The organism is Streptomyces sp. NPDC004065, from assembly GCF_044903565.1.
In the GTDB taxonomy this organism is placed as follows: domain Bacteria; phylum Actinomycetota; class Actinomycetes; order Streptomycetales; family Streptomycetaceae; genus Streptomyces.
The window spans coordinates 134,096-191,766 of record NZ_JBJDQT010000004.1 but is presented as its reverse complement, the minus strand read 5'-3'; the positions used below and the strand labels follow the sequence as shown (position 1 = coordinate 191,766).

Below are 57,671 nucleotides of genomic sequence, written 5' to 3'. Positions count from 1 at the left end.
CGCGCCCGCGGTGCCGCTGCCGCAGAACAGGGTGACCTTGTCGGCCGCGTCGATCAGCCGGACCAGTTCGTCGATCTCCGCGTCGCCGGGGCGGACGGTCGGCCGTGAGGTGACGATGGCCGATTCGGCGGCCTTCTCCGGCGCGGGCTCGCCGGCGATGTCGCCGGGCAGCGACACCACGCTCACCCCGCTGCGGCCCACCGCGTGCTGGATGGCGGTCTGCAGCAGCCGGGGCATCTGCTTCGGGCTGGAGATGAGCTCGCTGTAGTGGCTGCACTCGGCGAACAGCCGGTCCGGGTGGGTCTCCTGGAAGTAGCCGAGGCCGATCTCGCTGGACGGGATGTGCGAGGCCAGGGCGAGGACCGGGGCCATGGAGCGGTGGGCGTCGTACAGGCCGTTGACGAGGTGCAGGTTGCCGGGGCCGCAGGAGCCGGCGCAGGCCGCGAGCCGGCCGGTGATCTGCGCCTCGGCGCCGGCCGCGAAGGCGGCCGACTCCTCGTGGCGGACATGGATCCAGTCGATGGCGGCGTTGCGGCGGACCGCGTCGACCACCGGGTTGAGGCTGTCCCCGACCACGCCGTACAGGTGTTTGACTCCGGCGCGGACCAGGATGTCGACGAACTGCTCTGCGACGTTCTGCTTGGCCATGGCGTGCGGGTGCCCCTTCGGTCGCCCGTGGATCCCCTCCGGGACCCCTCTGGGACCATGAAGTCACAGCCTCGGCGCTCACGCCTCCCAAACGGCGGCGGCCGTACGGTCGTCGGCGTAACCCTTCACCCGTGCCTGGACGTCCGCCAGGAACGCGGCGAGGCCGGGCGGTTCCCCGTCCGACCACCGCCGCCCGAGGTGGGCGCACAGGCCGGGTTCGGCGCGCAGCGGGTCGGCCAGGCCACCCGTGCACATCAGCAGCGTGTCACCCGGCTGGGCGACGGAGGCGCGGAAGCGGAACGGCTCGGGCGGCGGCCCGGGAGCCGGCTCGAGGGGCCCCTGCGGGGTGGGGATGCCGAGGTCCATGGTGAGCCGGTCGCCCTCGGGTGTCCCGCCCGGCGCGTCCGGCCACGACCCGAACCCGACGACGGGGCCGCCGGGGGTGTCCGCGACCCGCGGCTCGATGTCCTGCCACTCCCCGTCGCGCAGCCGGAACAGGCCGCCCGCGCCGACGCCGAAGAAGACGCGCACCCGGCACTCGGGGTCGGCCGGCACGAGCAGGCAGCGCAGGGTCGCCGTGTACTCCTCCGGCTCGACGCCCTGTTCGGCCGCTCCGGCGCGGAGCCTGCCGAAACCGCGGTCGGTGAGGCGGTGCAGGCCGGACTTCAGCTCGCCGCGCCGGGCGGACCGGATGTCCGCCACCAGCCGGGCGTGGCTGCGGCCCACGGCCCGGCCGATCCACCGGCACACCTCGGCCGCCGCGCGGTGCGCCTGCGGGGTGGTACGGGCGCCGGTCGCCATCGCCACCAGGATCAGCGCCTGTTCGCCCGCGCCGAACCGCGCGGTCAGCAGCGCGTCGCGGCGCGGCTCGCCCCGGTAGCGGGCCGAGTCCCCCCGGACGGAGACCGCGCGCAGGGTGCAGGCCCCGTAGCGGGCCCCCTCCAGCACGGTGTCCGGCACGAGGTCCCCGAGCCCGTCCGGGTCGCACTGCGGGAGGGCGGTGGGCTCGGGGTCGTAGGTGGGAGGCCCGGAGCCGATGTGGTGGAGGGATATGGGCGGGGCGGGCTCCACGGGGGGCGGGCCGGGAGCGGGCGCCGGGGGCGGCGGGGCCGGCGGATCGGCGGGACCGGGGATGGCGGCGAAGCCGGAGGTGTAGGGCGGAGCGGCCGGCTCGTGCGGAGGGGCCGAGTCGGGGGGAGCGGCCGGCCCGGGGCGAACGGCCGGCTCGGGAGGGCCGGGAGCCTCGGGAGGAGCGGAAGCGCCGGGGCCGGCGGAAGGCGCTGAAGGCCCGGAGGCCCCGTGCGCTGCCGGGCCGGCGGCGGGCGGCGGGGCGGGTGCCGGCGGGGGGTCCGCGGGGTGGGGTGGTGCGGAGGGCCGCGGCGGACCGGCGGGCGGGCGCGGTGGGACGACGGGGTCCGAAGGGGCCGGCGGTGCGGCGGCCGGCCGGGGCGGGACGCCGGGCGCGCGGGCGTCCGGAGGCGGGACCTCCGGGTCCGGGAAGTCCGCGGGGGCGTCCGGAGGCCGGGTCCGCCCGGCCGGGAAGTCCACGAGGGTGTCGGCGGGCGGGGCCTCCGGGTCCGGGGAGTCCACGGGGGCGTCGGCGGGCGCGGCCTCCGGGTCCGGGGAGTCCGTGGCCGGGGAGTCCGTGGCCGGGGAGTCCGTGGCCGGGGAGTCCGTGCGTGCGGGCGGAGTCGCCGGCCGCCTCTCGGGCGGCGGGGCGGCTTCCCAGGCGGAGCGCTGCCACCAGTCCGGGCCGGTGTCCGCATGGGCGGCGGTCTCCGGCGGGGTGGTGTTCCCAGGTGTTTCGCCCGCGTCGGCCGTGCGGGGAGGGGGCACCCTGCGGGCGTCGGACCCGGGCGGGACGTCCGGCTGCCCGGACGGCACTCCTCGCTGCCCGGCCGGCATGTCCGGCTGCACGGGCGGGACTTCCGGCTGCGCGGGCGGACGGTCCTCGAGGGGCGTCCTCGGGTCGGGGGCCGGTCCCCCGGTCCGGGCGGGCCCCGGTCCCCTCCCCAAGGTTCCGGCGGCCGAGGCGAAGCGGTCGTCCAGGGAATCCGCGGCGGCGGCCGGTCCGGTGTCCCCGGTCGAGTCGTCGTACAACTGCCGCCACCAGTCGTCCTCGTGACCGGTGGGCCTTCCCCCCTGCTGGCTCATGCCCCCAATTGTCCACCGCGCGGGCCGGATGAAAACGGGGCATCCGGAAAATCCGGCGCCCGCCCGCCCCTCGAACGGTCCGTCGAGTGAACCCTCGAACGCCAGTACGACAGCTACGCCACAAAGCCATGGACCCGTCCCGCCCCGCACAGGGGAACCGTCCGACGGCACCGGGCGGCCGGACGGCCGGCACGCCCTACGCGTACGGCCGGGTGGCCGGGGAGGGGCACGGCCGTCCCGTCCGGCCCGTCGGGCACACCAGGGCGGCCAGGCCGACCGCGTCGGCGACCGCGCGCAGGCCCGCGTCGCCGAGGTGGAGGTGGTCGCCGCTGTCGTAGGCGGGGCGGAGCCGCTCCGGCCGCGCCGGGTCCCGTACCACGGCGTCGAAGTCGGCGACCGCGTCGAACAGCCCGCCGCCGCGGATCAGCGCGTTGATCCTCCGCCGCACGGCGTCGCGGGCCGCCGTGTGTGCGGGGTGCCCGCCGTACGGCGTCAGGGTGGCGCCCACGACCCGGATGCCGCGGGCGTGCGCACGGGCCACGATCAGGCGGTACGCCGCCGCGAAGGAGGCCGGGTCGGTGGCGGGCGGGGAGCCCTTGACGTCGTTGATGCCCTCCCACACGAACAGCACCCGCACCCCGGCCCGGGACAGGGCGTCGGCGTCCAGCCGGGCCAGGGCGCTCGGCCCCACGCCCTCGCGCAGCAGCCGGTTGCCGGCGACACCGGCGTCGAGGACGCCGAGGCGGCGGGACGGAGGCAGGGCGCGAAGGCGCGCGGCGAGCCGGTCGGGCCAGCGGCGGTCGGCGTCGTGGGTCGAACCGGTGCCGTCGGTGAGGGAGTCGCCGAGCGCGACGAGGCTGCCGGCCGCGGGGGCGGCGAGCACGTCGACGCCGGTGACGTAGTACCAGTGCGTGGTGGTGGCGGTGTACGGGGCGCCGGTCTCGTCGGCGGTCCGGTCGCCGCCGGGGGCGAGATAGCTGGTGCGCAGGGCGGTGCGGTGGTACGTCGCGGGGCCGGAGTCGTACGGCGTGTAGACCGTCACCAGCAGGTCGGCGGCGGCCGGGACGGGCAGCCGCACCGGGTCGCTGAGCACGTCCCGGCCGGCCGGGACGGTCACCGCGCGGGAGCCCGCGAAGAGGGCGGGCCGCAGCGAGCCCCGTACGGCGCCGGCTCCGCCCGGCCGGCGCAGCGCCACCGTGACGGCGCCCAGCCGCAGGGGCGCGCGGCCCAGCCGGTTGCCGAGCCGTACGCGCAGGGCGCTGCCGCCGACGCTGGTGCGCAGGACGTTGCGGATGGAGGTGCCGGGCAGCGGGGGCGCGGTGCCGGAGGGCGCGGCCTCCCAGGCGCCGGTCCAGACGGGCGCCGCCGCCGTCCGCTCGCTCGCCGTCGTAGCCGGTCCGGCCGTGGCGGGCGCCGCCGCCGTGCCGGAGAGCAGGAGCAGCAGCGCCGCGAGCGACCGCCCGGCGCCGACGCCGGCCACTCTCCTGCCCACCACCTGCGCACACCCTCCCCACGGCCACGGCCACGGCCTCGAGAAGGCGACCGTGCCACAGGCGCGGACGGCGGCGGACCCGGGCACCACGGCCCGGGCCCGCGAATCACCCGTCCGGCCCAGCACGGGCCGGACGCCGGCCCGGTACGGAGCGGGCCCGGTACGGAGCGGGCCCGGCGCGGGCCGGACGCCGGAGCGGGCCCGGCGAAGGCTGGACGCCGGAGCGGGCCCGGGGCGCGCCGCCCCGCCGGGGGCCGGAGCCCGCCGTTACAGCGCGCCTTCCAGGGTGAGCAGCCGTACCTTGCGCTCCAGGCCGCCCGCGTAACCGGTCAGCGTGCCGTCCGCGCCGGTCACCCGGTGGCAGGGGCGCAGGATGAGGAGCGGGTTGGCGCCGATCGCGCCGCCCACGGCCCGTACCGCGGCCCGGGGCGCGCCGATACGGGCGGCGATCTCGCCGTACGTCGTCGTCGCGCCGTACGGAACGGTGTCGAGCGCGGCCCACACCCGTTCCCGGAAGGCGGTGCCCTCGGTGCGCAGCGGCAGGTGGAACTCCTTGAGTTCGCCGGCGAAGTAGGCGCGCAACTGCTCCTCGGCCGCCCGGAAGGGCGCCGGGTCGCGGCGCCCGCCGTCCGGGGCCGGGCGGCCGCCCTTCTGGCCGGGGACGGACAGGGAGGTCAGGGCGCCGGTGGGGTCGGCGGTCAGGAGCAGCGGGCCGAGGGGGCTGTCGAGTGTGGTCCAGTAGGTCGTGGGCATGGTCATCGGTTCTCCTGTCCGTTCCCCAGGCCGTTCTGCCGGCCGTTCTGCCCGCCGTTCTGCGGGGCGTTCTGCGGGCCGTTCTGCGGGCCGTTCCGCTGTCCGTCCCGTTCGCGTGCGACGCGCAGGTGGTGCAGGGCGTACGAGCGCCAGGGGCGCCAGCTGTCGGGGGCGTGCGTCCCGGGCGGGGCCACGTCGGGGTCGCCGAGGGCGCGGGTGCGGATGGCGGCGGCCGTCGCGGCGTCCAGGCCGGGCACGGTGAGCAGGGCGCGGTGCGCCTCCTCCCGGTCGGCGCCCGGGTCCAGGCGCACGGCGCCGTCGGCGAGGGCGGCGGCCAGGGCGCCCAGGGTGCCCCCGGGTTCGGCCCCGGCGAGTACCGCCGGGTCGGGGAAGAGGTGGGTGAGCGTGCCGTGCGGGGTGTCCAGCGCCGTGCCGTGGCGGCGGACCAGCCGGGCCGCCTCCGCACGGCCCACCAGCGCCCGTACGGCCGCCTCCTCCGGGTCCGCGGCGCCCGGCGACCGCAGTCCGGGGCGGGCCGCGACCAGCGGGGCCAGGCGCGGGTCGGCGCCGAGCCGCTCGTCGACGGCGTAGGGGTCGGCGTCCAGGTCGAACAGCCGGCGCAGCCGCTGCACGGCGGTCGTCAGGTCACGCGGGTCGGCGAGGTGGAAGCGCGCCTCCAGCCAGCCGCCGGGGTGCGCGCCGCGGCCGCCCCTCGGTGCGCGGGTGCGCTCGCCGACGGCGGCCACACCGGTGCCGTGCGGCAGGCGCAGGGTGCGCCGGTAGGTCCGCGTGCCGGGCGGGCCGCTCACCTCCTCGACACCGGGTACGGCCTCGCGCTGGAGCAGGTCGAAGACGGGGCCGGCCTGGTAGGGGCCCCGGTGGGCGAGCCGTACGGGGATTTCGGCGGACCCGGCGGTCCAGGCCGACCCGGCGGCCCCGGTTGACCCGGCGGCCGTGCGGGTGCCCGCGCCGGATGCCGCCGGCCCGGCAGGTCCGCGGTCCCGTGTCCGGGGTCGGGACCCGGCCCTGGGCCGGGGCCGGAGCGCGGTGGCGCGCAGCTCGCTCGGGGTCGTGCCGTAGACGGCCCGGACGGTGTCGTTGAACTGGCGGACGCTGGCGAACCCGGCCGCGAACGCGACGCCGGTGATCGGCAGCCCGGTGGTCTGCAGCAGCACGCGCGCCGTGTGCGCCCGCTGTGCCCGGGCCAGCGCGACGGGGCCGGCGCCGAGTTCGGCGGTGAGCTGGCGCTGCACCTGCCGGGTGCTGTAGCCGAGCCGCGCGGCGAGCCCGGCCACGCCGTCGCGGTCGATCACGCCGTCGCCGATGAGCCGCATGGCCCGGCCGACGACGTCCGCCCGGACGTTCCAGGCGGCGGAGCCGGGCACCGCGTCCGGCCGGCACCGCCGGCAGGCGCGGAAGCCCGCGCCCTGCGCCGCGGCGGCCGTGGCGTAGAACCGCACGTTGTGCCGTTTGGGGGTGACGGCCGGGCAGCTGGGACGGCAGTAGATACCGGTGGTCTCGACGGCGAAGAAGAACTCGCCGTCGAACCTGCCGTCCCTGCTGCGCACGGCCTCGTACCTGGTGTCCTCGTCCATCACGCCGTCCAGTGTCCGCCGCGGGCACGGCACCGCGCTGGCGGATATCGGACACGGCGTTCGAGCACGGACGCGCGCGGCCGGCCGCCCGGCGCCGGGTGCCGGCGCCCCCTGGGCGGCCGGCCCCCAGGATGCGAGCGTCAGCCCGGCACCCCGGCCCGCGGGCGCGACCGGCCCCCTGGTCAGGGCGACCGGGCGACGGACGCCCGGCCGGCAGCCGCCCGCACCGCCGCGAGGCAGCCCCCGGCCGGACCCAATGCGCCGCCCCGGGCCAGCGCCCCACCGGCCCCGATGGGCCCCGCCACGGGCCGCCGCACCCTCAGCGCAGCCGCCCCCGCTTGGCCTCCATGGCCGCCCGGCCCTGCGCGCCCTTGCGTTTCCAGTCCCGCCGGATCTCCGCGCGCAGCCGGGCGTCGGTCTTGGCGACGATCCACTGGTTCTCGCGCACGAGCTTGCGGTAGCTCTCCAGCCGCCGCTCGGGCAGTGCGCCCGCCTCGATGGCGGCCAGCACCGCGCAGCCCGGCTCGCTGCCGTGGGCGCAGTCGTGGAAGCGGCACCGCTCGGCGAGCTCCTCGATCTCGGAGAACACCTGGCCCACGCCCGTTCCGGCGTCCCACAGGCCCACCCCGCGCAGCCCCGGGGTGTCGATCAGGACGCCCCCGCCGGGGAGCACGAGCAGGTTGCGGGTGGTGGTGGTGTGCCGGCCCTTGCCGTCGGCGTCGCGGGTGGCGCGGACGTCCATCACGTCCTCGCCGAGCAGGGCGTTGGCCAGGGTGGACTTGCCGGCCCCGGACTGTCCGAGCAGCACGGAGGTCCCGTGCGCGACGACGGCGGCGACCGTGTCCAGCCCGGCTCCGGTCAGCGCGCTGACCGGCAGCACCGGCACGCCGGGCGCCGTCGTCTCCACGTCCTGGACGAGGTACGACAGCCCCGTCGCGTCGGGCACCACGTCGGCCTTGGTCAGCACGACCAGCGGCTGGGCGCCCGACTCCCAGGCCAGGGCGAGGAACCGCTCGACACGGGCGAGGTCGAGCTCGGCGGCGAGCGACACGGCCACGATCGCGTGGTCGACGTTGGCGGCGAGGACCTGTCCCTCGGACCGCTTGGAGGAGGTGGACCGCACGAAGGCGGTACGGCGCGGCAGCAGCGTGCGCACGTACCGCGGATCGCCGCCCTCGGGGTCGACGGCGGCCCAGTCCCCCGTGCACACCACCTTCATCGGGTCGCGGGGAACGACGAACTCGGTGTCGGCGCGGACGGTGCCGGCGGCGGTGACGACGTCGCACTGGCCGCGGTCGACACGGACGACGCGGCCGGGCAGGAGACCCCGCGCGGCACAGGGAGCGAACGCGGCCGCCCAGCCGTCGTCCCAGCCGTAGGCGGAGAGAGGGTGCGACGAAACCGGAGAAGAAGAGGAAGACAAGGGGTGACCCTTCACACGGGTGGCCCCGGCACCGCGCCCACTGGCGCGGGAGAAGAGTGAGGTCAGCCGGAAACCACGAAGGTGGACTGAATGAACTTCCGGATGCGGGCAACGCCCATCGCAACGACAGCCATCGGTCACACCTCCCAGGTCACACGCAACGAACGGCGGCGGCACGAAGCAGCCACAGGAACGAACACGACCCTAGCCACCTGGCCGGACGATGCGCCAGCGGTTTTTCAGCGCAACGCCTCGTGGTGGCGAGGTCGCGCCGCCCACAGTCGACGCGCATCACACGGCGGGGCAAGGGACCACGCTCGCCATAGGGAGTGAACGCGGCGGCCAAGTGAAGATCCCTGCCGCAAGCGCTGAGGGCAGCGGAACTGAATCTGTGAGACGAAGGGTGATGACCGTTCGCACGGGTGGCCCCGGACACCGCGCGCCCGGACGCAACGACGCCACTCCTCATCCGTACGACAGAGGTCTCCCGCCTCTTGTGCACTTTGACCACACTCCGGCCGGACGCCCGCCCACATGTCGTGCCCGTCGGGGTCACCGTGGACGCCGATGCCGGTATCGCTCGGGTTATCACTCGCAAATCAAGCAGGAAAGTCGCCAACATCCAGGCAGCGCTCCCCGGTAAGGCGCGGGTCGCCGTATGCCAAGTGGACGGAGGACGCTGGGCGACGCTGGAGGGCACGGCCGAAGTGCGTACGGACGCGGTCACGGTGGACGACGCTGTGAGGCGCTACGGAAAGCGGTGCGGGCGAACGCCGGCTCCGGACCCGGAACGTGTGGTCATCGAGATCACGATCGACCGAGCCATGGGCCATGTCGATGTGCCCAAGCCCAAGATCACGAACGCCGCAGCGTAGGGGTCAAGCTGCTTTCTGATCCGTAGTAGCCGTAGGCGGCGCGGATGTGGCCGGGGGCAGCTCGCTACATCAGGTCTGGCTGCCGCGAGTTGCTCCTGGCCCCGAAGCCGTGGCCAGCACGACCCAGGCGGCTTTGGTCCCGCAGTCCGTCACGTGGAACCCCCACTGCCCCTGAGTCAACTCGTTCACGATGCGCAGGCCCCGTCCGCTCTCAGTGAGCAGTCCACTTCCGTTCTCCGGCGTGGCGGCTTCCCGCGAGGGCGCGGCAGCCAGGTAGAGGTCCGCGGGGACGACAGGATCCCCGTCGTGGATCTCACAGATGTACCTCCCAGCAGCCCGGCGCAGGTACACCTCGTACGGGCCGCGCGCGTGCTCGTGCGCGTTCGCCACGAGCTCCGAGACGGTCAGGACTCCGTCGCTGATGACGTCTCCTGGCAGGCCCAGGTCCTTGAGGACACGTCGCAGAACCGTGCGGGCTTCGCCAGTCGGGTTGATGGTGTGGTCGGTCCAGCGGTACACGAGGCCGAGAGCGGCGGACGGCGCGCTGATCATCGGGCGGCGGACCTCCTGTGGGTGATGTCGGTGGCCGTCTCCCGGGGCTGCGACGTGGTCGCGGAAGCGCGGCAGGTACACCGCTGAGAGGCGTACGGCCGCAAGAAGCACCCGGCTCCGGGCGTGCGGCCCCGGGAGGATCGTGGCTCAAGCACCGGCCACGAGGCCGGTCGCGAGTCACGCGCTCAACGATGGCCGCCGGTGCCCCTGATGCTCATGGGCGTTTATGAGCGCAGGGGGCGAGCGGCAGGGCGCTCCAGCGAGACCGGCGACCCGCCGCCGGCCTTCGTTTCCGCCCGCCCGGTCACTGGGAGTATGGGCGGGTGAGTGCTGACGTGTTGGGACGCTGGGTACCAGAACGTCCCGAGGATGTGGCCGAGGTCTTCGCCAAGGCGGACTTCCCGTGGTGGATCGCCGGTGGCTACGCGATCGAACTCGCGGTCGGCCGCGAGCTGCGCGCACACGGCGATCTCGACGTCCTCGTCCTCCGGCGCGACCAGGCCCTCGTACGTGAACTGCTGGCCGACTGGGACCTGTACGTGGCGGACCCCCCTGGCCAGGGACAGCTTCGACCGTGGCGGCCTGGAGAGGTCCTTCATCCGCCGCTCCACGACATCTGGTGCCGCCGCACGCCCAAGGCGCCCTGGTCGGTGCAGCTCATGCTGGACGAGGCCGAGGGCACCCAGTGGGTCTCGCGGCGTGACCCGGCGATCCGCCTCCCGATTGGCCAGCTCGGACGCACGACCGAGACGGGCATCCCATATCTCGCGCCCGAGGTCCAGCTCTTCTACAAGGCCAAGGCGACCCGGGACAAGGACGAGACCGACTTCGAAGCTGTGCTGCCGCTGCTCGACGCTCCGGCACGCGCCTGGCTGGCGAACTCGATCACCGTGATCGCGCCCGACCACCCCTGGCTTCGCCGGCTCCTTCCGGTCAGCCGAACGTGAGCAGCGGAACGTCGTAGAGGTCGGGGTTCCTGGGCCGGGTCATCGTGGGCGACGTGACCTCCACGACCATCAGCTCGCTGAGGAACTGGACCTTGGCACTGATGAGGTGGCTCGTCCTGCCGTCGGCCGACTGGGCCTTAAGGCCGGCGGAGACGTGGATGTGCGGGAGTATCCCGCCGGTGGCCGGGTCGTGGGCGAGGGTGCCGGCGCCGAACGCCTCGACATTGGTGACGTACGTCTTCGCCCAGACCGGTGCATCCGGGTCCGCGAGCTTCTCGCAGGCACCCACGATCTCGGCCTCCGCGAAGGCTCCGATGAACGAGGGGATGTAGCCCTGCCGTACGCCGTTGTCCCGGCAGAAGGTGGACAACGCCTCGAAGAAGTCCTCCCCGTGGTCGAAGGTGACGCCAAAGGTACGGCCGACGGTCAGCTCGTGAGCACGCATGTGCGGGTGTCTCCTGATGAGGTGGGATCAGCGGGCGGAGGCGGTGGTGAAGATCTCGCGGACCGTCGCTCCGTCGGCGCCCTGGGCGAGCAGGGCGTGCAGGAGGAGCCGCGCCTGGTACGGGCCGAGGTCTCCGGCGCCGATGAGCCCTCGTCCGAGGAGGTCCTTCTCGGAACCGGGGAAGCCGTACGTGTCGGACAGGACGGGTCCGTTGCCGATGCGGGAGGCGAGGACCACGGGGATGCGGGACGCGAGCTTGGTGAGCCCTTCGACGAGGCGCTCCGGGACGTGGCCGACGCCGAAGGCCGCGACCACGAGTCCGTCGCAGTTGCCGTCCCACAGGTCGAGCAGTGTGCCGTCGTCGCCGAGGGTGACGGTGTAGAGCCCGACGCGCGCCTCGCGGTCGGGGGCGCCGACCAGTGGTCCGCGGCGCGGCAGCCCGCCCACCATCCGCACCCGGTTCTCCGCGATTCGCGCGATAGGGCCGCACGCCGGTGAGGTGAAGGCGGCGGGGCTGGTGGTGTGGGACTTGCGGACGGTCCGTGCCGAGTGGATCTCGTCGCCGAGTACGACGAGGCAGCCAGCGCCGCTGAGTCCGGGGTCGGCGGCGGCCAAGACGGCGGCGTGGAGGTTGGCCGGACCGTCGGCGCCAGGCAGCGTGGGGTTGCGCATCGCGCCGGTGACGACGACTGGCTGCTCGTGGCCGTGATAGAGGTCGAGCAGGAAGGCGGTCTCCTCGATGGTGTCGGTGCCCTGCGTGATGACGACACCATCGACGTCACCGGCATCCAACTCCGCCGCGATCGCGGCCGACAGTGCGGTGAGGTCCTCGAAGGTCAGGGAGGCGCCGGGCAGACGTCGGAAGTCCCGCACCTTGAGGCCGACGCCGCTCGTGGCCAGGGCGGGCACTGCGGCGAGGAGTTCGTGGGCCGAGAGCGCGGGTACGACGCCTCCGGTGGCGGGATCCGTGGTCATGGCGATCGTGCCGCCGAGGGAGAAGACCGCCACGTTCCTGACCGACTCCGTCATATCCCCTGCTCCCCTGTCCGGACGCCGCCGAGCGCGGCCTCACGAGTGGTTCACGCAGGCTATCGGGTCGGCGCCGTCCGGGTACGCGGAATGATCACCAGCTGCTCGGCCACGAACCGGCAGGCGGCCTCCAGCCCTTCGAGGCCGAGCAACCGGCTGCTTGGCCGGGCCAGCCGCTCCGTACCGGCCGCCGACAACTGTGCGCACCGTCGCCCGAGCCAGGAGGCGTCGAGGCCGAGGTACTCCGCGGTCGCCGCCAGGCGCTGTCCGGCCTGTTCGGCCGCCGTGGCCGAGTGGTGGCTGACATGGCCCGTCACATCGGCGAACGTCCGCAGGGCTCCCGGCCGCGCGGTGACCGCGAGGTGGGAGGCCCCCTCGGTCCGTACCCATGTGGCGATGACGGCCCGGCGCCCCGGGGAGAGGGCGAAGCCGTCGGTGTGAGCGAAGCCTCCGTCGTCGGTCACCCAGGTGCGGATGCCGAAGGACTCCATGAGCGCGATGGCGAGGAAGAGCAGAACGCGCTCGTACGCGGGCGAGGAGGCGACAGCAGCCTCGGGGACGCAGAACCCCCGGCCGCTGGTACCACCCGGACGCCTGGGCGCCATTCGTTCCAAGTACTGGTACTTGTGCCGGAAGAACAGCCAGGTGGCGGCCTCCTCACCACGCTGTTCCCTGGTCCAGAAGACGGGTGCGTCGCCCAGGTGGTCACGGTGGCCCAGGATGTACCGGGCCGCGGTCTCCGAGCCGATCAGCATCCGGGAGACCTCGGTCAGGCCGTGGTCGGAGGCGAGAGGTGAGCCTGGGGAAGCGGTGAGCGACGCCAACGAGTTGTACAGGACTTGGTCATCGCCGAGGAGTGCCGCCGCGAAACCAGACACGACCCACAGGATGCCGTAGGTCAGATCGTCCAGTTCGTACGCGGCGGGGATGTCGACCGGGTCGGAGGCGGTGGCGCGTACGCCGCTCGGTCGGGCGTCCGTGACGAACTGCCGGACCGCCCCGTCCACCGTGCGGTTCGCGACGACGAGCGCGCGCATCGGCATGCTGCGCCAGGCATCCAGCTCCGGGCGGGAGTCGAGTCTCAGGCTGTCCCCGAGAAAGGAGGCCGCGGGAAGGGTCAGCACGGGAAGCGCCGTCGTCGAGACGGACCGGCCGGCGGGTAACAGAAGCTGGCCCGGCCCCTCGGGCAGCGCCGCGTACCCACGGGCTCCGGTGTCCCCCGTTCCCGGTCGTCCCGTGGAGTCCAGGGTGTGCGGATCGGCCGTGGGCAGAAGCCCGAGCAATTCCTCCGGGACTCCCAGCGCATCGGTCCACTGGACGAACTGCCGTCGGTCGCGGATCTGTTTGAGCCCGCGCTCAAGTCTGCTGACCTCGGCCTGGTCGATGCTGACCATCCGCGCCACGCCGGCCTGGGAGAGGCCCGTGTACTTCCTGAACAGCTTGACGACGGTGCCGAGTTCCCATGCGGCCACGGCTCGCCGGACCGTCGGATCACGCCAGAAGGCCGGGTCGGCCCGTCGGGCGGCCGGCCCGTCCTGGCACGAGGCGCATCGTGTGCCGGCGTTGAAGCGACTGAGAAGGGCACCGCAGCGCGTACACCGCCGCTGTCTGCTGTCGACCATGGTCGGCATTCTCCCTCGCTCTGCGATCACCCGGACACGTTCCGCTGATGGGGCTCATAAACACTCATAGGCGTGGGCCTTCGTGGCGGCCATCGTGGTGGAGCACCGCCGACCGGAGCCGCGTGCCGCGACTCCCCGGACGTGAGGATCCGACCTGTGACCTCCTTGACCCTGCCACCCCGGCCCCCCGGTTCGCCGCCTCTCGCCCATGCCTGGCAGACGCTGGCGGATGGGCTGCTGACCCAGCGGCTCCATCTCCATCTCGACGAATGGCGGGCGGCCGTCGCCGAGGAGATGGCACTGCCGGACGTGCCGGGCGCCGATGTCTCCGTGCTCGCCCAACGCCCGTCTCCGCTGCCGGCAGGCGACGAGTCCGCGATGGCGCTGCTGGAGGACGCCGGGCTCGGCTTCTGGTGGGAGCTGCCCCAGCGGCACGGAGCGGAGTCGCGGAACCGGCGCGGGGCACTTCACCGCGCCGCCGACACCGCTGCCCAGAGCCTCCTCGCGGAGCAGTCCGGGGCGGCCTGGGCCGACGCCGTGACCGCCGTCAGCGCCGCCGCCGCGTGGTGGGTGGGCTTCTTCGCGGTCATCCGCCACCGCGGGGTGCACCACATCACGCTGGAGCCGCACCAGGGCCCGCTCCATGAGCAGGCCCTGGGCACCGCGGTCGGCGTCGTGGCCCACGGCATGGCCACGCGGGTGCTTGAGGCAGCGCTGCGTAACCCCGTCGACGACCCGGCCCTCCGCGCCACGTACTGCCGGGCCATCGAGGCCGGCATCTGCGACGAGCCCGACCTACCCCGCCTCATCGACGAGTTGGCGGAGCTGCGGCTGGTGGACCTGGTGTCCACCACGGCCCGCTGGCGGGGTCGCTTCACCAAGTACGCCGGCGGCACGGGGGCGGGGCAGGTCGAATGAACGACCGTTATCCGTTCATCGTCATCGAGGGGCTCGACGGCACCGGCAAGACGACGCTGCGCAAGGGCCTGTTCCGGCTCTGGGAGGGGCTGTACGGCGTCACCCCGCTGTGCGTGCTCACCACCAACTTCCTCGCCGCCGGCCAGGCCGCCGCCATCGTCACCGGCAAGTACCAGCCGAACGCCGGGAACCGCGACGCCTACCTGTCCGCGATCGCGGCGGACAAGCGGGCCACGCTGGATCGCCTCGTGCTCCCCCAGCGACCGGCCCGGCCCGTGATCGCGGATCGCTGGCTGCTCAGCGAGCTGGCCTTCTTCGCCGTGAAGCACGGCATGAGGGCGTCGGAGACGTACGAGACGCTGGCCGCGCACCTCACCGTGGCCCCCGATCTCACGCTCGTCCTGGACCTGGAGACCGACGCCTCGATGAGCCGGGCGCAGGCCCGCCAGGGTGACGCCGTCCGGGCCGACTGGGACGTGCACGACGTCCAGAGCCGGCTTCGCGAGACCTACGAGGCCGTGGTCACGAAGCCCGACGCGTTCCCGCTCCTCGGCGACGTGGTCCGCCTGGACGCCCGCCGGCCCCGGTCCGAGGTGCTGCTCGCCGCCTGGGACGTACTGCGCGAACGGCAGCTGGTGCCGTCGCTCGCCGCCCACGCGGAAGGAGGAGAGACCCATGGCTGACGACACGAAGGCGACGCGTCTGCGTGAGACCCTCGACGACAGCGAGCGGAAGCACCCGCTCCTGGCGATCGGTGCGGTGAACGCACTCGCCGCGCACGTCGCGGCGGAGGCGGGCTTCGACGCCCTGTGGGTGAGCGGTCTGGAGGTGTCCGCGGCTTCCGGGCTGCCGGACGCCAACGTCCTGGGCCCCCGGGACCTGTCCGACGTGGTCGCCTCGCTCGGCCGTGTCACCGAGTTGCCCGTCATCGTGGACATCGACAACGCGGGCGGCTCGGGGCGCACGGCGGAGCGGTTCGCGTACGACCTGATGCGCGCCGGGGCTGCGGCGGTGTGTGTCGAGGACAGCGCGTACCCCAAGTGCAACAGCTTCGCGGCCCACCGTGCCCAGAGCCTCGCCGACCGGGACCTGCTGTGCGAGCAGGTGGGGCGCATACGGAAGCTCGCCGGTGACGGCCTCGTGGTCGTGGCCCGCACCGAGGCCCTGATCGCCGGCGAGGACATGGATACGGCGATCGCCCGCGCCGAGGCGTACGCCGAGGCCGGAGCGGATGCGATCCTCATCCACTCCAAGGACGCGACCGGTGATCAGGCGCGGGCCATCGGACGTGCGTGGAACCACGGCGTGCCGCTGGTCAGCGTGCCCACGGCGTTCCCCGACCTGAGCGCCACCGAACTCGGCGAGGCCGGCTTCCGCCTCTGCATCTACGCGAACCAGCTCAGCCGTGCCGCCCTCGCGGGTATGCGCACCGCCGCCCGTCAGTTCCGGCGCGGAGGGAGTTTCCCCTCCACCGTCGCGGGGTCCCTCGCGGAGGTCGGCGACCTGATGCGCGTCGGCGAGCCGGAGGCGCTGTCGTGCCTCTGACGCCCGAACTGCCTCGGATCAGTGTCTCCGTGAAGGCGGCGATCGTGCGTGACGGCGCCGTCCTGCTGCTGTCGTACGACGACGAGGCCGGGTTCCACTACAACCTCCCGGGCGGCAAGGCCCAGGTCGGCGAGGACCTGCGCCAGGCCGTGAACCGCAAGGTCGCGCAGGAGACCGGCCTGCAGGTCGTGGCCCGGCGTCTGCTGTGCGTCGTCGAGTACGTCCCCGATTCGTGGAAGGGCGAGTTCGGGGACGTGCAGAAGGTCCAGTTCAACTTCCTCGCCGAGCAGGTGGACGACGCCGAGCCGCGCATGCCGGAACCGCCGGACCCCATCCAGGTGGGCTTCGAGTGGGTTCCGCTGGAACGTCTGGGCGACGTGTACCTGCTGCCCCGGATCAACAGCCCATTGTCGGCGGCGTTGAGCGGGGAGCTCGCCGACCCCTTCGTGGACAGGTGGTGACCTTCATGGATCCGATGCTGAAGGATCTGCGGGAGTGGCTGCTGCGGGAGCACTCCGGGACGGTCTGTGCCGACCGGCTCCGCGTGATTGCCGACGAGCTCGCCGACCTGACCGCCCGCGGCGTGCCGGGCGCCGTGGTGGAACTCGGCTGCTACAGGGGCGCGATGGCCCTCTGGATCCGTAGCGTGCTCGACTCGCTGGGCGACCGCGACCGCGAGATCCACGTCTACGACTCCTTCCAGGGCATGCCCGCGCCCGGCGCCGAGGACTCGGACCATCTGGCAGCGGGCGAGCTCCGGTCATCCCCGGACGACGTGCGAGCCACGCACGCGGCCTGGGGCAGGCCGGCGCCGGTCATCCACCCGGGATTGTTCGACGGGACCCTTCCCAAGGAGCTGCCCGACGAGATCGCGTTCGCCTATCTGGACGGCGACTTCTACGACTCGACCCTCACGGGACTCACGCACTGCGTCACCCGCCTGATGCCGACGGGCGTGCTGCTCGTCGACGACTACGCGGACACGGCGGTCAATCCACGGGCCTGGGACGGGCTCCCGGGGGTGAAGCGCGCCTGCGACGCGTACTTCGGCGCGCCTTCACCCGTGACCGTCGTCGTCGGCGAGGGTGATCTGGCCTTCGGCCGGTACGAGAAGCCGGGGTCCCTCGGATGAGCGCGGTCCTCGTGGTGCGCGGAGCGGCGGACGCGGGTGCGATCCGCCGCGCGCTGCCCGACGTTCTTGTGCACGACCTACTGGACCTGGATTCGCCCCTGCCCTCCGACACGGCCGTGGTCGTCCTGCGTTCCGGCGTCCGACTCGGCGAGCGGGAGCTCGAAGCGCTCCCCCGCCTGCGGCACGTCGTACGGACCGGCTCCGGCATCGACCACATCGACGTGAACGTCCTCCGGCACCGTGGCATCACTCTGCACCGCAACGCCGAGGCTGGCGCGGGCGCCGTGGGCGAATGGGTCCTCGCCGCTGCCCTCGCCCTGGCCCGGCGGATCCCCCTGGGTCAGCACGCGCTCATGCTCGGCCGCCACGAGAAGGCGGCGTGCATGGGTGTCTCACTCGGCACCCTCGCCGCGGGCGTCTGGGGCGCGGGTCCGGTGGGGCTGGCCGCCGGCCGGGCCCTCGCCCCACATGTGGCGCGCGCGGCCTACGCCGCATGGCCATCGAATCCTCCCGGTCTGCGGGAGGTGTCGCAGGCGGCGCTCATGGAGCAATCGCAGGTGCACGTGGTCGCTCTGCCACTGCGTGCCACGACCCGGCAGTTCATCGGCGAGGAATTCCTGGCACGCGTCGCTCCGCAGCGGCCCCTGCTGATCTGCGCCGGGCGGCTGGAGACCCTCGATGTCGCCGCCTGTCTGCGGGCGTTGGCGGACGGTGAACTCTCAGGTCTCGCCCTAGACCCGGTCGAGCGGGAGCACCTGCCGCTCCTCACCGGCTCCAAGACGCCGCTCAACCTCCTGGCCTCGCCCCACATCGGCGCCCAGCGCTCCGACGTGCGCGGCGCGCTCGACCGATGGGCCATCGCTCTCCTCAAGGAGATCACCGCTGACGACAAGATCCTGATCGAAGGAGGCCACCGGTGAACCCATCGGCACGACTGCGCCGGGAGATCGCCGACAGAGTCGCCCACGAGCTGATCGCGTCCGGCGAGGCCCGCGAGGTCTGGCTGGAGGGAGCGCTCGCCTGCGGCTTCGCCCACGCGGCCAGCGACATCGACCTTCGCGGCATCGTGGACGGCGCCCCTCCGGCGTGGGAGTCGCGCATCGTGGACGGCGTCCGTGTCGACCTCCAGGCGGCGGCGCCGCAGCGGGCGGAGGAACTCCGTCACCTGCTCCGCTCCTTCGACGTCCGCCGCGACGACCTCGGATCGTTCCGCCGGGTACGGGCCTCGATGCACGACCTCATGTGTCTGCGCACCGCTCTCTCGTACGGCTCCGGACGTTGGGATCCGGTGCTCGATCCCGGGGAGCGCCAGGGCTACCGACGCTGGGCGGTCGCCGACCAGGCCGAGGTCGCGGCGAGTCTCGCCGAGGACCTGACCGGCCTCGTCGAGGACGGCCTGGTCGAATCGGCCGGCGTCGTGTGCCGGAAGCTGGAGATCTGCCTCACCGCGCTCGAGTGCGCGGCGGCTGGTCATCCGGTCCTGGGCGACAAGTGGCTGCCGCTGCTTGCTGGCGCTCCGTTCGGTCCGTCGATCGACCCGGCCCGCACGGAAACGTGGGAGTGGTTCCGTCCGGTTCAGCGACGCGTGGCCAGAGCGCTCCTGGGCTGCTGGCCCGTCGACGACCCGCTGCAGAAGCCTCCCCACCTGGTTGCCCCTGACGCCGGCTGGCTGCCCCAGCGGTACGCCGACGGCTGGTTCCTTCGCTGCGGCGACGTCCACATCCCCATCACCGACGGACAGCTTCTCGGGTGGCTGTCCACGGTCTCCACCGATGGCGCGTAGACCGCGCCTCTCCTCCTCAGGAGCCCCCTGATGCCCATCACCCGCACCGCCCCCGTCGACCTGGAGAGTCTCTACGCCCCGCTGTCGAGCACCGGGCCGGACACGGCCGTCTCCGTCATCCTCAAGCTCCGCGGGGAGACCTGCGACATCGACTGCCTGTACTGCTTCGAGAAGCGCAAGGAGTCACCGGGCGGCGCCCGGATCAGCGCCGCACAGGTCCACCGCCTCGGTTCGATCTTCTCCGGGCGTCCGCTCAGCGTCGAACTCCACGGCGGGGAGCCCCTGACCGCCGGCCGGGAACGGATCGCGGAGATCCTGGAGGCGCTCGCCGCACAGCCGAGCGTCATCCGCGTGAGCCTCCAGACCAACGGCCTCCAGCTCGACGACGCCTGGTTGGACCTGTTCGAGCGGCACTGTCCGGAGCTGGAGATCGGCATCTCCCTCGACGGGGACGCGTTCGGGAACTCGTGGCGCGTGGGTTACGACGGCCGCCCCACGTACCCCCGAGTGGTCGAAGCCCTGGAACTCCTCGGCCGTCGGGAACGCCGCGTCGGCGTCATCTGCGCCGTCACCCCCTACGTCCTCGGCCGGGCCTCCAAGGTCATGGAGCACCTCGCCTCCTTCCCCGCCGTGACGACGGTCAGTCTGGTGCCGTGCTTCGACGCCGCGGTCACCCGGTCGACCACGGTGGCCGGATCCCGTACGCCGACCAGCCGGGCACTCCAGCGACGGGCCATCGGCCCCACCGGCCCGGACTGGGCCGTCACACCTCGTCAGTACGCCGACTTCGTGCTGGAGGCCGCCCACCACTGGGTCGCCGACGGCCTCTTCCGCCGCGTCAAGCTGGAGCCCGTCGTCTCCGTCATCCGCCGCCTGAGGGGTCTACAAACCCGTTCCTGTCACTTCTCCAACCTGAAGTGCGACCACGTCCTCACCCTCTATCCCGACGACCGCCTGGGAAGCTGTGACGAGCTGCCCTGGCCGCAGGCCGGCCTCGCCTCCCTCGGCGGCGTCCACACCGAGGCGGACGTGGCCAGTGCCCAGGGCGGCTCTCGCTTGCTTCAGCAGGCACGCTCCCTGGTCACGAAGTGCACGACCTGCGACTACCGCGACACCTGCGGCGCGGGCTGCCCGGCGGTCCGCCTCCGCTTCGCCGCCGCGGGCGACGAGGACGCGTACTGCGATCACCGCATACGCCTGGTCGACGGCGTCGCCGCCCTCCTCACCCAGCCGGACCTCCCGCCCGGTGCCTCATGTTCCCGGTTGCGCTGGCGTCCCGTCCGCCCCAACAACATGCACCACGTCTCCGCCTTCCTGGCCCGCTGGGACGACCCGACTGTTCCCCGCTCGCCCGCGCGTCTCCAGGTCAGCGCCAACGGGAACATCAACACGGTCGGCCTCCCCGGCGTGCACGAGGCAGACGATCTCGACCCCCACCATCCCCAGTGGCACGAGGGCATCGAGCCCGGCATCCGCCCGGTCGTCGACGTGCTCACCTCAGGCTGGAACACCGTCACCTACGACAGCGGCCAGGGCCACGCCTACGCCGACCTCCCCGGAGACGAGCCCCGGTTCCTCTCGGTCGGCATCCTGCCGCGCGACCGCACCGAGTACGCGCGTACAGCGGTGCGCCTGTGCCGTGCCGCCAGCCGAGCCGAGTCCTCCCTGCCCGGGGCGTGTTCGCTGGTCCTCGGTCGCAGCGAACTCACGTGCCGCACCACCGGCCGGATCTATCCGACGCTCGACCTCCATCTCGTGCCCGCTGCCGGCACCACGTCAGCCGAGTACTTCGAGGACCTCGCCCAAGCGGTGCACGTACTCACGGTGGCCCTGGCCGAAGCCGCTTCTGTCCCGCCCTCCACCCCCTGCGCGTGCGGAGGCGAGCAATGATCCACATCGCCGAGACTCTGTCCATCCGTACTGTGGAGGGCTTCCTCAAGCCGGACGAGATCGAGCGACTCAACCTCGTCATGGACGACACGCTCGGCCCCCTCGGGCGCGACCGGTACGGCACGGCCCGCCGAACCACCATCCACGAGATCCCCGGTCACTCCCCCGCCCAAGCGCAGGACGTCTACGAGCCGGCCGGCCGGATCGAGATGACCGACATCCCATACGAGGCGACCACCCTCCTCGACCAGGCCCTGAAGCTCCACATGGCCGCGATCACGCGCACGCTGCCGTCGGTCACCGGCCACCGGCCGTGGATCTACCTCGAATACGGCGCTGGCCAGTACATCACCGCACATGCCGACGGTATCGCCCCCGATCCCCTCACCCGTCCCCGCCAGATCGCCGCCGCGACGGTCACGCTCACGGACATCCAGGACACCGGCGGGGCGTTCTACGTGGAGACCACCGGCAGCGACGCTGTCTGGTCCGCCGACGAGGCACCGGCCGGATCGGGTTACGCCCCGGGGATGCCCTTCGCACACGACGGGACGGACATGTCCTCTCCCTGGTTCCGCACCATGCCCCGCACTCGATGGAGCGTGGCACCCGCTCCCGGCACGCTCGTGGTCTTCGGCAGCCAACTCGTCCACGGCACCGAACCTGTCCGGGCCGGCCGTGTTCGCAAGTTCCTCACGCTCTTGGTCTCCGAGTAGGAGGCTTCGCCGCCATGACCGGCCCCCGCGGCCCGCCCCGCAGCCAACCTCCCCCAACCCACGGCCCCGACCAGAGGAGAGAGCGAGCAGTGGCAGAAGACAAGACGTTCGACGAGTTCCTGGAGGCAGTCGCGACCCTGCGCGACAGCGACCCCGTGCGCACCACCGCGCACACCTCCAACGCGGCCACCGAGACCTGGCTGGCCACCACGGTGCAGCACGACGCCGCTGAGCCCACCACCGAGTCCTGACCCGCCACGGGGCCGGGCCCGTCCCGGTCCGGCCCCGTTCCACCCCCGGAGCCCCAGATGAGCGCTCTCTCCCCGGAAGCCCTAGTCGCCCTCGGTGGCATCGCCGAACACCAGCGCCTACGGACCAGCCGTATCGCCTCCGTACTCGGCAACCGCCTCGGCTCGTCCGCCCTCGACTACGCCGTGGCCCACCACCTGCTCGAAGGCGCCGAACACGCGGCGCGCGCCCGGGACGCGGACCGCCTCGCCTGGTACCGCCGCACGACGGTGCGAGACCTGACCCACCTGTCGGCCGGCCCGCACATCGTTCTCAACCCGCGCACCGCGGACCTGCTCCTCTCGGAGATCTCCGAAACCGCGTACTACCTCGTCGGCCCCGACACCAGCCCCGCCCCGCCCGAGGCCCACGGCCTCGTTCGTGCCGCGATCGCCTCCGCGACCGAGCACGGCTTCGGGACCCTGCTCACCCAGCACGCCCCCGTCATCTGCCTGCTCAACCGTCGCCGACTCGACGAGACCCTCCACAGCTGGGCCCTCACCCGCCTCCCGGGCACCGCCTTCACCGACTACACCGCCCACCCCGAGGTCCTGGCCCGTGACCTGATCCACGAGGCCGCCCACAACTGGCTCAACGACGCCCTGACCGCGTACGACGTAAGCCTCCCCGCCGACATCACCTTCTTCTCCCCCTGGCGGGGAACTCCTCGTCCCGTGTACGGCTTCCTGCACGCCTGCTGGGCCTTCTCCCTCACCGTGCTGTACGCACGGCAGGCCCGCCGCGACGCCACGGGTGCTGTGGTCCCCTTCCTCGACGCGCATTTGCGCCAGCAGGAGAGCCAGTTCGCCTCCGCACTCGATTCGCTGGCTGAGGCACTCTCATACGTCTCCGCTGACGCGCTCCGTGATCGCGTCAGCAATGCCGCGATCAAGGCCGTCCTGTCGGCGCAACCCGGGGGCTTCCGAGCACTCCCACCCCTGACCGCGCGGTAACACGGGTGCGAACGGAGTTCCTGATCAATAGAATCACCCCTTCAAATCCCATATGTATTAAGCCAGTTGTCCGACGCAGGGGCGTATAGGCGCCATGAGCCGTTTGAGTGAGTCCGTCACCCGTGTCATGCACATCCTCGATGGAGCGGACCTGGGCGCGGACTATACGGTCGCGCAGCTGCTCAGCGAGACAACAGCACGGCGCACTCTGGACCTCTCCGACCTCTCCCCCCCAGGAGCAGGCCGCCCTGGTCGAGGGGCGCGCGAATCACCTGATCCAGGTCTTCGGGTCCCTTGCCGACCAGCTCATCGGGGTACGCATCCCGAAACTCCTCTGCCACACGCCTTGCCGTATGTCCCTCCTACAACACAGATCCGGCCGCTCCAAACGGCATCTGTGCAGGTGAGGGCTGTGCTGTATTAGGCGCCCGACTCCCAGGCCAGGGCGAGGAACCGCTCGACACGGGCGAGGTCGAGCTCGGCGGCGAGCGACACGGCCACGATCGCGTGGTCGACGTTGGCGGCGAGGACCTGTCCCTCGGACCGCTTGGAGGAGGTGGACCGCACGAAGGCGGTACGGCGCGGCAGCAGCGTGCGCACGTACCGCGGATCGCCGCCCTCGGGGTCGACGGCGGCCCAGTCCCCCGTGCACACCACCTTCATCGGGTCGCGGGGAACGACGAACTCGGTGTCGGCGCGGACGGTGCCGGCGGCGGTGACGACGTCGCACTGGCCGCGGTCGACACGGACGACGCGGCCGGGCAGGAGACCCCGCGCGGCACAGGGAGCGAACGCGGCCGCCCAGCCGTCGTCCCAGCCGTAGGCGGAGAGAGGGTGCGACGAAACCGGAGAAGAAGAGGAAGACAAGGGGTGACCCTTCACACGGGTGGCCCCGGCACCGCGCCCACTGGCGCGGGAGAAGAGTGAGGTCAGCCGGAAACCACGAAGGTGGACTGAATGAACTTCCGGATGCGGGCAACGCCCATCGCAACGACAGCCATCGGTCACACCTCCTGTTTCCCGTCGTGACGACGCGGCGGCCGGCCGGCCTCCGCGTGGTTGCGGGCCTCACCGTAGGGGAGACCCGCGCGGGGCCGCCACCGGTTATTCCGGTGGCGGCCCCGCGGGTGCCGTGCCGTTGGCCGCCGGTGCCGTCCCGTCGGCCGTCGGAGACGGGGCGGCCGGTGTTGTTGCTCCTCTCACCTGGTGTCGCTGGTCTCGGTGGTGTCCAGGGCCGCGCGGCCGGCCTCCAGGCGGGCGGCCGGGATGCGGAACGGGGAGCAGGAGACGTAGTCGAGGCCGGCCCGGTGGAAGAAGTGGATCGAGTCGGGGTCGCCGCCGTGCTCGCCGCAGACGCCGGTCTGCAGGCCGGACTTGGCGGCGCGGCCCGCCTCGACGGCCAGTTCGACCAGCCTGCCGACGCCCTCCTGGTCGATCGTCTCGAAGGGGGACACCCCGAGGATGCCCTTCTCCAGGTACAGCGGGAGGAAGGAGGCCTCGGCGTCGTCGCGGGACAGTCCCCAGGTGGTCTGGGTCAGGTCGTTGGTGCCGAACGAGAAGAAGTCGGCGGCCTCGGCGATCCGGCCCGCGGTCAGGGCGGCCCGGGGCAGCTCGATCATGGTGCCGACGGGGCAGTCGAGTGCCGTTCCGGTCTCCGCTGCGACCTCCGCGAGGACCCGTTCCGTCTCAGTGCGGGCCAGCCGCAGCTCCTCGACCGTGCCGACCAGCGGGATCATGATCTCGGCGCGGGGCCGGCCGCCGTCGCGCAGCCGCCGGACGACCGCCTCGGCGATGGCGCGGACCTGCATGGCCATCAGGCCGGGCACGGCCAGGCCGAGGCGCACGCCGCGCAGGCCCAGCATCGGGTTCTGCTCGTGCATGCGCTCGACCGCGCCGAGCAGTTCGCGGTCGTGCGGGTCGGGGTGCCCGCTGCCCGCGATCCGGACGGCCAGTTCGGTGCGGTCGGGCAGGAACTCGTGCAGCGGGGGGTCGATGAGCCGGATGGTCACCGGCAGCCCGTCCATCGCCTCGAGGATGCCGGTGAAATCGGCCCGTTGCAGCGGCAGCAGGGCGCCCAGCGCCTCCTCGCGCGCGGTGTCGTCGCGGGCCAGGATCATCGCCTCGACCAGGGCGCGGCGTTCGCCGAGGAACATGTGCTCGGTGCGGCACAGTCCGATGCCCTGGGCGCCCAGCGCGCGGGCGCGCACGGCGTCCTCGGGGGTGTCGGCGTTGGCGCGCACCTGAAGGCGGCGTACGGCGTCGGCGTGCGCGAGGGTGTCGAGGACGGCGGTGGTCAGCTCGCCGCCCGCCTCGCCGGTCTCCAGGGCGCGGCCCACCTCGGAGGCGGTGAGCGGCAGGGCGCCCAGGTGGACGGTGCCGGCGGTGCCGTCGACGGAGAGGGTGTCGCCCTCGCGGACCACCACGCCCGCGTCGGTGGTGAACAGCCGGGCCGCGGGGTCCACGGTGAGCGACTCGGCGCCGCAGACGCAGACCTTGCCCATGCCGCGGGCGACGACGGCCGCGTGGCTGGTCTTGCCGCCGCGGCTGGTCAGCACGGCCTGGGCGGCGATCATGCCGGGCAGGTCGTCCGGGGTGGTCTCCCGGCGGACCAGGACCACGTCCTCGCCGTCGGCGGCCCGGCGCTGTGCCGTGGCCGGGTCGAAGACGGCGACGCCGACCGCCGCGCCCGGTGACGCGGGCACGCCGTGGGCCAGGGGCGCGTCGGTGGGGCGCAGCTCGAAGCGGGGGAACATCAGGCGGGTCAGTTCGGCGCCGCCCACCCGGACCAGGGCCTCGTCGGCGGTGATCGTGCCCTCCTCGCGCAGGTCGTGGGCGATGCGGAAGGCGGCCTGGGCGGTGCGCTTGCCCACCCGGGTCTGCAGGATCCACAGCCGGCCGCGCTCGACGGTGAACTCGACGTCGCACAGGTCGCGGTAGTGGCCCTCCAGGGTCCGCAGGTGGCCGACGAGTTCGGCGTAGGAGCGGGGGTCGAGCCGTTCGAGCTCGGTCAGCGGCACGGCGTCCCGGACGCCGGCGACGACGTCCTCGCCCTGGGCGTCGGGCAGGTAGTCGCCGTACACGCCGGGGGCGCCGGTGGCGGGGTCGCGGGTGAAGGCGACGCCGGTGCCGGAGTCGGGGCCGAGGTTGCCGAACACCATGGCCTGGACGTTGACGGCGGTGCCCAGGTCCTCGGGGATGTGCTCGCGGTGGCGGTAGACGCGGGCACGTTCGCCGTTCCAGGAGTCGAAGACGGCGCGGATGGCGCGCTGGAGCTGCTCGGCGGGGTCCTGCGGGAAGTCCTCGCCGGTCTCCCGGCGGATGATCTCCTTGAACTCCTCGGTGAGCTGCGCCAGTTCGGCGGCGTCGAGTTCCTGGTCGGCGTGCACGTGCCGCTGGGCGCGGTGGGCGGCGATGGCGTCCTGGAAGAGGTCGCCGTCGACCCCCATCACCGTGTGCCCGAACATCTGCACGAGGCGCCGGTAGGAGTCCCAGGCGAACCGCTCCTGGCCGGAGGCCTTGGCCAGTCCGTGGACCGAGGCGTCGTTGAGGCCGATGTCGAGGATGGTCTCCATCATTCCGGGCATGGAGAAGCGGGCGCCGGAGCGGACGGAGACCAGCAGCGGGTCGTCGGGCGCGCCGAGTTCGCGGCCCATGGCCCGCTCCAGCCCGGCCAGGGCGCGGGCGGTCTCGACGGCCAGTTCGGGCGGCTCCTCGCCGGTGGCGAGGTAGACCTTGCAGGCCTCGGTGGTGACCGTGAACCCGGGCGGCACGGGCAGTCCCAGACGGGTCATCTCGGCCAGCCCGGCGCCCTTGCCGCCGAGGAGCGCGGCCATCTCGCGGCTGCCTTCGGCGAAGGAGTACACGTACGTCGTCGGCGCGTTCATCTCCTACCCTGTCCTCTCACTCGTGGGGGACGACCGCCACGGGGCAGCCGGCATGGTGGACCGCCGCGTGGGTGACGGGACCGGTGCGCGGTCCCGCGGGGCTCGCGGCCGGGCGGCGGCCGACGACGAGCAGGCTCGCCCCGGACGCGGCCCGCACCAGCGCGGTGGCGGGCTTCTCCCGGACGACCGTCTCGACGACCTCGACCTCGGGGTACTTGTCCCGCCACACCCGCAGCACGGCGGACACGAAGCCCTGCCACTCCTCGGCCCGGTCCGGATCGTCCACCAGCGCGATCTCGCCGGGGCCGAGGCCGAGCGCGGACGGCCGCTGCCAGGCGTGCACGGCGCGCAGCCGGGCGTGGCGCAGCCGGGCCTCCTCGAAGGCGAACTCGATCACCTCGTCGCACGGGGCGGCGACGTCCAGGCCGAGCACCACGTCGCGGTAGCCGGTGTCGGTGGAGGCGTTGCCGTCGGCGTCCGGCAGGTGCTCGTCGGCGGCCTCCTCGCCGGCCCGTACGAGGACGACGGGGCAGGCGGTGCGGGCCACGGTGCCGAGGGCGACGGAGCCCACCAGGAACCCGGTGAAGCCGCTCAGTCCGCGCGAGCCCAGCACCAGCAGGTCGGTCCGTTCGGACGCCCGCAGCAGGGCCGCGGTCGCCGGTCCGAGGACCTGTTCCTCCTCCAGCCGCACCTCGGGGCGGACGGCGCGGACGCGTTCCTCGGCCGCGGTGAGCACCCGCCGGGCCAGGTGCCGCTGGGCCGCGTCGGCCCGGGCGGCGTCGCCGTGCCGGGGATGCCAGTTCCAGGCGTGGAACAGCCGCAGGTTGCGGCCCCGGCGTCCGGCCTCGCGGGCGGCCCATTCGGCCGCGGCCAGGGACTCGGCGGATCCATCGACTCCGACGACGACGGGCGACAGCATGACGCACCTCCTGCGTTCGGTCCGCTCTCGAACACCAGCGTCCCGCCCCGCCCCTGCCCCCGGCAGGGGCCGCCCGGGCTCCGCGGAGGGCCGATGGGCCCGCGTGCGGAGCCGCGAGGGGGCGCACGGCACGGGCGGGGAGTGCGCCGGGGTGTGATCGGGGTGCGGCGGGGACACGCCGTGCGTGCGCGCCGGACGGCGTCCGGGCGGCGTCCGGGCGGCGTCCGGCGCGCACGGCACGGGGGGCCCGGTACGGGGGGCCCGGTACCAGCATGCGCGCCGTCAGGCCGCGTGGTCAGCCCACGCGTTCCCAGCCCCGCGGCGGGCGCCGGGTGCCCAGCTGGGTGTCGCGGCTGCGGTAGACGATGTAGGGACGGGTGAGGTAGCCGAGGGGGGCGGTGAGCATGTGGACCAGCCGGGTGAACGGCCAGGCGGCGAAGAGCACCAGCGCGCTGAGGGCGTGCAGCCGGTACAGCAGCGGCGCGCCGCTCATCAGGCCGGGGTCGGGCCGGCCGTAGAAGATGGAGCGGAACCAGGGGGAGATGGTCTCGCGGTAGTTGTAGCCGCCGCCCACGATGTTGGCGTCGACGGTGGCGGCCAGGCCCAGCGCGATGGTCAGGGTGAGCAGTACGTACATCGTCTTGTCGTTGCGGGTGGTGGCGGAGAACACCGGGCCGACGGTGCGGCGGCGGTAGATCAGGATGGCGAGGCCACCCAGGGTGCACACCCCGGCGACCGTGCCGAGGCTGACCGCCACCACGTGGTACTGCGTCTCGGTGATCCCGGCGGCCTCGGTCCAGCCGGCGGGGATGAGCAGGCCGATGACGTGGCCGACCAGCACGACGAGGATGCCGAAGTGGAACAGCGGGCTGCCGATGCGCAGCAGCCGGCTCTCGTAGAGCTGGGAGGAGCGGGTGGTCCAGCCGAACTTGTCGTAGCGGTAGCGCCAGACGTGCCCGAGCACGAAGACCGCCAGCGAGAGGTAGGGCAGCACCACCCACAGCAGGATGCTCCCGGTGCCGGCCTCGGCCGCCGTGGTGAGGGTCTGCGCGGGCGCGGATGCGGTCATCGCGGGCCTCCTGCCGGGCCGGGCATGAACTGCGGGGGCGTGTAGGGGGCGAGCCCGACCTCTTCCCCGGGCGGTCCCTCGGCGGCGAGCCGGGCGACGGCGTCCTGCTCGTCGCCCCTGAGCGGCGGCAGGGTGGCGGAGACGGACTCCAGCACCCGCGCCCAGGGCGCCCGCTCCTCGCGCAGGGCCAGGCGCAGCAGTTCGAGCCCGGCGCGGTGCTCGGTGAGCAGCCGCATCCCGGCGGCCGGGTCGGCGCCCGCGAACTCCAGGACGACGGCGAGGTGGTCGGGCAGTTCGTCGTCGGCGAGCCGCAGCCCGGCCGCCGTGTACGCCTGCTTGAGGCGGAGCAGGGCGATGCCGCGCCTGCGGGTGTCGCCGTGGGCGTAGTAGGTGAGGTACGGGCAGCAGCGCTTGCGGTGGTCGAAGGTGGCGACGTAGGCCGCGGCCAGGTCGCCGGCCGGGGTCCGTTCGGCGTGCGCGGCGAAGTCGAGCAGCGGTTCGCGGACCCGGGCGGGCAGGGCGGGGGCGGCCCGGCGGGCCAGCGCCAGGCGCTCGGTGAGCTGTTCGTCCGGGTAGGCCAGCAGCAGGGACTGCACCTGCCAGGCGCAGGGGTGCCAGGGCTCGGTGCGGGCGGCCGGACGCGGTTTCCTCCTCATGGCCTCGGCTCGACCTCCCCGCCGCCGGCGGTGTCGTCGCCGGACGCCCCGGGCCGCCGCGGGAACAGGCCCGGCGGGGAGCCCTTGCCGTCCCAGTTGAGCAGGTTGACCCGGCTGTCCTTGTCGACGGGCGCGGCCGGGGTGTCGGAGGTCTGCCGGTGCAGCAGCGCCCGGTAGTTCTCCACGGCGATCGGCGCGGCCCCGCCGGAGGACTCGCCGAAGGGGCCGGACCCTCCCATTCCGGGGCCGCCCTCGTAGTCCAGGCTGCACTCGGTGGCCAGTTCCTCCAGCTGGTGGGCCTGTTCGGCGTGGGCGGGCGGGATGACGTACCGCTCGTCGTACTTGGCCAGCGCCAGCAGCCGGTACATGTCGTACATCTGCTCCTCGCCCATGCCGACCTGCGCGGGGATGGCGGCGTCGGGTTCCCGGCCGAGGTTGATGTCGCGCATGTAGGAGCGCATGGCGGCCAGCCGGCGCAGTACGGCGTCCACGGGTGCCGGGTCGCCCGCGGTGAACAGCTGGGCGAGGTAGTCGACCGGGATGCGCAGGGCGTCGACGGCGGCGAAGAGGTTGCGGTGGTCCTCGGCGTCGTGGCCGCTCTCGCGGACCGCGTCGACCACCGGGGACAGCGGCGGCACGTACCAGACCATGGGCAGGGTGCGGTACTCCGGGTGCAGCGGCAGCGCCACCTTGTACCGGTTGATCAGGGCGTACACCGGGGAGCGCTGGGCGGCCTCGATCCAGTCGCGGGGGATGCCGGCCCGCTCGGCCGCGGCGATCACGTCCGGGTCCCCGGGGTCGAGGAAGACGGACCGCTGCGCCTCGTACAGGTCCGTGTCCTCGGGGGCGGACGCGGCCTCGAGGACCCGGTCGGCGTCGTACAGCACCAGGCCGATGTAGCGCAGCCGGCCCACGCAGGTCTCGGAGCAGACGGTGGGCAGGCCCACCTCGACGCGCGGGAAGCAGAAGGTGCACTTCTCGGCCTTGCCGGTGCGGTGGTTGAAGTAGACCTTCTTGTACGGGCAGCCGGTCACGCACATCCGCCAGCCCCGGCAGCGGTCCTGGTCGACGAGGACGATGCCGTCCTCCTCCCGCTTGTAGATCGCGCCGGAGGGGCAGGAGGCCGCGCAGGAGGGGTTGAGGCAGTGCTCGCAGATGCGCGGCAGGTAGAACATGAAGGTCTGCTCGAACTCCAGCTTGATCTTCTCGGAGACCTGGCCGAGCAGCACGTCCTGCTCGCCGTGCTGGGCCGAGCCGCCCAGGTCGTCGTCCCAGTTCGCCGACCAGGAGATCTTCATGTCCTTGCCGGTGATCAGGGATTTGGGGCGGGCGACGGGGGTGTGCTCCTGCAGCGGGGCGTTGGTCAGCGTCTCGTAGTCGTAGGTCCACGGCTGGTAGTAGTCGTCCAGGGTCGGCAGCACCGGGTTGGAGAAGATGGTGACCAGCTTCTTGAACCGGCCGCCCGCCTTGAGCGTCAGCCGGCCGCGCTTGTTCAGCTCCCAGCCGCCCCGCCAGCGGTCCTGGTCCTCGTAGCGGCGGGGGTAGCCCTGGCCGGGCCGGGTCTCGACGTTGTTGAACCACACGTACTCGACGCCGGTGCGGTTGGTCCACGCCTGTTTGCAGGTGACCGAGCAGGTGTGGCAGCCGATGCACTTGTCCAGGTTCATGACCATCGCCATCTGGGCCATGACCCGTCCGATGGTGGCTTCGCCGCGGGGCATGTCAGTACTCCACCTCCTGGTTGGCGCGGCGGCGGACGACGGTGACCTCGTCGCGCTGGTTGCCGGTCGGGCCGAGGTAGTTGAAGGCGTAGGACAGCTGGGCGTAGCCGCCGATGAGGTGGCTGGGCTTGACCAGCAGGCGGGTGAGGGAGTTGTGGATGCCGCCGCGCCGGCCGGTGGTCTCGGTGCGGGGCACGTCGATCAGCCGGTCCTGGGCGTGGTACATGAAGACGGTGCCCTCCGGCATCCGGTGGGAGACCACCGCGCGGGCGGCGACGACGCCGTTGCGGTTGACCGCCTCGATCCAGTCGTTGTCGGCGACGCCGATCTTCGCGGCGTCCTCGGTGCTCATCCAGATGGTGGGCCCGCCCCGGGACAGCGACAGCATGAACAGGTTGTCCTGGTACTCGGAGTGGATGGACCACTTGTTGTGCGGGGTGAGGTAGCGCACGGTCACCCCGAGTTCGCCCATCTCGCCGAGCCGCGGCTCGCCGAAGAGGGCGTGCATGTTCAGCGGCGGCCGGTACACGGGCAGTTGCTCGCCGAGCGCGGCCATCCAGTCGTGGTCGAGGTAGAAGTGCTGGCGGCCGGTGAGGGTGTGCCAGGGCTTGCCGCGCTCGACGTTGACGGTGAACGCCGAGTAGCGGCGCCCGCCGGACTCCGAACCGGACCACTCGGGGCTGGTGATGACGGGGACGGGGGCCGCCTGGGTGTCGGCGAAGGTGACCTGCTTGCCCTCGTGCTCGGCGGCGAGGTCGGCGAGCCGCGTCCCGGTGCGGGCCTCCAGGGTGTGGAAACCCTGCGTGGCCAGGCGGCCGTTGGTGGTGCCGGACAGGGCGAGGATCGCCTCGCAGGCGTGCACGTCCCGTTGCAGGGCGGGCCTTCCGTCGCCCGCTCCCCCGCGCACGGTGCCGTTCTTGTGCCGCAGGTAGTCGAGCTCGTGGTCCACCTGGAAGGTGACGCCCTTGGTGGTCGCGCCGAGGGAGTCGAGCAGCGGGCCGAGGGAGGTCATCCGGTCCGCGACCGCGCCGTAGTCGCGCTCCACGGTGACGAGTTTGGGCATGGTGCGCCCGGGGACGGGTTCGCACTCGCCGGCCCTCCAGTCCCGTACCCGGCCGTGCGGGGTGGCCAGTTCGTCCGGGGTGTCGTGCAGCAGCGGCGCGGCGACCACGTCCTCGCGCACGCCGAGGTGCACGGCGGCGAGCCGGCTGAACGCGCGGGCCAGCGTGGTGAAGCTGTCCCAGTCGGTGCGGGTCTGCCAGGGCGGGGCGATCGCCGGGTTGAAGGCGTGCACGTAGGGGTGCATGTCGGTGCTGGACAGGTCGTGCTTCTCGTACCAGGTGGCGGCGGGCAGCACCACGTCCGAGAAGACGGTCGTGCTGGTCATCCGGAAGTCCAGGGTGAGCAGCAGGTCCAGCTTGCCGGTGGGGGCCTCCTCCCGCCACACCACGTCCCGGGGCCGGGCCGCGGGCGGCGCCTCGGCGGCGTTGACCGAGGAGTCGGTGCCCAGCAGGTGCTTGAGGAAGTACTCGTTGCCCTTGGCCGAGGAGCCCAGCAGATTGGCCCGCCAGATCGTCAGCACGCGCGGGAAGTTCTCCGGCGCGTCCGGGTCCTCGCCCGCGAAGCCGAGCCGCCCGGCCCTCAGCTCCTCGACGACGTGCTCGGCGACCGGGCGCCCGGCGGCCGCGGCCTCGTCGGCGAGGTCGAGCGGGTTGCGGTCGAAGGTCGGGTACGAGGGCATCCAGCCCATGCGGGCGGAGGCGGCGATCACGTCGGCGGTGGCCATCCCGGCGAACGGCCCGCCCGCGCCGGCCGCCGCGAGGGTGTCCGCGGAGAACGGGTCGTAGCGGAACTGGTCGCTGTGCAGGTACCAGTACGCGGTCTGGATCATCTGCCGGGCGGGGCGGTTCCAGTCGGCGGCGGTCGCCAGCGCCGAGTAGCCGGTGAGCGGGCGGACCTTCTCCTGGCCGACGTAGTGGGCCCAGCCGCCGCCGTTGACGCCCTGGCAGCCGGTGAGGGTCGTCAGGGTGAGGAAGGCGCGGTAGATGGTGTCGGAGTGGAACCAGTGGTTGGCGCCCGCCCCCATGATGATCATCGAGCGGCCGCGGGACTCCTCGGCGTTGGCCGCGAACTCACGGGCGATCCGGGCGGCCCGGCCGGCGTCCACACCGGTGATCGCGGCCTGCCAGGCGGGGGTGTACGGCTCCTCGGCGTCGTCGTAGGACGCGGGCCAGCGGCCGGGCAGGCCGGGGCGGGCCACGCCGTACTGGGCCAGCAGCAGGTCGTAGACCGTGGTGACCAGGCGTCCGGCGATCCGCCGCACCGGGACGCCGCGCCGCAGCACGCCGGCGCTGCCGTCGGGGGCGTCGAAGCGGGGCAGTTCGACGGTCACCGGGGTCTCGCCGCCGCCGTCGGCCGACAGCAGGGGGTCGACGCCGCCCAGGTCCAGGTTCCACTTGCCGGCCCCGGCCTCGCCGAACCGGTCGCCTAGGGTGCCGTTGGGCACCAGGGGGCGGCCGTCCGCGTCGAGCAGCACGGTGCGGAACTCGGCGTGCTCGGCGCCCGCGTGCTCGCCGCCGAGGTCGGCCGCGGTCAGGAACTTCCCCGGCCGGTACGTCCGGCCGCCCGGTGCGGTCCCGTCGCCGGCCGGCCCGGTCGTGTCGCCGCCCGGCCCGGAGTCGTGGCCCGGCCCGGAGTCGCCGCCCGGTGCGGTCTCGTCGAGGGCGACCAGGAACGGCAGGTCGGTGAACCGCTTGACGTACTGGTCGAAGTACGGGGTGCGGCGGTCGACGAAGAACTCCTTCAGCACCACATGGCCCATGGCCATCGCCAGCGCCCCGTCGGTGCCGGGCTGCGCGGGCAGCCACTCGTCGGCGAACTTCACGTTGTCCGCGTAGTCCGGGGAGACCGCGACGACCTTCTGGCCGCGGTAGCGGGCCTCGGCCATCCAGTGCGCGTCCGGGGTGCGGGTCACCGGAAGGTTGGAGCCCCACATGATCAGATAGCCGGCGTCCCACCAGTCCCCCGACTCGGGGACGTCCGTCTGGTCGCCGAAGACCTGCGGGGAGGCGACCGGCAGGTCCGCGTACCAGTCGTAGAAGGACAGCATCACGCCGCCGAGCAGCGAGTAGAAGCGGGCCCCGGCGGCGTGCGAGACCATCGACATCGCCGGGATCGGCGAGAAGCCCGCCAGCCGGTCGGGCCCGTACTCCTTGATCGTGTGGACGTGCGCGGCGGCGACCATCTCCACGGCCTCGTCCCAGGTCGCCCGTACCAGGCCGCCCTTGCCGCGCACGGACTTGTAGCGGCGGGAGCGCTCGGGGTCGGAGACGATCTCCGCCCAGGCCGCGACCGGGTCGCCCAGCCGGTCCCTGGCCTCCCGGTACATCTGGAGCAGCACACCGCGGACGTACGGGTAGCGGACCCGGGTGGGCGAGTAGGTGTACCAGGAGAAGGCGGCGCCGCGGGGGCAGCCGCGCGGCTCGTACTCGGGGCGGTCGGGGCCGACGGAGGGGTAGTCCGTCTGCTGGGCCTCCCAGGTGATGATGCCGTCCTTGACGTACACCTTCCACGAGCAGGAGCCGGTGCAGTTCACCCCGTGCGTGGAGCGGACCACCTTGTCGTGCGACCAGCGGTCGCGGTAGAAGTCGTCGGCCTGCCGGCCGCCCTTCCTGTGCAGGGTGCGCAGGTCCGGGGAGACCTCCGCCCGGGTGAAGTAGCGGCGGGAGCGCACGAGCGCCTCCGTCAGCTCCCCGTCCATCGCCGCCCGCCGTGTCCCGCGTATCCGCTCGGACTCCGGGCCGGTCTCGGTCTCCGTGGCCACCGCGCTGCTCCCTCCGGTCGCACCACCGGTCGCTTCGCTTCACTCAAGGAAAAGCCATCCCGCGCCTTTCCTCAATCAGTGCGGACGACACATGCCGCGTGGATCGGACGCCCGGGGGGTGGGGAGGCGGGGTGGTGCGGGCGGGGCAGCCGGGGTGGTGCCGGGAGCCGTTGGCGGGCCGGGGCGGGGCCGGGGCCGGCGGCGCGCTGAACCGGTGCCGGTGCCGGGGCCGGGGGCGGGGGCGGGGGCGCGCCGGACCGGGACCGGGGCCGGGGGCGGGGGCGCGCCGGACCGGTGCCGGGGCCGGGGCCGGGTGGCGCCGGCATGGCGGTGCCGCCCGGCATGCAGCGGGGCTGCGGCGGGCGGCACCGGAGGAGAGCGGACCGCCCCGCGTGGGGGCGGCCCGGGTCGGGGTCAGGGCGAGGGCTGGGGGGTACGCGGGGTGACCCGGGCGCGTACGGCCTCCACGGCCTCCCACTGCTCGGTGCTCAGGAAGGCCAGCGCCGCCGGGAAGACGCCGTCCTGCTCCTTGAGGATGTGCTCGCGCAGCAGGGCGAGCGCCTCGGTGAGCCGCCCGGGCCAGGCGGGATCGGCCGGGACCGCGTCGGCGGCCTCCTCGAGCACCGCCTCGATCCGGCGGTGCTCCTCCTCCAGCGCGGAGATCTTCTCGGGGAAGTCGTCCGCCAGGGCGGGGAACAGGCCGTGCTCCTCCACCTGGGTGTGCGGTCCGAGCACGGAGGCGATTTCGCGGGCGAGTTCCGCCATCCGGGTCACGTCCCCGTCGTCATCGGCGGCGCGCACCAGGCCGATGAGGTCGACCACGGTGTCGTGCTCACGGGTCAGCTCGTCGATCGACTCCAGGCTCTGGCAGCCGCAGTACTCGCACATCGGATGCTTCTCCTTCTCCTCGCTGTGGGTTTCCGGGCGCGGTGCGTCCCGGGTCAGTGCGGCTGGAGCTGGGCGACCCGCTCGCGGCGCCCGACCGCGTGGCGCACACCGGTCCCGGTGAAGGCCAGCGCGGCCAGGGCGACCAGGCCGAGCAGGACCAGGCCGACCGCGTAGGAGCCGTAGGCGCCGTACAGCGAGCCCATCACCAGCGGGGGCACGAAGCCGCCCAGACCGCCGGCGGCGCCCACGATGCCGGTGACCGAGCCGACCTGGTCGGCCGGGGCCAGCAGGGCCACCAGGGCGAACACCGCACCGCTGCCCGCGCCGAGCGCGGCGGCCATGGCGAGGAACGCGATGGTTCCGGTCGGGGCCAGCGAGGGGGTCAGCGACTGCACGAACGCCGCGACGAACACCACGCCCAGCGCCGCCGCGAGCACCCGCACCGGACCGAGGCGGTCCGACAGCCAGCCGCCGACGGGGCGCATCGCCACCGCGAGCAGCACGAACCCGGCCATCCGGTTGGCGGCGTCCGCCTGGGTCAGCCCGTAGCCGGTCTTCAGGTAGGTCGGCAGGTAGACGGAGAAGGCGACGTAGCCGCCGAAGGCCACCGCGTACAGCGCCGAGGCCTGCCAGGTGATGCCCAGCCGGCAGGTCCGGCCCAGCTTGCGGACCAGCGGCTCGGCCGGCACGGTGCGTCCGGGCGCGTCCCGCAGCAGGAGGGCGGCGACGACCGCGTACGCGCCGAGGACGCCGGCGGTGATCAGGAACGGGTTCGCCATGCCGTGCGCGTCGACCAGCTTGACCGTGGTCAGCGCGCTGATGGCGGTGCCGCCCATGCCCATGCCGAAGACGCCGATGGCCAGGCCGCGCCGCCGGGGCGGGAACCAGGCGCTCACGAAGGGCACGCCGACGGCGAAGGCGGTGCCGCCGATCCCCAGGAAGAACCCGCCCACCAGCAGTGCGGTCAGCGAGTCGTGCCCGGCCAGGCCCAGGTAGAGCACCGGCACGATGGTCGCGGCCGACACCAGCGGGAACATCACGCGCCCGCCGAACCGGTCGGTCAGCGCGCCGACGGGTATCCGGCCCAGCGAGCCGACCACCACGGGTACGGCGACCAGCAGGGACTGCTGGAACGAGGACAGTTCCAGGGTGTCCTTCAGCCGCGGGCCCAGCGGGCTGAGCAGCGCCCAGGCCCAGAAGTTCACCGCGAACCCGACCGTGGCCAGCGCCAGCATCAGCCACGCCCGCCCGGACACGGGCGCGCTGTCCGGCGCGGCCGCGTCGCTCTTCTTCTTCGACGGCTCCAGCATGCCGCCTGTCCCTTCGTTCGTCGTACGGCAACGGGTTCCCACCCGAACCGCGGGCTCCGGTACGTGACCGGGTTGCCCGAATGCCACTATCCGCAACGCGCACCGGCCGTGAGCAGGGGCCGAGGGTCCCCCCGCCGGGGTCCGCCGGTCCCCGCCCGGGTCCCTGGTACGGGGGCCGGCGGCCGGCAGATGGGGCCGACCGGCCCTAACGCGAGGGCGGGCCGGGAAGGACGATGGGGGGATGTTGCAGAACGACGGCTTTCGCTCGATGGACCGGCAGGAATGCCTGCGGCTTCTCGCCAAGGTGCCGGTCGGCCGGGTCGTGTACACGAGGCAGGCGCTCCCCGCGGTGCTGCCGGTCAACTTCGCCCTGGACACGGACCAGTCCGTGATCCTGCGCACCTCCGCGGGGTCGGACCTGGTGCGGGCCGTCGACGGTGTGGTCGTCGCCTTCGAGGCGGACGAGTTCGACGCGGAGACCCGCTCCGGCTGGAGCGTGGTCGTCACCGGACAGGCCACCGCGGTGACCGACCCCGGGGAGCACGAACGCCTGCTGCGCACCGGCCCCCGCTCCTGGATGCCGATCCGGGAGGACGTCTTCATCCGCATCGAATCGGCGATGGTGACGGGCCGCGAACTCACGGACCTGCGCACCACGGGGTGAGCCCCCCCCCGGGGGGCTCACCGGGGGGCCCGCCGGGACCGGCGTGACGTGGCCGGCGGGGCCGGAGACGGGTTCCACCACTCGACGGGTGCCGCAGCGGTCGAGCCGGCGTGGCGCACCCCCAGGCCGGGCCTGTGGCCGCCCCGGCGTCGCCGCCCCGGCGTCGCCGCCCCGGCACACTGGACGTATGACGCATGGCATCCGAACAGTCGCCATGAGTGAGCGACGTGCGAGAAGGTCACTTCTGGGACTTCACGCAGTATTGTGGCTCGAAGCAGACCACGACTCGCTGCGGTAGTTGTCCTGGACGGGGGGCCACCGTTGACCGACGCGTCGCCATCGGCAACACCTACGAGTGACAACCTCCTGCGCCTCGCCGCGGTCCAGTTGGCCTACGTGCCCAACGTCCGCAAGAACCAGGGCAGCTACTGGCTCCCCGACGAACCACTGCTCAGCCTCTCCTACGCGTCCGCGACCGACGCGGGCGGCACGGCTCTGGCCGACCTCGACCACGGCGAGGAGTTCGAAGGACGGACCGACGAGGCACTGAACAGCTCCCGCCGCGAGCGTCTGCGCTCCATGGAGCTGAAGGTGAAGCAGATACTCGAGTTCTGCGTGCAGCACCGCATCGACGTCGTCGTCTTCCCCGAGTGTGCGATCCCCGCCGAACTCGTCAGCATCCTCGTCGGATACCGCAACCGCCTGGTCATCTTCGCCGGCATCGGTCAACTACGCGAACCCGACGCTTCCGTGCTGGAGCAGCAGGGGATCGCGGACGCCCTGGACGCCGTCGAATGCAACGCGGCGGTATTCGTGAGTCAGGAGAGGCTCGCTCTCGTCACCAAGAGGGACCCGGCCCAGGGCGAGACGATCACGCCGGGGCGGGGTCCTGAACGCGTCAAGTTCACGAAGGGCGAGCGCACCTACGAACTCGGACTCGCCATCTGCATGGACTACGTCAACTTACGGCGGGACTTCGACGGCGGCGAGAGGCCACCCGATGTCGTCCTGGTCAGCGCGCTGTCGAGGCCGACCGACGACTTCCTGAAATGCCCGCGCAACTTCGCCACGGTCTTCGCGAACCACGCCGATCGCGGGGGCAGTGCCATCCTGGCACCGCACGTGGCGGGGCTCTTCGTCGACGAGAGACTGGGAACGGAGCCCCTGCCTCCCGGTGAGGCGATCGCCTCGGCCGACTTCGCGGGGTTCCCCACCAGACCGAGTTCCACGAAGCCTCCGCAGAACCGCGTCCACCTGCGCGCCGCGATCCTCTACGAGGACGACGGCGCCAACACCGCCGAGACCGCAGGGGTGCTCGCGCGGCCCATGCAGTCGTGGTCGCTGTCCCACTACACCACCGGGCTGTACACCGAGTTCCTGTCGACCGCCGATCGACGCCTGGCGGAAGCAGGCCAGAACGCCGTGCTGCTCAACGCGGTCAAGACCCTGAGACGGCGCCAGAAGCAGAAGCTGATGAGCGCCTCGGACTTCGCGACGGCGACGACGCACCTGGTCCTCACACAGGTCCAGTCGGAACCGGAGCTGCACTACGCGGCACTGAACAAGTTACACGAACACTGGCATCCGCTGCTCGAGGATCCGTCCATCGATGGCCTGGGCCGACTGATCGACGAGGTGAACCGGGCTCGCCGGCAGCTCGAGTCGAGGGTCCGCAGCAGGTACCAGCGCGTTACTCCACCCACCCGCCCGGCAGACGGCAGCGCAGCCGGCCAACAGGAGCTGACCCTCTTCTACTCGGCCCGACTGGGCCGGTACAGCGGGGAGGTCGCCGTACGGAGTCTCCCTCGCCAGCTCGGCGTGTTGCGTACGCTGTCGCTCGTCAACGACGCCAGTGCCCGGCTGCTGTACCGAGTCACCACGGTGCGGCAGACGAGCGGAAACCTCGCACCGTTCTTCGACGTCCTCGCCCTCACCGAGAGCGCCGACCCCGCCGTGATCGAAGACCTGGCCGAGGGAGTCGGGCAGCAGCTGAGCGTGGCCTTCAGCGGAGGGTGGGACATCTCCTCCACCCCGGGACAGGCCGACCTGGACGCCCCGCACCTGGTGGAACTGAGACCGAAGGCCCAGAACGTCCCCCTGGTCCAGGAGGACTGGGGCGGTCTCATCGACTACCTCCGTGCCCTCAAACCTCAGGTGACCGTGCAGATGACACTGCGCCGGGTGCCGGAGGCCGAGCGGAACTTCACGGCACGGCTTCCCGAGGGCACCGGGCTGTTCGCCGACGAAGACCGCAACGCCGCAGCCTTCTTCATCCGGGCCAGCCAGGAGTCGTCGGACCCCGCGAACCTCGCCCTGCAGATCCACGTCGCATCCGACGAACGGCTGGGTGACTCCGTTCTGCGGAGCATCGGACTGTGGCTGTTCCGCGGGGTGCCGTTCGACGTCGTCTCCGACGAGTCAGCCCTGGCTGCCTTGGCTCCGGGGGGCCAGATGCTGCAACCCGGCACCCCCCTCACCCCGGCGGAAGCCCTCCGGATCTTCCATCCTCCGTACGGCCGGATAGAGGGGCGGGGGCTCGTCAACCAGCGTCCACGTACCCTCTCCCTGCCGGACATCACCCTTCCGATCGACGGAATCAACCTGGGCACGGCCCGCCTGGCTCAGGCGCGCGAGGACCAGCGCGTCGTGGTGCGGCTGGACGAGGGCGCCCGGCGCCGGCACACCTACGTCGTGGGCAGGACCGGGTCGGGCAAGACCAACATCCTCAAGCACATGGCCCGCCAGGACCTTCAGGAGGGCCGGTCGCTCGTCGTCATCGACCCGCACGGGGACCTGGTCGACTATCTGCTCGGTCACACCGCCGGCCGGGAGGACGAGGTGCTCTTCCTCGACTTCGGGGACCCCGAGTACCTGCCCGTCCTCAATCCGCTCGACCTGGACGTGCACAACAAGGCGGAACTCGAACTCGCCATCGAGGAGTTCATCCAGCTGCTGGTGCGCCAGTCCTATCACGAGTTCTACGGGCCCCGCTTCGAGGAGATCGCCCGCCTGGCACTCGAGTCCATCACCAACGAGGACTACCCCTTCAAGCCGCCGGGCGTGATCGACCTCATCAGGGTTCTGCGCAGCAAGGACCGTCGCAGGTGGATCAAGGACCTGCTCACGGACTCGGACCTCAAGGAACGGTGGGCGATATTCGAACGCCAGCAGGACCACGAGATCGCCCAGGTTCTGCACTGGGCGCTCTCCAAGTTCAGCGAGATGCAGCAGGACGGGGCGCTGGGCAAGGTTCTGGCGGGAGGTACGTCCACGGTCTCGATCGAACGGGTGGTGACAAACGGCGGAGTGCTCCTGGTGAAACTGCCGGAGTGGGAGATGAGCAGGTCAGCGGCCACACTCCTCGGAACGTTCATCCAGGAGCGGGTACGCAAGGCCGTGTACGCGCGATGGAGGAGCGACGAAGGCAAGTCCGCACCCGTCTACATGTACGTCGACGAGTTCCAGTCCTTCGCTGTCACAGGATTCGACGAACTCGTCGCGGAGGCACGTAAATTCGGGCTGAGCCTGGTCCTCGCACACCAGAACCTCAGCCAGCTGAACGCGTTCTCGCGGTTCACCGGAGCGGTCTCCAACAATCTGCTGTCGGCCATCCTCGGGAATGTGGCGAATCGCATCGTCTTCGGCGTTTCCGGCCGTGACGCGAAACTCTTGGCCGAGGAACTCGACGTCTCGGCCGACATCCTGCGCACCCCGGGCAACTACCAGGCCGTGGTGCAGATGCTGCATGGCGGCGAAACGCACACGTTCACCCTGCAGCCGCCGAACGCGGATTCCGACAGCGGTCTCCCCGTGGACCGGGACAGCGTGCGCCACCGCATGCTCGAGCAGGCATACTGGCGTTCGCGAGCGGAGCTGCGAGCAGCCGACGAGGAACGAGAGAGCCGGTCGCAGGCAGCTGTCAGAGAGCATTTGAACCGAGCGAAAACCGCGTTCTCGCCCCCTTCGGCCCGACGTTCGGCTGCACCTGCTTCCGGTACGGAGAGCTTCCTGGACTCCTGGCTCGCGCAGCGCGGGGCCGCGCGCGAGGCCGTCAGTCGCTCCGGTACGGACGGGTCCGCACGCCGACGGGAGTTCTCCCGCGTGGCAGCCGTGCTGCGGGCACCCGTGCTCCGGGCGGCCGCAGCCCAGCGGCGGCTGCTCCGCGGACGCCAGGAAGCCCGAGGACAACGGCGGCCGTCACCTTCGGAGCCTGCCCCATCACCTGTCGTCCCGACTCTCGGTCCGCTGATCGCGGATCTGTCGCTGGAGCGGCTTTCACATGCGGACAGGCACTCGTTCTACGGCGCGTACCACGAGGAACTGGAGCTGCGTGTGGGGTCGGCGATCACCGAGCAGCTCACGGACGAACAGCTGAACGAGTTCGAGGAGATCATCGACGGACCCGATGACGACGAGCGCGCTCAAGCATGGTTGTCGGCGAACGTGCCGGAGCACAAGGCCGTGGTACGGAGGGAGGAGAGGGCGCTCAGGTGGGAAACGCGGGTGGCCCTGCACCGAATGAGAGGGTAGCGGGGCGTCTCATCCGTCACTGATCACGGTCGGCCGCTGTTCGGAGCAGGGTCACATGCTCGTCCTCAGCCGGTCGGCCAGTCGCTCGGCGAACGTGTAAGGACGGAAGCCGCGTTGCTGTTCCACGTAGTCGATGTACGGCTTGGCCGCTGTGATCGCCTTCGTGAAGGACTTCCCCATACCGCGCGCGACGAGGTTCGTGTCGACGTATCTGCCCTCGCAGGCAATGGCTATGGAGTTCATCACCGCCAGGGCATAGTTGATGCGACTCGAGACATCCGCGGACAGCTCGGACATCTCTCGGGGCGTCCGTCCCGCCACTTCGAGGTGGAGCAGACGGCGTCCGCTCCGCACTTCGGCCTCCAGATAGCGTTGCTGCACCTCGAAGAAGGCGCGCAGCCGATCGGCCTGCGACGTGCGGTGGAAACCCCAGACAGCGATGACGACCGCCACCACGGGCGAGGCCAGGGAAATGAGCAGGGACGCGTTCATCGAAGACCCACCCCCCTCACCGGGACCCGCCCCGTCGTCCGCCCCGGGTTGTCGAGCCCTTCCGCGCCATCAACAGTTCCAACCCCCCAAAAGCGCTCACCCGGACCTCGCGGAAAGCCTGCCCCGCCGCCGTCCGGCTGAACCCGGGGCCGGTCAGGCGGCCGGTCGGGGGGCGTCCGGGGGCGTCGGGAACGCCGTCGCGCGTGGGGTGCGGCCGCCCTCCGGGCCGTAGCCGAAGCGGATCAGCAGGTGCGGGAAGCAGCGGCGCCGCTGTCCCGTCATCGCCTCCCGCAGGTCCGGCCACTCCATCGCCTGGTGCAGCATCGAGGTGCGCACGCCGTGCCGGGTGGCCACCAGCAGGGCCCGTTCCAGGGCCTGACCGGCCCGCAGCCAGTCCGCCCGCCGGTCCTGCGTCGTCCACAGCAGGGCCACCTGGGCGTGCCGTTCGAAGCGCAGCGCGGGCAGTCGCAGTCCGGGCAGCGGCCCGGTGAAGTCGCGCATCGGCATCCGCCCGTCCGGGTCCAGGGGGCCGAGGGAGGTGACCGGGATGCCGTAGCGGGCGGAGGTGCGGGGTGCGGTGACCCAGCCGCGGGCCTCGGCCCTGCGGCCGGGGTGGGCGGTGTTGCGCGCCTCGGCCAGGGCGGTGAGCCGCAGCAGCCGCCGGGTGCCGGCGATGTCGGGCATGTCCAGGTGCGCGCCCTCCGTCCGGGCCGCCGCCACCATCTCCGCGACCACGTGGTCCGGCACCGGCCGGCCGGTGAAGGGCATACGGCTGGTGTGCCGCCGTCCCACGGCGTCGTACAGGCAGGCGTACGACGGCTCGGCGTACGACGGCTCGGCGTCCGGCGTCCTCGGGCACAGCCGCACCGTGGCCAGCAGTTCCGGATCGCCCCGCTCGGGCAGCAGCTCCACGACGGGGTCCCAGCCGAGGTGCGCCGCGGCCACCCTCAGGTTGAACACGGCGGCGCCCACGGACAGGTGCTGGGCGCGTGCGTGCGGGTCGGTGAGCCGCAGACGCCGTTCGCGGTCGGCGCGGACGTGGACCGAGCGGGTCTCGGCGTCCAGGCCGAACCGCCAGGGCTGGGTGTTGTGGATGGACGGTGCCGCGACGGCCGCGTACAGCAGTTTCTCCAGGGCCGCCGCGTCGACCTCGGGTGTCCGCGCGACGGCCCCTTCGCGCACTTGCTCCGCTCGCGGCGTCTGCATGGCGGCCCCCTCTCGGACTCCCTGTGCCGGCTCTCCCGTCCACCCTCCGTCGCCCCCGCTCCCCGGACGAGGGCGCACCGGCCCTTTCCCGGGCCCACAGGTCCCGGCCCGGTGGCCCGGCGCCCGGCCGGCCGCGGGCCCCGGCGCGCCCGTCATGTCGCGGGGAGCGACGTGGCGAGCAGGACCACGCCCACGGAGCCGGCCAGGGAGGCGACGGCCAGGGCCCGGGCCAGGTCGCGGTGGCCCTTGGCGGAGGCCCAGCCGTGGGCCGCGGCGGTGAGCATCACGACGGCGAACAGGGCCAGTTTGGCGGCCAGGGTGCGGCCGTAGCCGGGTTCGGCGAGCGAGGCCCAGGTGACGCCCTTGTGCCAGGCGATGGCCCAGCCGGTGCCCAGTTGCACGGGCAGGAACAGCGCCCCGGTCAGGATGCCGAAGCGCCGGCCCACGTCGCCGGCGAAGCGGTCCCGGGTGTCCGCGGACAGCATCCGGCGCGACAGCGGCAGTACCACCAGGGACAGCGCCAGCTGTCCGCCGACCCAGAGCACGGCGCCGGTGACGTGCAGGAAGCGCACCAGCTGCCACAGGCCCACGCCGCCCATCACCGCACCTCCACCGTGCCGTGCGCGCCCGCCTCGGCGCGCCGCATGTCGTGGTCCACGAAGGCGTAGTGGCCGGCCTGCGGGAACACCGTCTCGACGAAGCCGCCCTGGGCCGGTGCCAGGTCCAGCGCCTGGGACCCGCCCGGGTCCTTCGGCCTCAGCAGGTACGCGCCCTCCTTGTAGACGGTGTCGAAGACCGTGCCCACGATGTGGAAGGAGACGCCGTCGCTCGGCCCCGCCGCGACCACCCAGAAGCGGGCCCGCTGCCCGGCGCGCGCCCGCAGCGGCGCCTTGTCGTACTGGGCGGCGATCCCGTTGAACGCCCAGGCGTCCGGGGTGTTCGCGCGCATCTTGGCGACCTGGGCGGCGCTCCCCGGCGTGCCGAGGTACAGCTCCGAGGCGACCACCAGGTACTCCTGGTCGGCCTTCGCCAGTCCCGGCGGGTCGATGATCACGGCGCCGTACATGCCGTTGCCGATGTGCTGCAGCATGGGCATGGTGCTGCAGTGGTACAGCCAGGCGCCGGCCCGTTCGGCGCGGAAGCGGTAGACCAGCCGCTGCCCCGGCTGGAGGGTGCGCATCGGCCCGTCCGGGGCGAGGGCGCCGGCGTGGAAGTCGATGCCGTGGCCCATCACCGGGTCGTCGTTGACGAGGGTGACCTCGAAGACGTCGCCGACCCTGCCGCGCAGCGTGGGTCCGGGGGCGGTGCCGCCGAAGGTCCACATCTGCTGCTTCACGCCGGGCGCGACCTCCGCCGTCGCCCGCCGCGCGTGCAGTCGCACCTTGTGCACCGTCCCGGTGGGGGCGGCGGGCAGTGCGGCCGGGCGCGGCCGGAAGCCGTGGGAGAAGCCGGCGGCGAGGTCGGGTGCGGAGGCGGCGGCCGGTGCGTGGCCGGAGTGGCCCGGGGCGCCCGTGTCCCCGCCGGCTCCCATGTCCATGCCGTCCATGCCGTCGGCGCCGTTCAGGCCGTCCGTGCGGCCCGTCCCGGCCCGCACCTCGCCGCCGCCCGCGGTGCCGGTGACGACGATGTCGAGGCTCATGCCGGCGGCGCGGTGCCCGGGCACCGTGCACCAGGCCCTGCGGTCCGCGGTGACCGGGCCCAGGTCGAGGGTGCGGGACTGCCCGTCGGAGAGCGGCGCGGTGGCGGGACCGCCCTCCACCGCGAGGTCGTGCCGCTGGGCGTCGCGGTTGGTGACCTTCAGGCGCAGCGCGGTGCCCCGGGGGACCTCTATTCGATTGGGGATCACGCGCATGCCGCGCAGCGAGACGGCCACCGTGCGCACGGTGGTGGCGGTGGCGCCGGGCACCGCTCCGGCGGCGGTGCCCGCCGCGCCGCCGGAGCCTCCGCTGTTGGCCACCAGCACGGCCAGCACCGTGACGGCCGCGCCCGCGGCGGTGCCGAGCAGCGCGGGCGTCCGGGACGGCGCCCCGGGCCGGGCGCGGCGGGCCAGTACGGCGACGGCCAGGGCGAGGAAGGTCACCAGGGCCGCGGCGGCCAGCGCGGCCCCCGCGGTCCCGGCGGGGCCCGGCAGAGGCAGGGCGAGCAGCGCGACGGCCAGGTTGAGCGCGGCCAGCCGGGGCGCCCAGGCCCACTCCAGCACGGCGCGCAGGGCGGCCCGCTCCCGTGGCCCGCCGGACAGGACGACGGGCAGCAGATACGTCAGCCCGCCGACGAGGACCTGGGCGGTGAAGCCCAGCAGCAGCGGCGGCACCAGGGCGGCGACGCCGCTCTGCGCGTCGGCCGGGGCGCGGGTCGCGAAGAGCACCGGGTCGGCGGTGACCGCGACGGCCAGCCAGAGGGCGGACGCGGCGAGCGTCCCGGCCGCGGCGGCGGACACGGGCCGGCGGCCCCGCCGGACGGTGCGCGCGCACAGCCGCAGCGCGAGGGCGACCGCGCCCGCGTACGCGGCGAGCCCCGCCACGACGGCGGCCCGCCACACCGTCCCGGGCCCGGCCGCGAGGCCGCCCGCCGCGACCGCGAGGCCGGCGGCGGCCGGGAGGAGGATCCGGCGGGCCGTGCGGGGGGTGCCGTCGCTCATCCGTACGCCGAGCACGGTGGGCCAGAGCATCAGCAGGGTGCCCAGGACCGGCAGCCCGATCCAGCCGAGCAGGGCGATGTGGAGGTGGGCCAGCCGCAGCCCGGTGTGCAGGCTCGCGGGCGCGACGCCGGTGGCGAGCAGCCCGCCGAGCACGGCGGCCACGGCCAGCGCCGCGGCGGCGGCGCGGTAGAAGCCGGCCACGGGGGCCAGCCGGCCGCCGAGCGCGCCCCGGCCCAGCCGGACCAGGACGACCAGGTGGGCGGTGACGGCGGTGACCAGTCCGGCGGTGGCCGCGCCGGTGAGCGCGGGCAGGTCGGCCCACACCCCGAGCACCACGCCGGCCACGGCCGCGTTGAGGCCGTACAGCCGGACGGCGCTCCATCGCCGGCCGGGCGGCTGGGCGTGCAGCATCGCGACCGTGAAGTGCTCGCTCCAGACGACGATGGCGGTGGTGGCCGCGCCCAGCAGGAACAGGTGGACGGCCAGCCAGCGGGCCACGGGCAGGGTGTCCCGCGCGGTGGCCGCGAGCAGGGCGAGTCCCGCCCAGGCGGCGACCAGGACGTGCGCCCGCAGATGGCGGCCCCGTACGGCGGCCCGTCTGAAGTTGCCGGGTCCGGCGCCCGGCCCGGCGCCCGGCCCGTCGCCCGGCCCGCCGCCGGGCCGGAGGACGGGCAGCTCCCGGCGTCCGTCCGCCCGGGGGCTGTCGTCGATGTCGCTCACGGCTCTCCTCGTCGTGCTCGGGGCTGGTCGCCGTCGCCGCCCCGCCGATGTCCGTCACGTTCCGGGAGTTCGCCGCCCGCCCCGTGGGGGCGGGGCCCGATGTCCGGTCCCGGTGCCGGTACGCCTCCCGCGGTGCCGGGCCGGTCCGCCGTACCGGCCAGCAGCGCGGCCAGTTCCCGCTGGTGGGGGAAGGAGCCGGGGACGTAACCGCACCAGGGTTCCTCGGCGTACGGGTCGCCGGTCACGCCGTAGGCGCGGGAGCGGGAGCCGCCGCAGACACGGCGGAACTCGCAGGAGCCGCACCGGCCGCCCAGCCGGTCGGGGTCGCGCAGACCGGTGAACAGCTCGGAGGTCCGGTAAATCTCGGTGAGGGGCCGCTCGCGCACATTGCCCGCGCCCAGCGGCAGGAACCCGCTGGGGTGCACGGTGCCGGTGTGCGAGACGAAGACGAAGCCGCGGCCGGCGTTGACGTCGAGGGGCGGCCGGCGGGCGCGCCGCCCGCCCCCGGTCAGCCCCAGTTCGGCCGCCCGCTGCCGCAACCGGCGGTAGAGCGGGCCGAGTCGGAGCACGCGCTCGTGGTCCTCGCCGAGGTCGGCCAGGACGCGCCGCTGGAGGGCGACGCGGCGGAAGTGGTGGCCCTCGGTGGTCTTGGCGGGGACGGTCAGGCCGACGTCGTACACGAAGTTGAGGACGTCCTCGGTCTCCTGGGGCGTCAGTACGCCGAGCGCGCCGCCCCGTCCGGTCGGCACCAGCAGGAAGGCGCTCCACAACATGGCGCCGTGGGTGTGGACCAGGCGCACGATGCCGGGCAGGTCGTCCAGGTTGTGCCGGGTGACGGTGGTGTTGATCTGCACCTTCATGCCGAGGGCGCGGGCTGCGTCCCAGGCGTCGAGGGTCCAGCCGTAGACGCCGCGCACGCCGCGGAAGCCGTCGTGCAGTTCGGGGGTGGAGCCGTCCAGACTGAGCGAGAGGCCGGCCGCGCCCGCCTCGTGCACCTCGCGCAGCCGCTCGGGGGTGAGGGTCGGGGTGCCGGACGGGGAGACGGCGACGCGCACGCCGGCCTCTCGCCCGTAGGCGATGAGTTCGAGCAGGTCGGGGCGCTGGAAGGGGTCGCCGCCGGTGATCACGAACAGTGGGGCGGGGTGTCCGAAGGCGGCGATCTGCCGCATCAGGCCCTTGGCCGCCTCGGTGTCCAGCTCCCGCGGGTCCCGGTCGGGGACGGCCTCGGCGCGGCAGTGCAGACAGGCCAGCGGGCAGGCCCGGGTGGACTCCCAGATGACGATGAACGGGCGCTCCCCCACGTCCTGGTGCTGCCGCCGCACCACCGTCGCGGTGCGGCCCTGCTGACCACCGGCCGGTGTCGCGCCGGTCGCCGCCGCGCCGGCCGGGGGCCGGCCGGCGTTCACCGGTGCCCCCGGAAGGTACGCCCGGCCGCCCGGGAGTCAGGGCAGACGTGAGGGGCGGCCGGACGGCGATCGAACCGGAGGACGGCGCGGGCGGTGCGCCCGGCCGGCCGTGGCCCGGGACGGGGGATGAGGCCGGGCCGGCACTGGGTGCGGTGGTACATGCGCTGCCTCCGATTCGATCGACGCCAGCATGCACCGCGCGGGGTCCCCCGCCGCAGCGCCGAGCGGCCCTGCTCATAGGGCCGTTGGTCCCTGGCCGGACAGGACCGCCGGGGCCGTACGGCGTGCGGCGGGAGGGCGTTCGGCCCAGGTCGCGGACGGTGGGGGCGGCTTAGGTTTCCGGCCATGGAGAACGACGACAACGCACGGCAGCCCGAGCCGCGCGCCGGGCAGGGCTGGCCGCTGGCCGCCCGCCGGCTGCTGACCCGCAGCGAGGTGTCCGCCGACGGCCGTGCCGTGTTCGGGCGCAACGACGGCACGTGGGAGGGCTTCTACCGGGACCGCTGGGCCCATGACAAGGTGGTCCGCTCCACGCACGGAGTGAACTGCACCGGTTCCTGCTCGTGGATGGTGTACGTCAAGGACGGCATCATCACCTGGGAGCACCAGGCCACCGACTACCCCTCCATCGGCGCCGACTGCCCCGAGTACGAGCCGCGCGGCTGCCCGCGCGGAGCCTCGTTCTCCTGGTACACCTACTCCCCCAGCCGGGTCCGGTACCCGTATGTGCGGGGCACGCTGCTGAAGATGTGGCGGGAGGCCCGGCGCCGGCTGGGCGACCCGGTGGCCGCGTGGGCGGAGATCACCGGTGACCCGGCGAAGGCGCGGGCCTACAAGCGGGCCCGCGGCAAGGGCGGTCTGGTGCGGGCCGGCTGGGACGAGGTGACGGAGCTGGTGGCCGCCGCCCATGTGCACACCGTCAAGACGTACGGCCCGGACCGGGTGGCGGGCTTCTCGCCGATCCCGGCGATGTCGATGGCGTCGTTCGCGGCGGGTTCCCGGTTCATGTCGCTGATCGGCGGGACGCTGCTGTCGTTCTACGACTGGTACGCGGACCTGCCGGTCGCCTCCCCGCAGGTCTTCGGCGACCAGACGGACGTCCCCGAGGCGGCGGACTGGTGGAACGCCGGCTATCTGGTCATGTGGGGCTCCAACATCCCGGTCACCCGCACCCCGGACGCGCACTTCCTGACCGAGACCCGGTACAACGGCACCAAGGTCGTCGCGGTCAGCCCCGACTACGCGGACAACGTGAAGTTCGCCGACGAGTGGATGGCCCCCCACCCCGGCACCGACGGGGCGCTGGCGATGGCCATGGGCCATGTGGTGCTGCGCGAGTTCCTGGTGGACCGCGAGGTGCCGTACTTCCGCGACTATCTGCGGGCCTACACCGACGCACCGTTCCTGGTGACCCTGCGCGAGAGCGGGCACGGGCTCGTCCCGGACGGCTTCCTGACCGCGGCCGACCTGGGCGGCGAGCACGCGGCCGCGGAGCACGCCGGGTCCAAGACGGTGCTCGTCGACCGGGCCACCGGCGAGGCGGTGGTCCCCGGCGGCTCGCTCGGCTTCCGGTGGGGTGAGGCCGAGCGGGGCCGCTGGAACCTGGACCTCGGCGACGTCGAACCGGAGCTGAGCCTGCTGGAGACCGCCGAGGAGACGGTGGAGGTGGCGCTGCCCCGGTTCGACGAGGGCGCCACCGAGGGCGGCTCGGTGATGACGCGCGGCGTGCCGGTACGGCGCGTCGGCGGGCGGCTGGTCACCACCGTGTTCGACCTGATGCTCGCCCAGTACGGGGTGGCCCGGCCGGGCCTGCCCGGCCGCTGGCCCACCTCCTACGACGACGCCGAGGAGCCGTACACCCCCGCCTGGCAGGAGACCGTCACCTCGGTGCCCGCCGCGCAGGCGGCGCGGATCGCGCGGGAGTTCGCCCGCAACGCCGAGCGCACCAACGGCCGGTCGATGATCGCGATGGGTGCGGGCACCAACCACTGGTTCCACTCCGACACCATCTACCGGGCGTTCCTGGCGCTGACCACGATGACCGGCTGCCAGGGCGTCAACGGCGGCGGCTGGGCGCACTACGTGGGCCAGGAGAAGGTCCGTCCGCTGACCGGCTTCCAGCATCTGGCGTTCGCGTTCGACTGGCAGCGTCCCACCCGGCACATGGCGGGCACCTCCTACTGGTACCTCAACACCGACCAGTGGCGCTACGAGGCCTTCGGCCCCGACGAGCTGGCCTCGCCCCTCGGCGAAGGCCGCTTCGCGGGCAAGGCGTTCGCGGACTGTCTGGCGCAGGCGGTGCGCCTGGGCTGGACCCCCGGCCACCCCGGCTTCAACCGCAACCCGCTGGACCTGGCGGACGAGGCCGCGGCCGCCGGGCGCCCGGTCGCCGAGCACATCGTGGACGAACTGAGGTCCGGGCGGCTGCGGTTCGCCGCCGAGGACCCGGACGACCCGGCCAACTTCCCCCGGGTGCTGACCGTGTGGCGGGCCAATCTGCTGGGCTCCTCCGGCAAGGGCAACGAGTACTTCCTGCGGCATCTGCTGGGCACGGACGCGGCCGTACGCTCCGCCGAGACCCCCGAGGGGCAGCGGCCCGAGGAGGTGGTGTGGCGCGAGGAGGCCCCCGAGGGCAAGCTGGACCTGCTGGTCTCCATGGACTTCCGGATGACCTCGACCGGACTGCTGTCCGACGTGGTCCTGCCGGCCGCGACCTGGTACGAGAAGGACGACCTGTCCAGCACGGACATGCACCCCTTCGTGCACGCCTTCACCCCGGCCATCGCCCCGCCCTGGCAGGCCCGCACCGACTACGACACCTTCCTCGGCATCGCCGACCGGTTCAGCGAGCTGGCCGCGGAGCACCTGGGCACCCGCACCGACGTGCTGGCCGTGCCGCTCACCCACGACACCCCGGACGAACTCGCCCAGCCCGGCGGGACGGTGCGGGACTGGCGGCGCGGCGAGTGCGAGCCGGTGCCGGGCCGGACGATGCCCAAGCTGGTGGTCGTGGAGCGGGACTACGCGGCCGTGGCGCAGAAGATCCGCGCGGTCGGCCCGCTGCTGGACACGCTCGGCACCACCACCAAGGGCGTCACCGTCCACCCGGACCGGGAGATCGAGGAGCTGCGGCACCGCAACGGCACGGTGCGCGACGGAGCCGGCGCCGGCCGTCCCTCGCTGGCCACCGCCACCGACATGTGCGAGGCGATCCTCGCGCTGTCCGGCACCACCAACGGCCGCCTGGCGACCGAGGGGTTCCGGGAGCTGGAGCGGCAGACCGGCAGCGAGGGCCTGGTGGAGCTGTCCGCCGAGCGGGAGGCCGAGCGGATCACCTTCGCCGACACCCGCACCCAGCCGCGCGCGGTGATGACCTCCTACGAGTGGTCGGGTTCGGAGACCGGCGGCCGCCGCTACTCCCCCTTCGTGATCAACGTCGAGCACAAGAAGCCGTGGCACACCCTCACCGGACGCCAGCACTTCTTCGTCCAGCACGACTGGATCGCCGAGCTGGGCGAGCAGCTGCCGGTCTACCGGCCGCCGCTGAACGCCATCCGGCACTACGGCGACGAGCACCTGGGCGAGGACGGCCGCGCCGAGGTGACGGTGCGCTATCTGACCCCGCACTCGAAGTGGTCCATCCACTCCAACTACCAGGACAACAAGTACATGCTGGACCTGTCCCGCGGCGGCCCGGTGATCTGGATGTCGCACGCGGACGCGGAGAAGATCGGCGTGCGCGACAACGAGTGGATCGAGGCGTACAACCGCAACGGCGTGGTGGCCGCCCGTGCGGTGGTCACCCACCGGATGCCCGAGGGCACGGTGTACATGTACCACGCCCAGGACCGCAACGTGAACGTGCCGAAGACCGAGCTCACCGGCAGGCGCGGCGGCATCCACAACTCGCTGACCCGGCTGCTGCTCAAGCCCACCCATCTGGCCGGCGGCTACGCCCAGTTCACCTACGCCTTCAACTACTACGGGCCCACCGGCAACCAGCGTGACGAGGTCACCGTCATACGCCGCCGCAGCCAGCAAGTGGAGTACTGACATGCGTGTGATGGCTCAGATCGCCATGGTGATGAACCTCGACAAGTGCATCGGGTGCCACACCTGCTCGGTCACCTGCAAGCAGACCTGGACCAACCGGACCGGCGTGGAGTACGCCTGGTTCAACAACGTGGAGACCAAGCCCGGCGTCGGCTACCCGCGCCGCTACGAGGACCAGGAGCAGTGGAAGGGCGGCTGGACGCTGGACCGCAAGGGCCGGCTGGTGCTGCGCTCCGGCGGCCGGGTCAAGCGGCTGCTGTCGCTGTTCTCCAACCCGGACCTGCCGTCCATCGAGGACTACTACGAGCCGGTGACGTACGACTACGACAACCTGGTCAGCGCCCCGGCCGGCCCGGACATGCCGGTCGCCCGCCCCCGCTCGGTGCTCACCGGCAGGCCCACCTCCATCACCTGGGGCGCCAACTGGGAGGACGGGCTGGGCGGTGCGCCCGAGCACGCGGGCGGCGACCCCAACCTGAGCGGCGCCTGGGCGGAGAAGGTGAAGTTCGAGTTCGAGCAGACCTTCCTGTTCCATCTGCCGAGGCTGTGCGAGCACTGCCTCAACCCGGCCTGTGTGTCGGCCTGCCCGTCGGGCGCGATGTACAAGCGGGTGGAGGACGGCATCGTCCTGGTCGACCAGGACCGCTGCCGGGGCTGGCGGATGTGCGTCACGGCGTGCCCGTACAAGAAGGTGTACGTCAACCACGCCACCGGCAAGGCCGAGAAGTGCACGTTCTGCTTCCCGCGGATCGAGGCGGGGCAGCCCACGGTGTGCTCGGAGACCTGCGTGGGCCGGCTGCGCTACCTCGGGCTGCTGCTGTACGACGCCGACAAGGTGGGCGAGGCCGCGGCGACCCCGGACGAGCGGTACCTGCTGGACGCCCAGCGGAACGTCTTCCTCGACCCGTCCGACCCCGAGGTGATCGCCGCCGCGCGGGAGTCGGGCATCCCGGAGGACTGGCTGGACGCGGCCCGCCGCTCCCCGGTGTACGCGCTGGTGTCGAAGTACAAGGTGGCGCTGCCGCTGCACCCGGAGTACCGCACGCTGCCCATGGTCTGGTACGTGCCGCCGCTCTCCCCCGTCCTGGACGCGGTGACCTCGGCGGGTGGCGACCAGGACGACCCGGACCACGTGTTCGCGGCCGTGACCCGGCTGCGGATCCCGCTGGAGTACCTGGCGGAGCTGTTCACCGCCGGGGACACCGACGTGGTCGGCGGGGTGCTGATGAAGCTGACCGCGCTGCGCTCCTACATGCGGGAGCGGACCCTCGGCGAGGCCGGGGACGAGGCGGTGCTGAAGGCCGTCGGGCTGACCGCGCGGGAGGCGGAGGACCTGCACCGACTGCTGGCGGTCGCCAAGTACCACGACCGGTACGTGGTGCCGGCCGCGCACAAGGAGGACGCCGCCGCGCTCACCGCCATGGAGAACCGCTGCCCGGTGGAGTCCTCCGGCGAGCCCGCCGAGCGCAAGGTGATGCTCGGCATCCCCACCCTGCGCCGCCGCGATCCCGACGCCCCGGCGGGAGGCCACGCGTGAGCCCGCTGCCCGCCACCGGCGCCGGACGCCCGGGGGGAACCCGGTCCGTGCCCGCCCTCGTCCGCACCCGGCTGCGGGCGGCCGTGCGCCGCCCGTCCCGGCTCACCCCCGAGGAGATCCTGGACCGCGCGCTGGTACTGCGGCTGCTGTCGCTGCTGCTGCAGTACCCGGACGCCGAACTCGCCGCCGCGCGGCCCACCGTGGCCGCCACCGTGCGGGCGCTGCCCGAGTCGCCGGCCGCCGTGGAACTGGCCCTGTTCACCGACTGGTTCTCGGCGCAGGAGCCCGAGGCGCTGGAGCGGCACTACGTCGAGATGTTCGACCTGCGGCGCAAGAGCAGCCTCTACCTCACCTACTACCTGCACGGCGACACCCGCCGCCGGGGCATGGCCCTGCTCACCCTGGCCCAGCGCTACCGGGCCGCGGGCTGGGAGACCGGCGGCGGGGAACTGCCCGACCACCTGCCGGTGGTGCTGGAGTTCGCCGCGCTGTGCGGCCCGGGCGCCGGTGAGGCCCCGCTGCGCCAGCACCGGCGCGGTCTGGAGCTGATCCACCGGGCGCTGACCGACGCGGACTCGCCCTACCGGCACCTGTCGGCCGCGCTGCTCGCGCTGCTGCCGCCGGCCACCGAGGCCGACCTCGCGGCCGTGGCCGAACTGGCCGCCGAGGGGCCGCCGAACGAGGACGTGGGCCTCGACCCGTACGCGGGCGGCTCCTTCGCCCCGCCGGGCACCTTCGCCCCGCCGGGCACCTTCGTGCCGCCCGAGCAGGCCCCGCCCACCGTTGTGCCCCCCTTCCCGTCGTCCACGGATGGTCCCCGATGAACGCTTCAGGTACCGACCTCCTGCTGTGGGTCGCCCTCCCCTACATCTGCCTGGCCGTGTTCGCCGTGGGGCACGTCTGGCGCTACCGGCAGGACCAGTTCGGCTGGACCTCGCGCACCAGCCAGCTCCTCGAGCACCGGTGGCTGCGCTGGGGCAGCCCACTCTTCCACCTCGGGGCCTTCATGGTGATCGCCGGGCACGTGGTGGGCCTCGCGGTCCCGGCGTCCTGGACGGAGGCGGTGGGCGTCAGCGAGCACGCGTACCACACCACCGCCGTGTGGGCGGGCTCGGTCGCGGGCGTCGCCATGGTCACCGGGCTCGGCATGCTGTGCGCGCGCAGGCTGCTGACCCGGCGGATCCGGCTCGGCACCGACCGCAGCGACAAGGTGCTCTTCCCGCTGCTGTCCGCGACCGTGCTGCTCGGCATCTCGGCGACGGCCGCGCACAACGTCTTCGGCGGCGGCTACGACTACCGGGAGACCGTCTCGGTGTGGTTCCGCGGCGTGTTCACCCTCCAGCCCCAGCCGGAGGCGATCACCGGGGCGCCGCTGCTGTTCCAGCTGCACGCCCTGAGCGCCTGCCTGCTCTTCGCGGCCTGGCCGTTCACCCGGCTCGTGCACGTGTGGAGCGCCCCGGTCGGCTACCTGGTCCGGCCGTACCTGGTCTACCGGCGCCGCGCCGCCGCGCCGCGGGCCGCGGGGCACGGCGCGCTGCCGCACCAGCGCGGCCGTGCGGCGGGCGAGCCCCGGCGCCGGCGGGCGGCATGACCGCGCCGCACCCGGCCTGGTCCCGGCACGCCGCGGGGCGGGCGCGCTCCGCGGCGCCGGGCCGGCGGATCGGCCTGCTGCTGACGCTGACCGGGGCCGTCGGCTGGCTCGCGTCCTTCCAGCTGGCGGTGGAGGACTGGCGGGTGCTGAAGGACCCCACCCACCAGCTGTCCTGCGACATCAGCCCGGTGGTGGGCTGCGGCAGCGCCATGGCGAGCGCGCAGGGCAACCTGTTCGGCTTTCCCAACATGCTGCTGGGCCTCGGCGCGTTCGCCGCGGTCGTCACCCTCGGCGTGGTCGTCCTCACCGGCGGCCGGCCGCACCGGGCGGTGTGGCTGGCGCTGCAGGCGGGCGCGTTCACCGGCGTCGTCTTCGTGCACTGGCTGATCTGGCAGTCGCTGTACGTGCTCAACCGCGTCTGCCCGTACTGCGCCGTGGTGTGGGTCGTGACCATCGCCCTGTTCTGGTACGTCACCCTGCACAACCTGAGGGCGGGGATCGTCCGCACGCCCGCGGCGGCCCGGTCGTTCCTCACCCTGGTGCTGGACACGCACTGGCTCCTGCTGGCGGCCTGGTACGGCGTGATCGCCATGCTGGTGCTGACCCGCTTCTGGTCGTACTGGACCGGCCTGCTGTGACCCGCCGCCCGCGGCGGGCGGGGCTCCCGCAGCGGGCCTTCCGGGTCCGCCGGCCGGTGCGGGCCCGTCTTCCGGTCCGCCGGCCGGTGCGGGCGGGTGCGGGCGGCCCGGCGGGCGCGGTGCGGCGGGACGGCGGGCGTGCGGCGGCCCGGCGGCGGGACGGGGGGCGCGTGCGGCGGGCGCGTACGGCGAGCCCCCCGGCACCGGTCCGGTGCCGGGGGGCTCGGTAGGTCCGCGGGCCGCCGCGCGGGCTCGTCGTCAGCCCTCCGCGTGGGCCAGCCACAGGTCGGGGCCGAAGACCTCGTAGCGGATGCGCCGGGCGGGCACGCCGGCCTTCAGCAGCTGCGTGCGGGCGGCGCGCATGAAGGGCAGCGCACCGCACAGGTAGACGTCGGCGTCCGCGGGCAGGCCGAGTCCGTCGAGGTCCATCAGGCCCTCGTGCGCGCCCGGTTCGGCCGCGGCGTCCTGCTCGTACCAGAACTCGGCGCGGGCGTCGGCCAGTTCGCCCACCAGGCGGCGCGTGTCGGCGCGCAGCGCGTGGTCGGCCGGGGAGCGGTCGGCGTGCAGGACCCAGACGTTGCGGTCGGAGCCGGTGGCGGCGAGGTGCTCCAGCATGCCGGTCATCGGGGTGCATCCGATGCCGGCGGACACCAGCACCAGCGGCGCCCCGGAGTCGTCGAGGACCACGTCGCCGAAGGGGGCGGACAGGGTGAGCTCGTCACCGGAGCGGACGGTGCGGTGCAGTTGGCTGGACACCTCGCCCTCGGGGGCGTCGGCCACGCTCGCGACCCGCTTGACGGTGATGCGGCGCACCTGGCCGCCGGGGGCGCCGGAGATGCTGTACTGGCGCAGCTGGTGGACGCCGTCGGGCATCAGCACGCGGACGCTGACGTACTGGCCGGCGCGGGCGGGCGGCACCGGTCCGCCGTCGGCGGGGCGGAGCAGGAAGGACGCCACGTCGGCGGTCTCCTCCCGGCGCTCCACGACGGTCCACTGCCGCCAGGGGCGGCGCGGGTCGACGCCGGCCTCCTGGTACAGGCGCGCCTCGCGGGCGATGAGCGCGCCGGCCATCAGCCAGTACACCTCGTCCCAGGCGCCGGCGACCTCCGGGGTGACCGCGTCCCCGAGGACGTCGCCGATCGCCCGGAACAGGTACTTGTGGACGA

44 protein-coding genes and 1 pseudogene (2 of these 45 running past the window's edge) are annotated in these 57,671 nt (G+C 73.3%); 20 read left to right on the top strand and 25 right to left on the bottom strand.

Annotation, left to right across the window (positions count from 1 at the left end):
• The 6 genes from ACI2LW_RS08155 to rsgA (ACI2LW_RS08130) form a co-directional block, all read right to left on the bottom strand.
• Nucleotides 1-648, bottom strand: the beginning of a protein-coding gene (locus ACI2LW_RS08155; RefSeq protein ID WP_404730336.1) for a pyruvate dehydrogenase. Its footprint begins 1,095 nt before the window's first position; the window shows 648 of its 1,743 coding nt (coding positions 1-648); the start codon lies at nt 646-648; its stop codon lies off the left edge, out of view.
• Between the two features lie 78 nt (nt 649-726).
• Complete coding sequence (locus tag ACI2LW_RS08150) at nt 727-1,719, bottom strand: protein phosphatase 2C domain-containing protein (RefSeq protein ID WP_404730335.1); 993 nt, start codon at nt 1,717-1,719, stop codon at nt 727-729.
• A 1,279-nt stretch (nt 1,720-2,998) separates the two neighbouring features.
• The gene (locus tag ACI2LW_RS08145; protein WP_404730334.1) at nt 2,999-4,297 is read right to left on the bottom strand and encodes an SGNH/GDSL hydrolase family protein; all 1,299 of its coding nucleotides are present in this window, start codon (nt 4,295-4,297) and stop codon (nt 2,999-3,001) included.
• 264 nt (nt 4,298-4,561) lie between these two features.
• A complete protein-coding gene (locus tag ACI2LW_RS08140; protein WP_404730333.1) occupies nt 4,562-5,053 on the bottom strand; it encodes a methylated-DNA--[protein]-cysteine S-methyltransferase in 492 nt (163 codons plus the stop codon).
• Entirely contained in the window at nt 5,050-6,642 is a 1,593-nt protein-coding gene (locus ACI2LW_RS08135; protein ID WP_404730411.1) for an AlkA N-terminal domain-containing protein, read from the bottom strand. The genes ACI2LW_RS08140 and ACI2LW_RS08135 overlap by 4 nt, the downstream gene beginning before the upstream one ends.
• A 319-nt stretch (nt 6,643-6,961) precedes the next feature.
• The gene (rsgA, locus tag ACI2LW_RS08130) at nt 6,962-8,065 is read right to left on the bottom strand and encodes a ribosome small subunit-dependent GTPase A (protein ID WP_404730332.1); all 1,104 of its coding nucleotides are present in this window, start codon (nt 8,063-8,065) and stop codon (nt 6,962-6,964) included.
• Between the two features lie 467 nt (nt 8,066-8,532).
• On the opposite strand from rsgA (ACI2LW_RS08130), the gene ACI2LW_RS08125 reads away from it, so the two are divergent.
• Nucleotides 8,533-8,940, top strand: a complete 408-nt coding sequence (locus ACI2LW_RS08125; RefSeq protein WP_404730410.1) for a pyridoxamine 5'-phosphate oxidase family protein — start codon at nt 8,533-8,535, stop codon at nt 8,938-8,940.
• Between the two features lie 69 nt (nt 8,941-9,009).
• On the opposite strand, the gene ACI2LW_RS08120 is transcribed toward ACI2LW_RS08125, so the two are convergent.
• Nucleotides 9,010-9,492, bottom strand: a complete 483-nt coding sequence (locus tag ACI2LW_RS08120; RefSeq protein ID WP_404730331.1) for an ATP-binding protein — start codon at nt 9,490-9,492, stop codon at nt 9,010-9,012.
• Nucleotides 9,493-9,827: 335 nt separating this feature from the next.
• On the opposite strand from ACI2LW_RS08120, the gene ACI2LW_RS08115 reads away from it, so the two are divergent.
• Nucleotides 9,828-10,439 (top strand): nucleotidyltransferase domain-containing protein, encoded by a 612-nt coding sequence (locus ACI2LW_RS08115; protein WP_404730330.1) that lies wholly within the window; start codon nt 9,828-9,830, stop codon nt 10,437-10,439.
• On the opposite strand, the gene ACI2LW_RS08110 is transcribed toward ACI2LW_RS08115, so the two are convergent.
• From ACI2LW_RS08110 to ACI2LW_RS08100, 3 genes are read right to left on the bottom strand one after another with little or no spacing between them, the layout of a single operon-like run.
• Complete coding sequence (locus ACI2LW_RS08110; protein WP_404730329.1) at nt 10,426-10,884, bottom strand: PPC domain-containing DNA-binding protein; 459 nt, start codon at nt 10,882-10,884, stop codon at nt 10,426-10,428. The genes ACI2LW_RS08115 and ACI2LW_RS08110 overlap by 14 nt on opposite strands.
• A 27-nt stretch (nt 10,885-10,911) precedes the next feature.
• The gene (locus ACI2LW_RS08105; RefSeq protein ID WP_404730328.1) at nt 10,912-11,913 is read right to left on the bottom strand and encodes an asparaginase; all 1,002 of its coding nucleotides are present in this window, start codon (nt 11,911-11,913) and stop codon (nt 10,912-10,914) included.
• Nucleotides 11,914-11,972: 59 nt separating this feature from the next.
• On the bottom strand, nt 11,973-13,385 hold the full coding sequence (locus tag ACI2LW_RS08100; protein ID WP_404730327.1) for a helix-turn-helix domain-containing protein: 1,413 nt from the start codon (nt 13,383-13,385) through the stop codon (nt 11,973-11,975).
• A gap of 306 nt (nt 13,386-13,691) precedes the next feature.
• On the opposite strand from ACI2LW_RS08100, the gene ACI2LW_RS08095 reads away from it, so the two are divergent.
• The 11 genes from ACI2LW_RS08095 (at nt 13,692) to ACI2LW_RS08045 (ending at nt 22,760) form a co-directional block, all read left to right on the top strand.
• Nucleotides 13,692-14,453, top strand: a complete 762-nt coding sequence (locus tag ACI2LW_RS08095; RefSeq protein WP_404730326.1) for a hypothetical protein — start codon at nt 13,692-13,694, stop codon at nt 14,451-14,453.
• Nucleotides 14,450-15,136 carry a thymidylate kinase gene (locus ACI2LW_RS08090; RefSeq protein WP_404730325.1) on the top strand — a complete coding sequence of 229 codons (687 nt, stop codon included), beginning with the start codon at nt 14,450-14,452 and terminating at the stop codon, nt 15,134-15,136. Before ACI2LW_RS08095 ends, ACI2LW_RS08090 begins: the two co-directional genes overlap by 4 nt.
• Nucleotides 15,129-15,998, top strand: a complete 870-nt coding sequence (locus ACI2LW_RS08085; protein WP_404730324.1) for an isocitrate lyase/phosphoenolpyruvate mutase family protein — start codon at nt 15,129-15,131, stop codon at nt 15,996-15,998. Before ACI2LW_RS08090 ends, ACI2LW_RS08085 begins: the two co-directional genes overlap by 8 nt.
• Nucleotides 15,989-16,459, top strand: coding sequence for an NUDIX domain-containing protein (locus tag ACI2LW_RS08080; protein ID WP_404730323.1), 471 nt, complete (start codon nt 15,989-15,991; stop codon nt 16,457-16,459). The genes ACI2LW_RS08085 and ACI2LW_RS08080 overlap by 10 nt, the downstream gene beginning before the upstream one ends.
• A 5-nt stretch (nt 16,460-16,464) precedes the next feature.
• Nucleotides 16,465-17,130 (top strand): TylF/MycF/NovP-related O-methyltransferase, encoded by a 666-nt coding sequence (locus ACI2LW_RS08075; RefSeq protein WP_404730322.1) that lies wholly within the window; start codon nt 16,465-16,467, stop codon nt 17,128-17,130.
• Nucleotides 17,127-18,050: an NAD(P)-dependent oxidoreductase gene (locus ACI2LW_RS08070; RefSeq protein ID WP_404730321.1), complete on the top strand. Its 924-nt coding sequence runs from the start codon at nt 17,127-17,129 to the stop codon at nt 18,048-18,050. The genes ACI2LW_RS08075 and ACI2LW_RS08070 overlap by 4 nt, the downstream gene beginning before the upstream one ends.
• Complete coding sequence (locus tag ACI2LW_RS08065; RefSeq protein ID WP_404730320.1) at nt 18,047-18,913, top strand: hypothetical protein; 867 nt, start codon at nt 18,047-18,049, stop codon at nt 18,911-18,913. The genes ACI2LW_RS08070 and ACI2LW_RS08065 overlap by 4 nt, the downstream gene beginning before the upstream one ends.
• A gap of 30 nt (nt 18,914-18,943) precedes the next feature.
• Nucleotides 18,944-20,803: a radical SAM protein gene (locus tag ACI2LW_RS08060; protein WP_404730319.1), complete on the top strand. Its 1,860-nt coding sequence runs from the start codon at nt 18,944-18,946 to the stop codon at nt 20,801-20,803.
• Nucleotides 20,800-21,519: a 2OG-Fe(II) oxygenase gene (locus ACI2LW_RS08055; RefSeq protein ID WP_404730318.1), complete on the top strand. Its 720-nt coding sequence runs from the start codon at nt 20,800-20,802 to the stop codon at nt 21,517-21,519. The genes ACI2LW_RS08060 and ACI2LW_RS08055 overlap by 4 nt, the downstream gene beginning before the upstream one ends.
• Nucleotides 21,520-21,608: 89 nt before the next feature.
• Entirely contained in the window at nt 21,609-21,770 is a 162-nt protein-coding gene (locus tag ACI2LW_RS08050; RefSeq protein ID WP_404730317.1) for a hypothetical protein, read from the top strand.
• 57 nt (nt 21,771-21,827) lie between these two features.
• Nucleotides 21,828-22,760, top strand: coding sequence for an aKG-HExxH-type peptide beta-hydroxylase (locus tag ACI2LW_RS08045; protein WP_404730316.1), 933 nt, complete (start codon nt 21,828-21,830; stop codon nt 22,758-22,760).
• A 423-nt stretch (nt 22,761-23,183) separates the two neighbouring features.
• Here the strand turns inward: ACI2LW_RS08045 and rsgA (ACI2LW_RS08040) are convergent.
• The 9 genes and pseudogenes from rsgA (ACI2LW_RS08040) to ACI2LW_RS08000 form a co-directional block, all read right to left on the bottom strand.
• A pseudogene (gene rsgA / locus ACI2LW_RS08040) lies at nt 23,184-23,627 on the bottom strand (GTPase RsgA); the annotation flags it as partial.
• Between the two features lie 332 nt (nt 23,628-23,959).
• Nucleotides 23,960-26,644 carry a pyruvate, phosphate dikinase gene (gene ppdK / locus ACI2LW_RS08035; protein ID WP_404730315.1) on the bottom strand — a complete coding sequence of 895 codons (2,685 nt, stop codon included), beginning with the start codon at nt 26,642-26,644 and terminating at the stop codon, nt 23,960-23,962.
• A 16-nt stretch (nt 26,645-26,660) separates the two neighbouring features.
• On the bottom strand, nt 26,661-27,563 hold the full coding sequence (locus ACI2LW_RS08030; protein ID WP_404730314.1) for a universal stress protein: 903 nt from the start codon (nt 27,561-27,563) through the stop codon (nt 26,661-26,663).
• A 295-nt stretch (nt 27,564-27,858) separates the two neighbouring features.
• Entirely contained in the window at nt 27,859-28,632 is a 774-nt protein-coding gene (narI, locus tag ACI2LW_RS08025) for a respiratory nitrate reductase subunit gamma (RefSeq protein ID WP_404730313.1), read from the bottom strand.
• Nucleotides 28,629-29,288 carry a nitrate reductase molybdenum cofactor assembly chaperone gene (narJ, locus tag ACI2LW_RS08020; RefSeq protein ID WP_404730312.1) on the bottom strand — a complete coding sequence of 220 codons (660 nt, stop codon included), beginning with the start codon at nt 29,286-29,288 and terminating at the stop codon, nt 28,629-28,631. Before narJ (ACI2LW_RS08020) ends, narI (ACI2LW_RS08025) begins: the two co-directional genes overlap by 4 nt.
• Nucleotides 29,285-31,009: a nitrate reductase subunit beta gene (narH, locus tag ACI2LW_RS08015; protein ID WP_404730311.1), complete on the bottom strand. Its 1,725-nt coding sequence runs from the start codon at nt 31,007-31,009 to the stop codon at nt 29,285-29,287. Before narH (ACI2LW_RS08015) ends, narJ (ACI2LW_RS08020) begins: the two co-directional genes overlap by 4 nt.
• 1 nt (nt 31,010) lies before the next feature.
• Entirely contained in the window at nt 31,011-34,769 is a 3,759-nt protein-coding gene (locus tag ACI2LW_RS08010) for a nitrate reductase subunit alpha (RefSeq protein ID WP_404730409.1), read from the bottom strand.
• A gap of 477 nt (nt 34,770-35,246) precedes the next feature.
• On the bottom strand, nt 35,247-35,720 hold the full coding sequence (locus ACI2LW_RS08005; protein WP_404730310.1) for a hemerythrin domain-containing protein: 474 nt from the start codon (nt 35,718-35,720) through the stop codon (nt 35,247-35,249).
• Nucleotides 35,721-35,773: 53 nt separating this feature from the next.
• Nucleotides 35,774-37,030, bottom strand: a complete 1,257-nt coding sequence (locus ACI2LW_RS08000) for a nitrate/nitrite transporter (RefSeq protein ID WP_404730309.1) — start codon at nt 37,028-37,030, stop codon at nt 35,774-35,776.
• A 241-nt stretch (nt 37,031-37,271) separates the two neighbouring features.
• Here ACI2LW_RS08000 and ACI2LW_RS07995 point away from each other — a divergent pair, with 241 nt between their 5' ends.
• Together ACI2LW_RS07995 and ACI2LW_RS07990 are read left to right on the top strand one after the other, a co-directional pair.
• Nucleotides 37,272-37,694: a pyridoxamine 5'-phosphate oxidase family protein gene (locus ACI2LW_RS07995; RefSeq protein WP_404730308.1), complete on the top strand. Its 423-nt coding sequence runs from the start codon at nt 37,272-37,274 to the stop codon at nt 37,692-37,694.
• Between the two features lie 321 nt (nt 37,695-38,015).
• Nucleotides 38,016-42,224, top strand: a complete 4,209-nt coding sequence (locus tag ACI2LW_RS07990; protein ID WP_404730307.1) for a type IV secretion system DNA-binding domain-containing protein — start codon at nt 38,016-38,018, stop codon at nt 42,222-42,224.
• 51 nt (nt 42,225-42,275) lie between these two features.
• On the opposite strand, the gene ACI2LW_RS07985 is transcribed toward ACI2LW_RS07990, so the two are convergent.
• The 5 genes from ACI2LW_RS07985 to ACI2LW_RS07965 all read right to left on the bottom strand — a co-directional run bounded on the left by ACI2LW_RS07985 (nt 42,276) and on the right by ACI2LW_RS07965 (nt 48,686).
• The gene (locus ACI2LW_RS07985) at nt 42,276-42,716 is read right to left on the bottom strand and encodes a hypothetical protein (protein WP_404730306.1); all 441 of its coding nucleotides are present in this window, start codon (nt 42,714-42,716) and stop codon (nt 42,276-42,278) included.
• Nucleotides 42,717-42,869: 153 nt separating this feature from the next.
• Nucleotides 42,870-43,922, bottom strand: coding sequence for an Acg family FMN-binding oxidoreductase (locus ACI2LW_RS07980; RefSeq protein ID WP_404730305.1), 1,053 nt, complete (start codon nt 43,920-43,922; stop codon nt 42,870-42,872).
• A 152-nt stretch (nt 43,923-44,074) separates the two neighbouring features.
• Nucleotides 44,075-44,521 carry a hypothetical protein gene (locus tag ACI2LW_RS07975; protein ID WP_404730304.1) on the bottom strand — a complete coding sequence of 149 codons (447 nt, stop codon included), beginning with the start codon at nt 44,519-44,521 and terminating at the stop codon, nt 44,075-44,077.
• Nucleotides 44,521-47,280, bottom strand: coding sequence for a multicopper oxidase domain-containing protein (locus ACI2LW_RS07970; RefSeq protein WP_404730303.1), 2,760 nt, complete (start codon nt 47,278-47,280; stop codon nt 44,521-44,523). The genes ACI2LW_RS07975 and ACI2LW_RS07970 overlap by 1 nt, the downstream gene beginning before the upstream one ends.
• Nucleotides 47,277-48,686 (bottom strand): TIGR04053 family radical SAM/SPASM domain-containing protein, encoded by a 1,410-nt coding sequence (locus tag ACI2LW_RS07965; protein ID WP_404730302.1) that lies wholly within the window; start codon nt 48,684-48,686, stop codon nt 47,277-47,279. Before ACI2LW_RS07965 ends, ACI2LW_RS07970 begins: the two co-directional genes overlap by 4 nt.
• Nucleotides 48,687-49,031: 345 nt before the next feature.
• On the opposite strand from ACI2LW_RS07965, the gene ACI2LW_RS07960 reads away from it, so the two are divergent.
• Genes ACI2LW_RS07960 through ACI2LW_RS07940 form a run of 5 tightly spaced genes read left to right on the top strand, consistent with a single transcriptional unit; the run spans nt 49,032 to nt 56,505 of the window.
• The gene (locus ACI2LW_RS07960; RefSeq protein WP_404730301.1) at nt 49,032-52,739 is read left to right on the top strand and encodes a nitrate reductase subunit alpha; all 3,708 of its coding nucleotides are present in this window, start codon (nt 49,032-49,034) and stop codon (nt 52,737-52,739) included.
• Nucleotide 52,740: 1 nt separating this feature from the next.
• Nucleotides 52,741-54,276 carry a nitrate reductase subunit beta gene (narH, locus tag ACI2LW_RS07955; protein ID WP_404730300.1) on the top strand — a complete coding sequence of 512 codons (1,536 nt, stop codon included), beginning with the start codon at nt 52,741-52,743 and terminating at the stop codon, nt 54,274-54,276.
• Nucleotides 54,273-55,100: a nitrate reductase molybdenum cofactor assembly chaperone gene (gene narJ, locus ACI2LW_RS07950; protein WP_404730299.1), complete on the top strand. Its 828-nt coding sequence runs from the start codon at nt 54,273-54,275 to the stop codon at nt 55,098-55,100. Before narH (ACI2LW_RS07955) ends, narJ (ACI2LW_RS07950) begins: the two co-directional genes overlap by 4 nt.
• Complete coding sequence (gene narI, locus ACI2LW_RS07945) at nt 55,097-55,867, top strand: respiratory nitrate reductase subunit gamma (RefSeq protein WP_404730298.1); 771 nt, start codon at nt 55,097-55,099, stop codon at nt 55,865-55,867. Before narJ (ACI2LW_RS07950) ends, narI (ACI2LW_RS07945) begins: the two co-directional genes overlap by 4 nt.
• Nucleotides 55,864-56,505 carry a vitamin K epoxide reductase family protein gene (locus tag ACI2LW_RS07940; RefSeq protein ID WP_404730297.1) on the top strand — a complete coding sequence of 214 codons (642 nt, stop codon included), beginning with the start codon at nt 55,864-55,866 and terminating at the stop codon, nt 56,503-56,505. Before narI (ACI2LW_RS07945) ends, ACI2LW_RS07940 begins: the two co-directional genes overlap by 4 nt.
• A gap of 258 nt (nt 56,506-56,763) precedes the next feature.
• Here ACI2LW_RS07940 and ACI2LW_RS07935 read toward each other — a convergent pair whose 3' ends face one another.
• Nucleotides 56,764-57,671, bottom strand: partial view of a globin domain-containing protein gene (locus tag ACI2LW_RS07935; RefSeq protein ID WP_404730296.1) — the 3' portion only. The gene runs 298 nt beyond the window's last position; only the last 908 of its 1,206 coding nucleotides appear in the window; its start codon lies off the right edge, out of view; it ends in the stop codon at nt 56,764-56,766.

What these genes read in the sequence shown, in the direction of transcription:
- ACI2LW_RS08140 (WP_404730333.1), bottom strand. Translation starts at nt 5,053, where the DNA reads ATGACCATGCCCACGACCTACTGGACCACACTCGACAGCCCCCTCGGC.
- ACI2LW_RS08135 (WP_404730411.1), bottom strand. Translation starts at nt 6,642, where the DNA reads ATGGACGAGGACACCAGGTACGAGGCCGTGCGCAGCAGGGACGGCAGG.
- ACI2LW_RS08120 (WP_404730331.1), bottom strand. Translation starts at nt 9,492, where the DNA reads ATGATCAGCGCGCCGTCCGCCGCTCTCGGCCTCGTGTACCGCTGGACC.
- ACI2LW_RS08110 (WP_404730329.1), bottom strand. Translation starts at nt 10,884, where the DNA reads ATGCGTGCTCACGAGCTGACCGTCGGCCGTACCTTTGGCGTCACCTTC.
- ACI2LW_RS08105 (WP_404730328.1), bottom strand. Translation starts at nt 11,913, where the DNA reads ATGACGGAGTCGGTCAGGAACGTGGCGGTCTTCTCCCTCGGCGGCACG.
- ACI2LW_RS08090 (WP_404730325.1), top strand. Translation starts at nt 14,450, where the DNA reads ATGAACGACCGTTATCCGTTCATCGTCATCGAGGGGCTCGACGGCACC.
- ACI2LW_RS08085 (WP_404730324.1), top strand. Translation starts at nt 15,129, where the DNA reads ATGGCTGACGACACGAAGGCGACGCGTCTGCGTGAGACCCTCGACGAC.
- ACI2LW_RS08075 (WP_404730322.1), top strand. Translation starts at nt 16,465, where the DNA reads ATGGATCCGATGCTGAAGGATCTGCGGGAGTGGCTGCTGCGGGAGCAC.
- ACI2LW_RS08070 (WP_404730321.1), top strand. Translation starts at nt 17,127, where the DNA reads ATGAGCGCGGTCCTCGTGGTGCGCGGAGCGGCGGACGCGGGTGCGATC.
- ACI2LW_RS08060 (WP_404730319.1), top strand. Translation starts at nt 18,944, where the DNA reads ATGCCCATCACCCGCACCGCCCCCGTCGACCTGGAGAGTCTCTACGCC.
- ACI2LW_RS08055 (WP_404730318.1), top strand. Translation starts at nt 20,800, where the DNA reads ATGATCCACATCGCCGAGACTCTGTCCATCCGTACTGTGGAGGGCTTC.
- ACI2LW_RS08045 (WP_404730316.1), top strand. Translation starts at nt 21,828, where the DNA reads ATGAGCGCTCTCTCCCCGGAAGCCCTAGTCGCCCTCGGTGGCATCGCC.
- ppdK (WP_404730315.1), bottom strand. Translation starts at nt 26,644, where the DNA reads ATGAACGCGCCGACGACGTACGTGTACTCCTTCGCCGAAGGCAGCCGC.
- ACI2LW_RS08030 (WP_404730314.1), bottom strand. Translation starts at nt 27,563, where the DNA reads ATGCTGTCGCCCGTCGTCGTCGGAGTCGATGGATCCGCCGAGTCCCTG.
- narI (WP_404730313.1), bottom strand. Translation starts at nt 28,632, where the DNA reads ATGACCGCATCCGCGCCCGCGCAGACCCTCACCACGGCGGCCGAGGCC.
- narJ (WP_404730312.1), bottom strand. Translation starts at nt 29,288, where the DNA reads ATGAGGAGGAAACCGCGTCCGGCCGCCCGCACCGAGCCCTGGCACCCC.
- narH (WP_404730311.1), bottom strand. Translation starts at nt 31,009, where the DNA reads ATGCCCCGCGGCGAAGCCACCATCGGACGGGTCATGGCCCAGATGGCG.
- ACI2LW_RS08010 (WP_404730409.1), bottom strand. Translation starts at nt 34,769, where the DNA reads ATGGACGGGGAGCTGACGGAGGCGCTCGTGCGCTCCCGCCGCTACTTC.
- ACI2LW_RS08005 (WP_404730310.1), bottom strand. Translation starts at nt 35,720, where the DNA reads ATGTGCGAGTACTGCGGCTGCCAGAGCCTGGAGTCGATCGACGAGCTG.
- ACI2LW_RS08000 (WP_404730309.1), bottom strand. Translation starts at nt 37,030, where the DNA reads ATGCTGGAGCCGTCGAAGAAGAAGAGCGACGCGGCCGCGCCGGACAGC.
- ACI2LW_RS07995 (WP_404730308.1), top strand. Translation starts at nt 37,272, where the DNA reads ATGTTGCAGAACGACGGCTTTCGCTCGATGGACCGGCAGGAATGCCTG.
- ACI2LW_RS07985 (WP_404730306.1), bottom strand. Translation starts at nt 42,716, where the DNA reads ATGAACGCGTCCCTGCTCATTTCCCTGGCCTCGCCCGTGGTGGCGGTC.
- ACI2LW_RS07980 (WP_404730305.1), bottom strand. Translation starts at nt 43,922, where the DNA reads ATGCAGACGCCGCGAGCGGAGCAAGTGCGCGAAGGGGCCGTCGCGCGG.
- ACI2LW_RS07975 (WP_404730304.1), bottom strand. Translation starts at nt 44,521, where the DNA reads ATGGGCGGCGTGGGCCTGTGGCAGCTGGTGCGCTTCCTGCACGTCACC.
- ACI2LW_RS07960 (WP_404730301.1), top strand. Translation starts at nt 49,032, where the DNA reads ATGGAGAACGACGACAACGCACGGCAGCCCGAGCCGCGCGCCGGGCAG.
- narH (WP_404730300.1), top strand. Translation starts at nt 52,741, where the DNA reads ATGCGTGTGATGGCTCAGATCGCCATGGTGATGAACCTCGACAAGTGC.
- narI (WP_404730298.1), top strand. Translation starts at nt 55,097, where the DNA reads ATGAACGCTTCAGGTACCGACCTCCTGCTGTGGGTCGCCCTCCCCTAC.
- ACI2LW_RS07940 (WP_404730297.1), top strand. Translation starts at nt 55,864, where the DNA reads ATGACCGCGCCGCACCCGGCCTGGTCCCGGCACGCCGCGGGGCGGGCG.